Below are 57,671 nucleotides of genomic sequence, written 5' to 3' on the forward strand. Positions count from 1 at the left end.
CCTGGAATTCAAAGATCGACTCGGTACCATTCTCAGAACTTGCGCGCCAAAGAACTTCGTACTTCGATTCCAAACCATATTGACCGGAGTTAATCACTTCTTTCGCTAACGTGTAGGCCTCATTCCAATTTTGATTGTATAAATATACTTTTGATAATAAAGCTTGCGCGGCGCCTTTGGTAGCACGACCCAGATCTTTAGATTCATAAGCAGATTTTAAAGGCAAAGCGTCTATAGCCTCTCTTAGATCTTTAATGATATAAGCATAAACATCAGCTTTAGGCGCACGAATTATTAAATCCTGCTCTTGGATAGGGACATCACCCCAGCCACGCACTAAATAAAAATAATTTAAGGCGCGTAAAAACTTAGCTTCACCGATTAATCTATTTTTATAAGTTGCATCTTCTATCGTTGATGATTGAGTCACTTCAATAGATTGCGTGGCACGTCCGATTGATTTATACCAATGTGACCATAATGCTCCAAAGGAACCGGATGAACTTGTATACTCTAATCTGTCGATTTCTTGTTTGTCACCTCCTGGATCGGTTGGAGAAGAGCCTTTGTCGGCATTATCAGAAAGCATATCCGTAATCGCAACATAAGAAAAGGAGTAATTCCAGTCTGTAAACATACCGTAGATTGCATTCACATAACCCTCCGGTGTGAACGCTTGTTCCTTATCAGCTTCTTCTACAATTTCTTGAGAAGGAACATCTAAAAATGCTGAATCTTTACAGGCAGACATGCTCAAACCTGCTGTTAAAATTAAGGCTATATGTAATTTGTTAAATTTCATGATTTTTAATTTTTAAAAGTTAGAATGAAACATTGACTCCGAAAATAAAATTACGTGTTGTTGGATAAGCCGAAAGCTCAATTCCCGCAGTTTCCGAAGGAACACCAGAATTTGCACCTGTTATTTCAGGAGAGAAACCTGTATATTTTGTGAAAATAAAAGGGTTCTGTGCTGTTACGTACATTCTAATTTTAGAAGTTGAATTGTATAATTTTGGAATGGTATAACCTAATGTTAAGTTATTGATTCTAAAATAGGCTCCTGACTCTAAATAGTAACTGGAAGCTAAGGCATCATGAGCTGCTCCAGGATGTGTATTAGACGTTCCTGCGCCAGTCCAGCGGTTATCAAAAGTTTCTTTAGTTACGTTCTCACCACCATTAACACGGGTACCTTTTAGACCATTGTAAATTTTATTTCCTGCAACCCCATAACCTTGAGCTGTGAAATCCCATTTTTTATAGTTGACACTTAGATTTAAACCAAATGTCGAAGAAGGAAGATATGATCCGTGGAATGTTTTATCTTTTGCGTCGATAACACCATCTTCATTTTGATCTTTGTATTTTAGGTACCCAGGTTTTGCTCCGGTTGTTGCAGCGCCATCTGCAATTTCAGCTTCGTTTTGCCACACCCCAACTGCTTCGTACATGTACCAAGCATAAATAGGTTGATTAGCTTTTAACTGTTTTGTAAGCTGACCATTATTTAAACTTCCTCCCTCAGTACCATCATAGGCAGGTTTAACATCCTTTAAAGTATTTTTGTTGTAAGAATAGTTACCACCAATACTATAGGATAGGTTTTCATTAATTTGATCGGTCCAATTTAAACCAATCTCCACCCCTTGATTTGATACTTTTCCGCCATGATCAAAATATTTTTGAGAAAATGGCGAATTCAATAAAGGTTTTACTTCTAAAATAGCATTAGTGTTGGTCTTATTATAATAATCCACATTACCACTTAAACGGTTATTTAATAAGGTGAAATCAACTCCTAATCCTGATTCTTCAGTTACTTCCCATCTTAAATTTCTCGCTGGACTTCCATATGCTGCTCCAAAAACAAGATCTTGGTTCGGGCCAAAGACATAATTGTAATTATCGGATCCTGGCGATGATAATATCTGAGAAACGTTCAAAGGGATGTTTTGGTTACCTAGTCTACCCCAGTTTGCCCTTACTTTTAAGAAATCGATGCCTGAGCCTTGCATAAAGCTCTCATTGGATACGGTCCAACCCGCTCCAAAGGAAGGAAAGATGTCAAAATATTCGCCAGATGCTTTAAATTTACTAGATCCATCACGACGTACAGTAGCAGTTAAATAGTATTTTGAGTCGTAATTATACTGTGCACGAGCAAAATAAGAAATTAATGCAGTAGGTGTGTAAGAAGTTTGTCTAATTTGCTTCTCTTTGTTTTTTGCTAAGTCAATATTCCAGTATTGTGATTGAGTAGGAACATCATATCCGGTCAAATCAGACATATTTCCGATATCGACTTTCTCTCTTGAATTTCCTAATGTTGCATCTATATTATGCTTACCGAAACTTTTTTGGTAAGAAACAAAATTTTCCCATACCCATCTGAATGTTTCTGTTTTAGCAATATTTAAGCTATTATTTGCATAGGTCAATGAATTCGGGTTTTGTGCTTTTAATCTTTCAAATTCTGCAGCAGTATTGAGAGGATCTGTATTTAAGTAGCGATCCTTGATATCATTAAAACCTCTATTTTGTGAAAAGTATTTTGTTACGCCCAAGCGAGAGGTGAATTTTAAGTCGCTGGTGATCTGGTATTCTGCTTGAAGTCCACCTTGGATGCTCAGATTCTTGTTATACTGCTGTTGCATTTTGTTCTCGTAAACAGGATTGCCCACATCATTTAACCTTCCTCCCTGCTGACCTGCAGCCAGAATATATGTAGCCTCTCCGGTTGTTTTATTGTATATAGGTCTTCCGTAGCGTCCGTTTTCATACATAACAGGAACTAAGGGTGACTGACGGTAGGCCGCATCAAAAGCACTTAGCGGTTTATTACGGTCGTTAGCAAAAGAGATGTTTAAAGTCTGACTAAGTTTTAATTTATTATCAAAGAATTTGTAGGTATTATTATTACGGATCGTGTTACGTACATATTGAGAGCCTTCCGTAATTCCTTTTTCCGTAAAGTTGTTATAACTAAAGAAATAATCTACTGCATCTGAACCTCCAGATAAGCTAACGACGTTATTGGTCACTATACCAGTCTGTAAAAGTTCGTCGTACCAATTGGTATTGTTTTTTTGATTTAATGCTAAAGGAGATCCATTTTTTTCAACTACTGCTAAGTTTTCATTGTAATGGGTCACATATTCATTCGCATCAGCCATTTTAACACGGTTTAGAATGCCTTTGGCACCTACATAACCATCATACGTAATCTGAGCACGTCCTGCTTTCCCCTTTTTAGTTGTCACTAAGATCACACCATTTGCGGCACGCAGACCATAAATAGAAGCCGATGAAGCATCTTTTAGGACATCGATAGAAACGATATCTGCTGAGTTGATATTGGTGATATTTTCGACTGGAAATCCATCAACAATATACAATGGATTACGACCACCTGAAGCTGTTCCTAGACCGCGGATAATCACTGTTGGAGCAGAACCCGGAGCTTCATTAGCAATGATGTTAACACCAGATATCTTGCCCTGTACAGATTGAACAGCATTCAATGCCGGTTGTTTTACAATGTCACTTGAAGTAACACGGCCTATAGAACCAGTTAGATCGACTTTCTTAGCTGTACCATAACCAATAACCACGATTTCATCTAAAGCCGTATTTTGTTCTTCTAGATTGACTTGTACATTGTTCTGTTGACCAATTACAACTTCTTTTCCATCATAACCGATATAGCGGAAAATTAAAACCTGATTGGGGTCTGCTGTAATTTTAAATTCTCCATTCGCGTCAGATTGCGTAGCAACGCTAGTTCCTTTAACCGCAATGGTTACTCCTGAAAGTACAGCGTTTGAAGATTTAGCTGTAATTTTTCCAGTAATCACTTTTCCACTCTGTGCATAAACTGACACATTGAATTGGCAAAATGCTGGGAGTAATAGTAATGTAAATAACTTCCTCATAGGTGTGACTTTTGTGTTATTTTAATTTATCAATTCCAATTAATCTGAATGTTTGTTAACAAAATTTAACCCTTTCATTAAATTTTGATACAGCAAAGATGTGATGTAGTATGCGAAATGTATAATTTAACACTTATACATTAATACATCACCATTTGAGCTAAACGTAAAAATTCAATTTAAAGAAATAACTTTGCTGATAGTCAGATTATTAAAGTAAGTGATATATTACTTTATTTAATACTAAGTGTTTAAAGCACACTATAGCGCGTGAGAGGTAATGATGTAGTGTTTTAGTGTGTTTTAATAACATCATGATCTCATGTCGTAGATAGGGTTCCACGATTAAGGGCATTTTTCTAACTAATATTCATTAAAAAATCAGTTAAATTCTGTTCAGTTGTTATATTCAATTTTTTACGTAATCGGTAACGTCTAATCTCGACACCACGTGTCGTTATATTTAATAAGCTGGCAATTTCTTTACTGCTCATGTTCAACCTCAGATAGGCACAGAGTTTTAAATCATTGGGCATTAATTCGGGAAATTGATGCTTTAACTTTTTAAAGAAATTCTCATGAGTTTCATTAAAACTCTGCTCAAACAGATGCCAGTCCATATTATCTTCATAAGCATTTTTAAGGATCTTGGCCACTTTTTGTAATTGCTCAGGTTGCAGTTTATTTCCATTTTCATCCTTCAACTGTAATAATTCGTGATTCAGTGCATTTAATAATTCATTCTTTTGCACAATATTCATCGTAGCATTAGTCAGTTCCTTATTCTTATTATATAATTCCTGTTCCAGTTGCTTATTTTTAATTTCGATCAAGTGTTGCTGTGCTCGGATTGCTTCCTGCTTTAAAAGTTCCTCTTGTTTAAGCAAATAAGCCTTTTTTACCTGTTTCTCATGTTTAATTAGCTTTTTGTTGTACCATTTACGGACTTCTTTTATTGCTAAAACCAGTAATATTAAATACCCTAAATAAGCATACCAGGTTCTATACCATGGAGGTAGGATTTCGATTTCAACTTTTGTTTCCTTAGTGATAAAACCGTTTGGCAGTTTTGCACGAATTGTAAATATATACTGACCAACTGCCAGATTCGTAAACTCCTTGTAGGGTAATTTAGACCAATCAGACCATTCCTCCTGCGTGTTTGTTAATTTAAATTGATATTGAACAGCAGTTTCAGTGTAATAAGGTAGCGCATAAGATACTTGTATACTGTTGTTTTTGTATTTTATCTCAACTATTTCTTTATCATTATTAAAATTTATACTGTCCGTTGAGAAAAGAGATCTAATATTCCTGATGAGGGGAGCCGGCACATCAGTGGGTTTAAAATTATCCCTTCCCAAATTGAGCAAAGAGAAGCCATTATCGATACTGATCAGGTATTGATTAGGATTGAGAGCCGAGATATTTTCATAATATTTCATCATATTATCTTCTAGAGAAGCTAATTTGATGGAATCAACCCGAATTTGCCCTCCTTGTAATAAATCGACTAAAGCAATTCTGGTTTTATTAATAAACCAATAGCTATTATTTCCTGCTGGTATGATCTTATTTGCTTTGGAGAATGTGCCCAATTTGTTGTTTAATTGATGATAGGGCGTGAATTTATCAATAAGCTCATCATAAACATATAGCCCACTATCAGTCGTAAAAACATTGATGGCGGCCAATTTGTAAACACCTAAATAACCCGATTTGGGTAAACCATTTTTTTGGGCATAGGGTTTAATCTGTTTAATAACACTAAAATCATCTGAAAATTTAAGTAGATTCAGTTCATTGTAACCTGCCGCCCAAACCGAATTTTTACTTTGTGTTTCTAATAATTGTACGCCAGATCTGAAATTAGGATATTGCGTCTGATAAGTTAATGCATTAGGTAAACTATTAAATAGGGACACACCTGTATAATTTCCCTGTAGTACATATGGTGCATGAGGGGAAAGCAGTTTGATAACCCAACCACCTGTTTTTGGTGATAGTAAGGACATCGCTGTACCTTGAATTTGAAAGGTACCTGTATTATGTCCACATACCAATACGTTATTGATTACTTCTAGATTCCATACTTGGCCCTGAGAGCCATGGATCATCTTAAAGTCTATAGACTGATATTTTTTGTTCGGATTCCATGAAGTATAAAATAGACCTTGGTTAGTCCCTAAATAAAGATATCCTTGGTAAATTTTTGCAGAATAGATGGTACCAAGTTTTCCTGAGTTATCCGAATAATAGTAGAGATCAGCATTAATCGCAATGCGGTCAATACCATTGTCCAGACCAGACCATATATTTGACTGTTTATCTACTGTTAAACTAAGAACGGTATTATTTTGCAAACCAACACTTTTATTAATATGCTGAACAAAAGATCCATTTTCATCAAGAATGTAGATACCGTTTAAGATCGTTCCGAATACGTAATAATGGTTGAGTAGCTTGATCCCATTGTTGATCTGTACATTTTTTAATTCTTCATTGATGTCATTTTTCCAGGGCGTTATTTCTCCAGATTTGCTCATTAAAAATAATCCGCCTTTAGCTGTTCCAATTAAGAATGACGCTGCATCAAAAGGAAGAATACTTAAAATGTTATGTCCCTTTAACTGCTCTTTACCCGAAACAGGAATGAGCTTATTATTTTTTAGTTCATGAAGTCCACTCGGTATTTTTTCTACGAAAATTCTCTTATTGGCTTGAAATGCAAATAGAAAAGGCTCTCCATCTTCAGTAATAGTTTTGATCTTTTCATTTTCATAAATATAGATCGTAGAGAAAGATTGGAAGATAATCCGATGGTCTTGAATGATTATTTTCCAGATCTCATCATTAAGATCTTTAAGTAAGCGCTTACTTATGGAATGGTAGGTTAAACGACCATTATTATTTTTCAGCCAATAGCCAAATTCTGATTGGCCTCCCGTATAGATTTTCCCATCTGGATGTACCTGTGCAACACGGACGATACCTTTATTAGGATGAGGATAGAGATTCCAGTATGCGCCATCATACTCTAATAAACCATCAGAATTAGCGGCGTAAATCAGACCATTCTGATCGACACTCAAGCCCCAGTTTTGATTGCCGGCTTTGTAAGTAGATTTTGTAAATTGCTGTACCCAAGGGCTAGCGAGATATTGAATATCATTGGCCTTGCTTTCACCAAAGAAGATCCCGAAGATTATAAAAAAAAGAAAAAATATTTTAAATAAAAATTTCATGCACAAAATTATGTTTGCCTTAGCAATAATTCTACCATGCTAAAAAGACGAAAGTGTCTCTGAGCGTATTTATGTAATAGAAATTGAAAGAATTATTCCCTAGACAAATTTAACAATAAATTTAGCTGTATGAGTCATTATAAAGTATTAAGATGTCTATTCAGCAATTCCTTAAGGATCTAAGCACACCGTTTTCGAAACTTTTAGCTACTCATGATCGTGTTTAAAAATAATTAATAAAAATTTAACATAAATTTTGTTTAGTTTTAATGAACAAAGTTTAGTTTTGTTAAACATATAGAAATGTGAGATCGTATTTGAAGGAAGATTGTTGTGTAACAGGGCTCATGTAAGTTCATACATAACTGTATGGAAGGAAATTAAAGGCTATAATCGACTTGTTTTTAGATTAGAACCTTTTCTAAAAGGTTTGTTTTACATCCTCTTGACAGTATAGCGCCTGTAAATACTGAGAATAAGGAATACGGACATGCTTTGAGGACAAAGGTGGAAATTAATTATCATTGAGTTTTAAATGTAGCCGAAATAGGCATAAAGGCCTCATACAGCCTATATAGATTGATTAAAATAAATAATAGCATAATAACACAATAGAAAGATATGGAAAGTAAAATTAAGATGGTCGTATTTGATATGGCGGGAACAACTGTTAATGAAGATAACATCGTTTATAAAACACTTAGAAATGCAATCAATAGCGTTGGTGGTTTTGATCTTAGTTTAGAAGAAGTTTTAGAGCATGGTGCAGGTAAAGAAAAGTTGGAAGCTATAAAAACTATCTTGAAAAATAGTTTAGATTTAGAAAATGATCAATTGGCAACAGAGATTTTTCAATTGTTTCTTGTGCAGCTTAAAAGTGCTTATGAAGTGGAAACCATTTATCCATGTACTAATGCGGCAGCACTTTTCATAAAGTTAAAAGATATGGGTATTTTAAGAGTACTTAATACTGGATATGATCGATTGACAGCAGAATCATTATTGAAAAAACTGAATTGGGAAGTAGGTAAAGACATTGATCTTCTCATTACTGCTTCGGATGTTGAACATAATCGACCAGAACCAGATATGATTCAATTAGCAATGGCGAAGATGGGTATTACCGATGCTTCAAGAGTTGCAAAAATTGGCGATTCAACGATTGACATTCAAGAAGGACAAAATGCAGGCTGTGGATTGAGCATAGGTATCACCACAGGAGCACATACCGCTGTACAATTGGCTACTGCCAATCCGGATCAGGTTATTAGTGATCTGTTGGATATCCTATCTGTAATTGAAAACTATAGTAAGAACAGTACCGCAGTATCATAAAAAAACTGATGCTGTGATTTTTAGAAATGAAGATCACAGCATCTTTATTCATAACGAGGGTTTATTTTAATGATTATGCAGTCTTTAATATGCCTGATTAACGTATGATCCTTAAAAAGGAAACAAGCAGAAGTATTTTGAATATTTGTAAATCAAAGCATCTGATTTGTAATTACACTTCTTTAACATCATTAGCAAAACCTTTAATAAGGGCCTTCCATTGCGGATAAGATGCCCCCAAAACCGCACCAAGTCCTACCATAAAGTTTCGGACATTATCGATGATATGCGTATTTTCGGTATTTAAAACCTCATTTCGTCCAGCATACTGAAACAATAAACTGTTATTTCTTTGCTCAACAATCAAAGTCGAAGTCGCTATTCCCTCAAAAAAATGTGCTGTTTCTTTATTTTCAGGATCAGTAGGATCTGGACATGGCTTTAGACTGACTGATAGGATTTTAAATTCGGCCATTTCCTTAGATTCCATATGCACAACGTTAACCCAGTCATAACCTTTTGTTCGGGGTAATCCAGGTCCTGGAATATCAATTTTGATGTAATCGTGTAACTGAAGTGGACGATGCAATTCGAGACCATTGTTGTCAACAAGCTTAAATACCGCCGCAGGAAGTTCTGCAATTTTGTGCCATTCATTGACCGCCAATAGGTTGTAGGATGCTATAATAAAAGCCTCGCTGGCAATTTCAGTGCTTGTAAACTCAACTGTTTCAAAACAGTCAAGTTTATTGCCTTCTTTCTGGGTTGGAATAATATTCTTCATCTTTTTAATAGAATAACAATTAAAAATGAACTTATGTTCATGTGAATCAATAGATTTACTTGGGTTGAGGAACTATCTGATTTTGTAATTTCTCCATTATGTAGAAGTATAATAGACCCAACCCTGCAAATTTTCATATGCATCTGCCTGCTTCAGATCGATTAAAATATTACTATCCATAAATAAGAGGCGTTTTGTGTCCGTATTTAAATCGTAGATAGGATAGAAGATGGCATTCTCATTTGGAAGTTCTACATTACTCTGTAAAGCAGTATAACCCTCTGCAAGTAAATTGTCAATAAGTGTTGGAGTAATTGCGTTAAGGTATCGCATCATCTTACCAATCCATTTCTTTTCGTTTTCTTCATTGCCAGGGTAGTGTTCAGTTGTAAAATCTAAGATTAATTTTTCGCCTTCTTTATCCAATCCATCTCTGATCATGCGCAATCCCATGCACCTCGTTTCTTCCTGATAATAATCATGTCCATACTCAAATTGAATATCACCTGCAATGGGGCTATCTTCAATTTTTGCTCGAAGTGCCATCTGGCGATTCAGCAATTCATGTACATATGCATAAGTCTCATCCATAGTGATTTGATTTAAAGCTATAACGTATTTATGATGTCATCACCAAAAGAACAATTCTGAAAGACTAAAAGTTTGTTTAAGAATACTTTAGGATAAGTAGAAGGATACGTGATGCACGTTTAAAGTATATTTTTGAAGCATTGATCAGGTATACTGTCGTTAATTTCAGGTATTTGTTACGGTAATTGAAATACAAACTTTTGACATAGCACCACGTTATATCATTACAATAAACTAAATGAATACGATTATGGCTACTAAAAATGAAAATGCAAAAGTCGGTATTGTTGATAAGGACAAGCAACCGAAGAAAAAGAAAACAATTACCTCAGTTGTAGATAAGAGAAATAAAAAGCAGGAAGGTGACGGGGAGGCCGGCGTTGATCCTCAAAATGATCAATTGAATGATATGCCAGAGCCAGATACATTTCCTCGTGAGCAGGTAAAACCTTAGTGCAGAGGACGTATGTTTGAAATGAAAAAGATAATTTGGGAAGGCGCGGAATGGGATTTCCTTTTAGAAATTGTGGGACGGTCAGTCATCATGTTTATCCTGATATTGGTGATTCTTAGGCTTTCAGGAAAAAAAGGTGTAAGGCAATTAACGCTTTTCGAGGTGGCGATTATTCTGAGTCTCGGATCGGCGGCTGGTGATCCCATGTTTCAAGAAGAATTACCCGTTATTTATGCCTTTGTTGTATTATTTTCGGTTATCATTATCTATAAATTTATAACTTGGTTATCATCAAAATCGGTGTTTATCAATAAGATTTTAGAAGGCGAAGCGATGGTAGTTGTGAGGGATGGAATGTTTGATTTAAAACATGAACATGATGGTGACTTTTCAAAAATGGAATTCTTTTCCGAACTACGTAATCAGTCGGTTGAACACTTAGGTCAAGTGAGAATGGCCTTATTAGAAATTGATGGTTCGATGAGTATTTTATTTTACCCAGAAGATGAGGTGAAGTATGGTCTGCCTTTATTTCCAGATGATTATAAAAAAGTTGAATCATTTCAGTTATATGACTTTCACGCCTGCATGTATTGTGGTTTTATCGAACAATTGCATAATAGAGAATCAAAATGTCCACGATGTAGACATACAGAATGGAGTAAAGCAATCAACACAAAACGAAATTAATCTATTCTTTTAAAGCCATCATGCATGCTTCAGTACTTCCCCTAGGGGTTATAAATACGATTCAAATGTTCTAAATACCCGAAATGATTATGATTTAAACTATTTCTGCCTTGAGGTTGTTTTCTAGATAAATCAAGAGTTTTAAATTTATATTTCAAAAAATAGAGCTATGGAAAACAGAGCAAATGATCCGGCAATTATCAATGATCTGATAAAAATTAACAACGATAGGATAGCTGGATATAGAGAAGCATTAGATCTAGCACATAGTATGCGGATCGATGATCTAGGTGGTATATTTGCCAAATATATCCTGCAGTCAGAACAGTTTATTACCGAGCTTACTCCATATGTCACACTTGAAGGTGAACAACCTACAGACAGTACGATGTTGAGCGGTAAACTTTTTAGACTTTGGATGAATATAAAAGTTAATATTTCGGGAAATGATCGTAAAAGTCTATTGGAAAGCTGTGAAAAAGGAGAAGATGCTTTTAAAGCTACCTATAGGAAGACCCTTGAAGAAGATCGGGAGGCTTTATCCATCCATGTGGTCAGCTTAATTGAAAATCAATTAAGTAAACAATTGGTTGCGCACGACCAGATTAAATTGTTACGAGATACCATTTCCGATACGATTTAATTATATCAAGCGTTTAGTCTAAAAAATCATTTCAATATTGAGGTTAACAGGGAAAAGGGGCAATTGCCCCTTTTTTTTATAGTTTGCACGATGATCAAATGTAATAGGTTATTTTTCACAACGTGATCTGATAAATTTCAGCAGCGCTTTTTCGGTCGCACCATCTGTATTTTGCACCATTTTCCGTTTAAGTTTTAATAATTCATTTTTTAAATCACCATCTACATACTGTTTCTGCAATTCCGGATGAATATAATAGTTCCTTGTAACTGATCTGGTATTGCCGAGTTGTTTAGCGACATGATCAAGGATGGTGACCAGTACTTTTTTACGTTCAGAAATAAGTTCGCCATAAGGCTCATTAGCCATCATCATAAAGGCAAGCGTGCAACCTGCCCATGTACGGAAATCTTTACAGGTATAATCTTCTTGCATCGCTTGTTTTAAATAGCGGTTCAGATCTCCTGAATCAAGCCGTTGAATAGCACCATCATGATCGTAATATTGAAAAAGCTCCTGACCGGGGATTTCTTTGACGTTTTTAAGCATTTTAGCTATTTTTGCTTCCTTGATATAAACCTGCTGAAGTACGCCTTTTTTCCCTTTAAATTTAAAAAAGATTTCATTTTTGTCAATTTTGACATGTCTGTTTTTCAATGTGGTGAGCCCATATGAGCCGTAGTTATGTTCATAGGATTTGTTTCCTGCACGTATGTAAGTTGCATTCATGGTAGAGATTGCAATCGCACAGACTTTTTCTTTGGATAATTTCTTTTTCCGTAGATCTTTCCGCAATTGCGTGCGGAGTAGTTTCATCTTATTTGCAAAGCCCAGTAAACGATCAAATTTTTTGACATTCCGTATGGTTGACCAGTCCAGATGATAAATATATTGCTTCCTACCACGCTTATCAATACCTGTTGCCTGTATATGACCATTTTTAAATTTGCATATCCAGACATTTTCCCATGCTGGTGGAATCACAAGAGACGCTATCCGCTTTAAAGTATTTTTATTTTTGATAGGCTTGTTCTTGGATAGATAAGTGAATTTGCCTTTTGTGTATGTGCGGCAATAACCAGGTTCCGTATCTGTAACGTAACGTAGATTTAGAGCGACAGATGGGTGAGATGAAGGTGTTAATGTTTTCATGTGCTCCAAATTTGTGAAGGAAATGTTTTGTTAATATTCAATTCCGCCGCCACATGTAATGCGGAAGAAATTATTTTGATTAATTGAAATAAATTTAATGGTTCCTAATAGCCTTTATCAGTTCATCTTTTTTCATTGAATGCCTACCGGCTATGCCAATTTTTTTTGCTTCTGCAAGTAGATCCGATTTTGTCCTCGAATCCAAGTCAGTAGCTTCTCCGCCTTTCTTGCTGGCATCCGGAGAATTTGCAATTCGTGCGGATTTTTCCTTACTCATTCCTTTCTTGCGTAATGCTTCATATTGAGCATCGTCTTTAATCTGTTTTCCGTGATCTTTTGCCATTGTTTTACATTTTAAAGTTTACATTACTCTCTTCTTAGCTGAGATTTCCCAAAGTAAGAACGGCTTGAAACGCACAATGTTTAAGAAGACGCTTCGAATGCGTAGTATTTGAAAAAAACAGGTATTTTCTTACTATTCTGGATAGAAAGTTATGATTTTATCAATCAGGTATTTTGACTTGCAGTCTCACGTACATACAATGATTTCTTACCAAATTATACCTGTTTTAAAATATTTTATTAACCACTTTTATTTCACTTTGTTTTATAATAGTATTTCCGTTATAACTTTTAAATATGAAAAACCTGATTGTACTTTTATTTATTCCGGTCCTGTCATTTTTAGGCTTAGTGATTAATCTGCTTATTGCTATGCTAACCCGCATCAGACTAAGAGCATATTCATTTTTTAAATCAGAAGACAAGGGTAAGAAAAATTTCATTACTGCAGTCCTGATTAATGGAATTTACAATAGCGACACGATCTTTATATAGCAATCTGCCATTAAGAATGCATCGTATTGTGATTATTATCATATTAATGAACCATTTAGGTAAATTTCAAATTATTGATATAAATTAGAGTGAAGCTGGTAGATGATCACGTATCGTGATCATCCATAAGTTTTGCGATATTATTATCAGCCTCCTTTTTTGCAAAATGTTCTCGCGCAAGCTTTAGTCCTATTGCAATAGCCGTTCCTTCACTGGCGCCTTCTTTTAATAGCGCATTCGCAATTTCTACAGCTTTATCACGAATTTCAACGGGCTGGTTTTTATAGGACGGTGGATAATCATTGTTGTACCAGGGCATAAATTCTCCTTTCTAGTAGTTAAATAAACAATATCAAAGCAATGAGTTCCATAAAATCGGTGACTCACTAAAATCTTTTGTGAACTGTAATTGTATAACACATAAGCGCTTATAAAGTTGATTCTTATATTCCAGATAAAAAGAAATTATAAATTTTCTTCAAAAACCGAATAAAAAAGCAAACAACTTGAATTACAGATTTGTTCTATAATAACAACAAACTACTATGAAGTAAAATTTTTTATTTACCTAATCTCCTACATGTTATGCGATTCACTTCCTTATCCCGACCCTTACTTCTAGATCTCAAGTGCAGAGGATATAACTTATTGACGTCCTATAATTCTCTTGATTTATCTAACTCGACATGGCAACCTCTCCGGGTTCACAATGTACACGAATATCTTCTACAAATGAATTTTAATGGAAGTAATACTTATCTAAAAAAGCCGACCATTCTCGTAATAGATCAGATTTTAAAACACATAGATGATAATAAATTTGGTGGAGAAGTATTTGTAGAAGATGATCATTCGCAACGTTTGCAGCAGAAATGTAGACTATATGATCTTCGTTATCATTTCACAGCCAATCCAGAAATTTACGATTTTTCATTCGATCCACAACGGCTACTGATCCGGAATCATGCCTTACGTACGGGTGACCACGACATTTATTTTAAATACCTAGCGATGTACTATCAGGAGCATGTGACTTATGAAAGGCGGGATATAGAAGAACTGACCGAAACGCTAATGTGTCTGGATGCAAATCAAGCTGAAAAATGGTTTAAAAAGCATCATGTAACCGTTATGGAATCAGATATTTGGATATGCGACGAAGATGCTATTCTGAAAGTACTTGCTGTGAAAGAGCATGACCATCATTGGGGAATTTTAGATGATACAGAGGAAATGATCTATAATCTAATTAACCCGCAAGAACTCGTGTTATTACGTGATATTTTCTGGATAGATCCCAGGATAATTTAATGACTAATTGGACGTTTCTATTTATGTTTATTCCTAGCTAGGGATTGGATCACCGATCTCATCAAGTGAAAAGTAGAAGGTCGTTCCAGATCCTTTCTCGCTTTCTACTTCAATTGCTGAATCATGATAACGCAGGATCTCAGAAACAATGTAAAGCCCGATGCCGAACCCTGATATGTGTGCAATTTCATCATTATCAACTCTGTAGAAACGGTTAAATAACTTTTCTTGATCTTCTTTAGCAATTCCGATACCTTCGTCACTAACAAACAATTTGACTTTCCCGTCTTTTTTCTCACAACCAATCGTGATGGTACCACCGGCAGGTGAATATTTTATTGCATTTGAAATCAAATTGGTAAAGACCTGTGCTATTTTATCATGATCTGCAAAGATTGTAATTGGTTCTGCGCAGGCAAACTTAATTTTATGCTTAGATATCATCAATTGCGCTTCCTCTCGCACTTCCTCAAATAAAGATAGAAGTGTTATGGACTCTTTATTTATTTGCAATTGATCTTCTTCAATCCTGGCGAGGCTGAGGAAATCCCGTATCATGGCAATCATTTTTTTAGATTGGGTTTCAATTTTGTTACTCATCTGTTTACCCAGATCATTTTTATTGTCCTGGTAATTTTTCTGCATGATCTGAGTAAATAATAAAATGGAGGTAAGCGGAGTTTTCAGTTCATGGCTCACCATGGAGATAAAATCATTTTTCCTCCTTTCTTCCTGTTTTTTTTCAGAAATATCCCTAGCAATTTTTGAAACTCCTATTATTTGACCAGCACTATCCCTGATGGGTGATATGGTTAGAGATACGTCCAGCAGCTGTCCCGTTTTAGAGATACGAATAGTCTCAAAGTGTTTTAATGATTGACCAGCTCGTAATTTCGCAAGGATATGATCCTCTTCACTTTTGCGGTTTTCAGGAATTAACTTCAAAATAGGCTGACCGATTATTTCACCAGCTTTAAACCCAAATAATTCTTCTGCTGCAGCGTTCCAGCTTGTTACGATGCCTTCTAAAGTTTTACTGACAATGGCGTCATTGGAAGAATTAACAATTGCCGCCAGTTCAGCATTTTTAGTTTCCGAATTTTTAAGTTCAGTAATATCAAGTACCGAACCAATAATTCTATGCATCTTATTTGTATTATCCATATAGGTAGCTCCTTGAACGCGTATCCATATGGTACTATTTTTATCGCTCTTTAATACCCGGCATAGAAAATCAAAGTGTGAATTGGAACTGCTTTCTTTTAGCTTTTGTATTATAAAGTTAACGTTATTTTGATCCTCTGGGTGAAGGAGCTCTAAAATGTGGTGGTAGTTAAGGTCATTGAGGTGTAGCCCAAGAATTTTTTCGGCTTGTTTAGAAATATAGAGTTTGTTTTCTTCAAAATCCCAGTCCCAAGTGCCTAGATCAGTGGCCTCAATGGCCAGTCTAAGTCGTTCTTCACTCTCTTCCAGTAAAGTCATGAGCTTGTTTTTCCTTTTTTCTTCTTCAACCAGCGGCGTTACATCTTTTGTAAAACAGCGCGAATGTATAAACTTTCCATCTTTGAAAAGTACATTTGAACTGATTACAACATACTTAATAGAACCATTTTTACATTTCAATCTTGCAGGAAAATCCCGTATGGTTTCTTTGGCGGTAAGGCGGTTAAGAATTTCTTCGATTACTGCTGCATCCTTATGGAAATCACTGATCGGATGGCCAATATATTCTTCTTTGTCATAACCCAGTAGATCTAATTCTGCTTGGTTTGCCCAAATAATAATCCCGCTCTCATCCACCCAATGTAATGGGACAGAACCATTTTCAATAAAGTCGGAGAGTTCAGCAACGCGATTTCTAAGTTCATTATTTTCCTTTTCCAGAATTGCTAAATTATCAGATATATCAATCTTATTCATGCTGTACGTCTCTTTTTGTATTTAAAGATAAAGAATAACTGCACAATTATGTACTAATAGTCATATAAATTAGCAATTAAGGAAGTTTTTGGAATTGCATTACGCTTCGTCCTTGGTGTTTTTAACCAAGCCTATTCCAGAGAAGAAAAAGATTAGTCCAATAATTCCGACTACGATGAGCGTCGTATAAGCCGTACTCTTATTAACCAATTCATAGCCCGTATAAATCATTCCTACAACACCTAATAGCGTCAGTATCGTTCCGAAAATTCGTTTTACATTCATCTTTTTTTATTATAAGTGATTTTTTTTGAAATTTTATCTTACCAACATCATACTTCCACTCAGAATAGTAAACTGTTATGGATAGCAATTAAGATTACCCTTATTCGGTTGCTGTCTTTTGGTTGCTAGTCATGGTTTTTGTTTCGTATTGGTTTTGATGCATTTCTTATACAACAACTGATAAAGCAAAAGGTTCGAGTTTTAGAGATTAGTAAAAAAGTAAATAGGTAATAAGGAGAGAAGATCCTAGTTGCTATACTTATTTGTCCTTAAATCTCAGGTAATAACTCAGTAAAAACAAATTGACTAGGACAGCAAAAGCGTTTGAAATAATAATCGGTAATTCATTCTTTATTATTCCATACCACACCCATAAGGATAAGCCCGTTATCAGAATAATGATCATGGGCAAAGAAAGGTCTTCAACGGTTTTTTCCTTAATCACTTTTAAAAGCTGAGGCAACATGGATATTGATGTTAAAATTCCGGCAGTGATTCCGATTAAATTTTCTAGGATCATAATTTTTATTTTTATAAAGTGCGTGAATATCCATTTTCTTTATGTTCGCTTTCGTATTTGTACCGTATGTTTAAATTAAATACGGGTTTTAGGACGCATTGTTGAAAATAAGAAGTAATAGTTATTAATTTTGATATTCGGTTCATCACCGTGCTATTAATTTGGTATATAAAAGGGTCTCAGCTTTGAACAGGCTGTGACCCTATTTTTTTGGCGAAACTATCTTGCTATAGAAATATGATGGTTTTCAAAAAGATTTACCAGGTAGAGCAACGTGTAAAAGTTATGTTTTACTTAAAATAAAATTCATGCTTCTCAGTGAGAATTATACAATTGACTAGAATTGCTTACGCTATCTTTCTGCACTAGGCAAAGTCTCGAATTCATCGAAAATTTGAATACAAATTCATTTGATCCCATCTTAATTATATTTCTTTTATCACTTTAGAACCTTTTTAGGATCAAAAAAGTTCGATGAAGTTGAAATAAATTGGCAAAAGAAGCTTTGATCCCATGAGGTGTAAATTTTAACATATGAATGGCAAACGACTACGTTGTTTGATTGTTATTGAATTATAATCAACATACTATGAAAAATATTACCCTTGCGATTACTAATCTTGTGGCTTTATTAACTACGATCGTTATTAATTACTTATCAAATACCGGTTTCATAAATGGCAGAACAATGAAAACTGTTTCCGATGACTATCATAACTTTTTTACTCCCGCGTCGTTTGCTTTCTCTATCTGGGGACTGATTTATTTGCTTTTGATCGGTTTTGTTACGTATTCATTTTTCATATTGAAAGCAAAGAAAGAGAGCCAAATTATAGATCGGGTAGGAGCATGGTTTACGGTTTCATGCCTGTTAAATAGTATATGGGTTATTGCTTGGTTGACAGATTATATCGGAATTTCTGTATTATTGATGATTTTGTTACTGCTAACGTTATTGAAGATTGTTGTGAATGTTAACGTAGCACTGACTAATCCTCCATTTCGTATTGTCGCATTCGTTTGGTGGCCATTCTCGCTATATGCAGGGTGGATATCGGTTGCATTAATCGCAAACATAGCCGCTTATCTCGTTAAAATCGATTGGAATGGATGGAATATTTCACCGTTATACTGGACAATGATCATGGTAATTGTAGCGGGTATTGTTAATGTTTTTATGACCTGGAAGCGTAATATGCGCGAATATGCTTTAGTAGGAGTATGGGCATTAATAGCTGTAGCGGTTGCCAATAGAGATAACGGAACAGCTATCTTCCTTGTTAGCATGGGTACTGCAGCAGTTATTGCTACAAGTTGCTTGATTCATGGCATCAAAAACTTTCGCGGCTTTGGAAATGAAATTTAAACAGCAGGATTAAATGGTCAGCTTAAATTTTAGAACTCTAAGATAGCTCTTTTCATGTCGTGATACAGAAGCACTTTCCAATGCTGCGCTTTTGCAAGTTTTTCCCATTCAGTACGTTGCTCCATGGCTTTCTTACCATCGAAATCGCTCTTAAATGCAATTGGATATTTTAAATAGCCTGCTGTTGGGAGGTTATCAGCACCGTAGAAGGCAATGCTTTCTTTGTCGCGAATTAAAAACACCTGATGAAAGGGCGTATGGCCGCCTGTCACTTCAAAAGAAATTTCTGAGCATATAACACCTCTATCATCGTCCATCCAAACAATGGTGCCATTTTCGGTAATAAAATCCAAAATGTCAAAATCAAAAGAGGGATTATTGGTCTTACTTTTAGCAAAAAGATATTCTCTTTTCTGTATATAAATCTTTGCATCAGGAAAATTCAGAAACCATTCATTTCCTTGTGTATTGACTAAGCCAGCAATATGGTCTTTATGGAGATGTGACAATAAAATAGTTGTAATACATGAGGGATTGAAACCGAGGGCTAGTAGGTTATTAAGTATTACGGGAGATCCTTTATGATATCTCCCTAGCCCTGCATCCAGCAAAACAACATGATCCTCAACCTCAATTAGAAAAGGCTGGACAGCCATTTTAAGGCCTGTCGCGCTTGCTAATTCTTCCAAAGGAGTAAATACCTTGTTTTTGTCGACGCAGAAGTCACCATCTTTTAATACATGAATTTTCATATAACAGCAAAATACTTTTATTCAGGGATATTAGCAAGCAGAAAAATACTATATCTTGCTTATGTTTAATAAAAAAAAGTTATTTTTGAATCAATCATGAATAGAAAAAGTAGCCTTCCTCCTCCAATAGCGTAATGTCCTATTAAAATAGATTGACATACTTTCGGCTGATAAGCCGTGTGCATCAGTATGTCAAAAATTTAGATATTAACTATAAAAAAGAAATACGCTCATTTTCATGAAAAAATCATATTTACGCTTACACATTGCTGTTATATTAGCCGGTTTTACGGGAGTTTTTGGTAAATTAATATCCTTAAACGAGGGTTTATTAGTGTGGTACCGAGTACTTTTATCAGCAATTATATTGTTCTTTGTTTTAAAGTTCCTTAAAAAAGATATCAAGCAGTCGATGCCCGAAAAACTTACTGTAAGTTCTGTAGGCATGTTGATTACCATCCATTGGATATTTTTCTATGCCAGTATAAAATATGCAAACATATCAATCGGAGTGGTCTGTTACTGTTTGACAAGCTTATTTACAGCAATTTTCGAACCTCTGATCAACAAAAAACCTTTTTCAGTCCCACAGCTTTTATTAAGTTGCCTAACTTTATTAGGCATCAGTTTAATATTTCATTTTGATTCATCTTATCAGCTTGGGATATGGCTTGGAGTTATATCAGCCGCATTTGCAGCATTGTATACTGTATTTAATGAGCGGTTGGTAAAAAAGCATGATAGCATCGTCATCAATTACTATCAAATGGTAGGAGGGACAATCGGTTTGGGAATACTATTACCATTTTATCTCTATTTTTTTCCAGTGACAACGTTGCTTCCTTCTACAACAGATCTACTCTACCTATTATTGCTAGCCGCTTTTTGTACCGTCACGTTGTATGTCCTGTTTGCGGAAGTTTTACGGGTAATACCTGCCTTTACGGTTAATTTAAGCTTCAATTTAGAACCTATTTATTCCATAATCTTAGCATTTATATTTTTTAATGAGGGTAAAGAGGTCAATACTTCGTTTTATTTAGGTTGTGCTTTTGTTATGTTATCTGTTATCTTACAGAGTGTATTTTCAAAACCAAAGCAGGTCTAAAGGTAAGAGCCGATTGCAATTGATGTAATCGGCTCTATTGTTGTGTTTTAGATTATTTTGTAACCTTTTGTGTGTCGGGCTATTCAGCTCGGTAAAGGCAACAACTTATTCCTGTATTCTTTTGATGGCATCTGAAATATCAAGTTCAACGTTGTTGTCATCAAAAAATGCATCTGCTACATCAGCGGAAGAAATCATAAAATATTTTTCATTTTTAGAATTAATAAAAGTTGTTTTCACCACATTAGCTCCATCTATCAGCAGATTTTCACTAAATGTAGGAGTAAGGTCGTAAGTGTCTTCGTTTAAAATATACAACATCGCTATAATTTTTAAGTTTACTAGAATAATAAAAAGACTTTTCCAACATGAAGTTGCTTATGATCCTGTATGTGGCAATTTAATGTTTATCCACACCGGATATGGGAATTCTAATACATCAAGCGGTAATATATGATGGAGTATCAGGTGATCCTTTGCTAAGTAGTTATCTACATCATCTTCAGCAGGGATTGCAACAACCTTAAAAATGGCATCTTTATCTGTCGAATTAATATCCGATTGCAATAGGCGTACATTATAATCGATCAGCCATCTCGCCAATTCATCCTTTCCGAATCTTTTGAGATATAATAACTCCTTATCATAATTTAAGAGCTCTTCCTCTTCCTTATCAGGAAAAAAAGTATTGAGGAATTTAGCGTAAAGAGATTTATCCTTATTTCGTAATGTGTAATTTTTAATAATTAATCGCTGCGGACTATAATCAAAGCTAAAAGTTTTAGGTTGTTCTAGAGCCTCATAATACTCCTGATAGTTGATAAGTCGACCTTCCAAATTCATTTTTTCCTCTTCCATATATGTATTATTTTATAATTGTCATCTATAAAACAAATAGGACAAGAAGTGGTTTGCTTTTTTCTTATCAATTTTTCTTATATATTATTATTCTTAATAATACTTCGCTTTCAAAAGTCATTTGAAGACGAAGTATTAAATTTTTTATAACGAGATTTTTACCTAATATCTTCTTTTTTATACGCGTTCTATATTTCGTAATGAACTATTATCTGTCCCATAAGTTATTAGTGTAGTTTAAATTAAAACTTAAGATCATGGCTAAAAAAAACAAAGATGGCGAAATGCCAAATGCGCACTTACATGAATTATTTGTAGATGAGTTGAAAGATATTCTGGGTGCGGAAAAGCAACTGCTTAAAGGTTTAAAAAAGTTAGCAGACGGAGCTCATAGTGATAGTTTAAAAGAAGCATTTAAAACGCACTATAAACAGACAGAAGGGCAGATTGAAAGATTAAAAGCGGTATTCTCGAGTCTGGATATGACCGCTCGTGGTAAAAAATGTAAAGCGATGGAAGGCCTATTAAACGAGGCTGATGAAATTTTGGAAGAATTCCAGGATAGCCCTGAAGTACTGGATGCTGCTTTGATCGCCGCTGCACAAAAGGTGGAGCATTACGAGATTGCAACCTATGGTTGTCTTGTTACTTATGCGAAATTGATGGAACACAGTGAAGCAGAAGAACTGTTAGCGGCTACATTAGCGGAGGAAAAGGATACAGATGTATTATTGACTGAAATTGCAATGAGCGAAGCTAATCTCGGAGCAGCAAAATAAATTGATCAAGAACAGGCCGGTATATACTACCGGCTTCTTTATTTTAAATCTAATATTACTTTACTATGGGAAATATATTATACACAATCGCCGTAATTTTGATAATTATTTGGGCGATCAGTTTTTTTGGAGGATTTTTTACTGGTGGGATTATTCATATTCTATTAGTGATTGCCATCATCGTTATTTTATTGCGTGTTATCCGAGGGGGTGTTTAATCCCCCTTTATAGCTGAATTTTAGATTTTTAGTGCTATGAGAAAACCCGATATTTACAAGGAGTTAAATAATGGTAGACAATTTTTAGCTTGGATATTACATGATGATTCAAAAATTGTTGAAATCAGAAGCCCGGTTATAGTGGATGGCTTAATCGTAAATGTTGAAGTTGAGCGATATCATGAAAATAGAAAAATAGCGGTTTTAGAAATGGAGAATCTTTTAAATAAAGAATAGTAGCATTGGCTTTAAGTTGCTTATGCTCAGGTTTCTATCATAAATGTGCATTGCCGCTAGATGAATGAGGGCCAATTGAATACAGTTTTTTATGAGTTTGTAGAGGTTTCGCAGGATAAGCATATGAGATATGCACCATACTATTTGTGGGTGGGAGTGGTTATTGTAAAAAATGTAGTTAATTAGCATAATTGCTAATCACTACATCAGAAATAGAGAGAATTACAATATAATTCCCCAATTCTTTTATCTTGCTACGCGTACATTGAATGCGTTAACACCTTTTTGACCGTTTTCTACTTCATAAGTAACACGCTCGTTTTCACGGATGTCATCTAGTAAACCTGTTGAATGTACAAATACATCTTGACCACCATTTGATGGTGTAATAAAACCGAAACCTTTGGTAACGTTAAAGAATTTTACTGTTCCTTCTTGCATTATATTATAGTTTTTATTAAAAATTATTTAATTCTGTGCCACCCTTCATGTCATAAGATATAACTTGATAACTTGCGGAAGTCGATCGATCTGCTAGCAAGAAAAGGATGTATGTATTAGTAAAGGTTGATTGGAATCAAGCTCTACAGAGTACTGCGCACTTTTTATGAATAACAAAAATCGGCAAGTGATGTGGTGAATGATCACGTAAGGTACTTACTGGGACTAAATAACCACTACAATGCCCGATACTATCTCAAATATAAATATAAATAAACTATAATCAAATTATTTTTTCAAAAGTTATCAGTTTTTATTTAAGGTAAAATTGAAAAATACATAAATTAAATAGCAGAAGACTTACTTTTACCGATACAAATTGTTATTATCTTTACTTGGCGGAATGGAAATGTGAACGTACATTACTCCATGTTTTAGATGTCCAGTACAAGATCTATCATGTACATGGGGCATGGATAATACTTATTGACGTTGTATTTAACGGGCTGACTCTTGAACGATCACAGGACGCTTGAAGATAATTCTATTACGAAGTGGTGGATTATATGTTTCTTAATGAAAATCTTTACTGATGAAAATACTATTGACAGGAGCCACGGGTTATATTGCTCAACGCTTACTTCCAGTCTTGCTTGACAAAAAACATCAAGTTGTATGCTGTGTTCGTGATGTGAATCGCTTTGATAGGAGCAAATATGAAGGTTTTGATTTTGAACTGATAGAGGTCGACTTTTTGAAGAATGATTTTTTGGATCAAATTCCGCAGGATATTGATGTCGCTTACTATCTGATGCATTCGATGTCATCCTCAGAAAACGATTTTACAGAGGCCGAACTTACTGTAGCTGCTAATTTTAAAGCAAGTATCGAACAAACAAATATTAAACAAGTTATTTTTTTAAGTGGTATTGTTAATAGCAAAGAGCTTTCAAAACACCTGCAATCACGTTTAAATGTTGAAGAACGTTTACAATCGCACCATTATGCTTTAACTACTTTAAGAGCTGGAATTATCGTAGGGTCGGGTAGTGCGAGTTTCGAGATCATAAGAGACTTGGTCGAGAAGCTACCGGTTATGATTGCTCCGAAATGGTTAAAAACAAGGTGCCAGCCAATTGGCATTCGTGATGTCCTCTCATTTTTAGAAGGAGTGCTTATGAAGGAATTTACCTTTAATAGAACCTATGATATCGGTGGGCCTGATGTAATGACATATAAGGACATGCTACTCCGTTTCGCACAAGTGCGAAAACTTAAACGCTGGATCATTACCGTTCCTGTCATGACACCCAAGTTATCTTCTTATTGGCTATATTTTGTTACCTCTACTTCGTTTCCATTAGCCAGTAGTTTAGTTGAGAGTATGCGGGTAGATGTAATAGCAAAACCTAATGATCTACAGGAAAAAATTAATGTAAAACCTATGCGTTATGAACAAGCTATTGAATTGGCCTTTGGTAAGATCGAACAAAATCAAGTCATATCGAGCTGGCGAGATGCACTGAATATAGAAAGGTATCCCAACAGCTTTGTTAAACTTATTGAAGTTCCGCAAGACGGGTGTTTTAAAGATGTCAGATCAATGAAAGTGGATGATGTGGATCTTGCCTTGCGTAATATTTGGTCAATAGGAGGGAAAACAGGATGGTATTATGCAGATTGGTTATGGGGTATTCGTGGATTTTTGGATAAACTGGTTGGCGGGGTTGGTTTACAAAGAGGAAGAACAAATTCAGATACGTTGTCTACAGGCAGTGTCATTGATTTTTGGAGAGTAATTCTTGCAGATAAAAAAGAACGTAGACTACTGTTATATGCCGAAATGAAATTGCCAGGAGAGGCCTGGTTAGAATTTAAGATTGATCAAGATGATACGTTTACCCAAACAGCAACATTCCGGCCACTGGGTATATCCGGTAGATTGTACTGGTACTCTGTTTTGCCTTTCCATGCTTTCATTTTTAAGGGTATGATGCAAAACATAGCAAAAAAAACGACTAAAAAGATGTAAAATTATGCTTTATATTTGTTTATGAACTTCTTAAATAAGATGTAAAGCTGGAATTTAACACCCCATATCATGAACTGGAAAAATAATATAACCAAACTATTAGACGTTGAGTATCCCATTATACAAGCACCAATGTTTGGTGTTACAACTCCAGCAATGGTAGCTGCGGCGACTAATGCAGATTGCTTAGGTACTCTTGCCCTGGGCGACCTGCCTGCTGAAAAATGTATTGAACATATTCGCGCAACAAAGCAGTTGACAAAAAATAACTTTGCGGTGAATATTTTTGTAAATGATATACCTGAACTGACGGATACGTTAAGAGAAAAATATACTGAAACCAAAGATTTTATTGAAAATATTGCACGTGAACACCATCTCGATGTTCATCTGCCCAGCATTGAAGAAATACAGATCAATAGCTATCATGACCAAATTGATGCTCTTATTGCGGAAAAATGTAGGTTTGTAAGTTTCACTTTTGGTAATCTTGACGAACCAAGTATTTATAAGTTAAAAAATAATGGCACCCTGCTTCTGGGAACCTGTACATCTGTTAGTGAAGCGGTTATTTTAGAAAAATCTGGAGTTGATATTGTTTGTGTGCAGGGACTTGAGGCTGGCGGACATCGGGGTAGTTTTAGTCGCGATGACATACCTGCCATAGGAGGTTTATCTTTGTTACCTCAAGTTTATGATAGCGTCAATATACCGATTATTTATGCAGGCGGTATCTACAATGCCAAGACCTTACTGGCTACGCAACTCCTGGGAGCACAAGGATTTCAACTCGGAAGCCTCCTCTTGGGATCTTCAGAAAGTGCGTTAGAACAATTTGAAAAACAGCGTTTAAGGGATGTCGATGAAACAGCTATTGCGCTTACTAAAAGTTTTTCGGGACGTTATGCACGAGGTATCAAAAATGTTTTTACAAATCTAGTAGATGAAGGACATATATTGCCTTATCCTTATCAGAATAAGTTAACCGGCGAACTGAGAAGAGTCGCAAAAGCGAACAATAATAGCCAGTTTGTTAGTATTTGGACAGGTCAATCTAATAATGGGTATAGTGGGAAATCTACAGCTGAAATTATTAAAAAGCTGATCACAGAAGTGGAGAATTTGTATAGCATTAAAGAGGATAGAAAATAAGGAGCTACGATTTCTGATCGTGTTCCTTAAAGATCAAGACAGAAGAATACATTATTCAGCATTCTCAAATATAATCTCAAATGTTGTTCCTTTTCCTACAGCACTTTCAACTCGAATATCCGCTCCTAATCGATCAATAATTCTTTTTACAATAGAAAGTCCGATTCCAGAACCATCATATCCTGAGGAGTTTGAAAGTCTTTGAAAGATATCAAAAATATTATTTTCTTTCTGAAGATCCATTCCAATACCGTTATCTACAATAAAGTAGGTTACCATCGTTCCAGATTGTGTACTGTATACTTCAACTTTTGGATTTTCTTGCTTGCTGCTGTACTTAACCGCATTTCCGATAATATTTAAAAAAAGTTGATAGATCAGAGTTCGCTCGCCTCTTATAGGAATAATTTCACCCATTTTAAAATCCAGACCATCAACACCGTATTGATTTTTCGCAATCTCAGTAATGGAAATGATATTGCTTTTTGGATCCAAGATTTCAAGGTTTAATGCAACCGAATTCGATTTAGATAATTCATGAACCTTATCGATCATTTCGGTAATAAGCGCTGATGCATCTAATATATTGTTCGCCAGTTTAAGTAAAAGCTCCCTTGGAATATCATTTTTCATCAATAACATCTGTGCTCCCAGTTTGATGGATGACAACGGATTTTTAAGGTCGTGTGTCAGAGTATAGCTGAAAGTATCGAGCGCATTATTAGAACGGACAAGATCTTTGTTAAGTTGTTCTATTTCGGCATTCCTTTTGGCAATTGCTTGTTGAATAAGGAAAACAATGCGCTCTAAGAATGATATCTCGATCTTAAGCCATGGTGAGGATGTATTGCCGGTTATTTGTTTCCATGCATCAAAAGAAGTTCTTGGAGAAGGAAAGCTTATTTTTTTTGTTGCATCGTACTGAAGATACTTTTCAGGTTTTCCAGCCCATATCTCTTCTATTAAGCGCTCTTTGCGGAACAGGTATATTTTCCAATCTGATTGTGGTAATATCTCTGCAGCCATCACGCCCGGAAGTTGGTTTATACCACTGCTGAATTTATATTGATTGCTGGAAATTATTCCAATGTCATTTTTTATGAAATTATGGATTTCCTGCAACTGATTTCTGTCGGGAATTATGCCGAAAGATTTTTCATTTTTAGCATATTTTAAATACAGTCCATCAGCATTCATGATGTGCATGATCTTCTCGCCAAACCTTTCAAGAACATCATGTGTATCTCTGTTTATTAAAAGATCACCTTTTAGATCTTTCTCTAGAATATGCATTGTATTCTGCAATTCTATATCTTTTTTTAATAAATTAGAAATATGATGATTCGTAGCAAATTGGGTCAAAAAAGTACAAAGATGCCTCTGGGCAAGATCCACATGTAGCGGTGTATTATTCTGACAGGTAACCAGTCCCCATAATTTGCCATCTTTTATAATAGAGAAGCTTGCACTAGCGCTAACTTTAGAATTTCTTAAATATTGGAGATGGATGGGAGATAGCGCTCTAATGCTTGTTTTTGTTAAATCGATATCCGCGCGATCATTACTGATGATTTTATGTGTAGCTCCATCTATATCTGCAGTATGTCTGGCAAGAAAGATGGTGTACAATTCGCGGGCCTGCTTGGGTATATCAAATTCAGGATAGCGATAGCCTAACAGTGAATGTATGTTTTCCGATTTTGATTCTGCAATAACCTTCCCACTGCTGTCTTCCAAAAATTGATAGACCATTACCCGGTCATAATTAATAATCTGGCGTATGATATTCGTAAGCGATTTCCAGATATCTGTTTTATTCTCTTCTAAATATTTAGCATAATAATACAATCGATTAGGTTTTAACAGATTTTTATTGCAAATCTCCGCTTCCACATAGGTATGATCATTATAGCGATAAATACTTAAATCATAATTTTCATTATTGATGATTATTTTTTCTGTAAATCTGTAAAAAATAGAGGTATTGAAACTATCTTCTACGGTTTCAAAGACTAATTTGTCATTGCCCGTTAAAGCAGCTAGAATGATATCGATATTAAGATCTAAATATTTTTCTAAAGGAGTATTAGACAGTAAAGTAACATTCTCACTAGCAGCTATGCATCTTTTATTGTTATTGAATACAAATAGAAAACCGAGATCCTGGATCAGACCACATAGTGTAATTTTCTCATCTTCACAATCTAAAAATTCCATAAGAGCTATTAAAAACGTTCAATAATATATTATTGTTATTTTGATGTAATATCGAGGAGGAATTAGATTTTTTTACAAGCTTATTCTTTCAGAATATTATTTCAATCAGAAACAGAGAGTAAATTTAAGAAATAAAAATGAAATCATTTTAAGCGTCACCCTGCTCGTACTGCTATAATACGAATTAAAACGTGCGGTAAAGGTATAAATACGTATATTTTATTAATTTTTTATTTATAGTTCTACAATAAAGATATTCATGATATTTTTGACCAGCAGAACATAGCATAGCAGTTTTTTTGACATTGACCGTTTATATTATTTGCCTAAGAAGGGCAGGCTTTTGGACTTTACTATAGCATAATAGCAAGTTTTTGATACATCTACCTGCGCGACAATCAGCTACTTTCGTATTTTATTTTGTAATGAATGAATTTTAATGATAACCATCTACTAAAAGCCTTAGTAGACACTGCACCAATTGGAATTTGTATCCTCAATTCGGATGGTTTTATTGCCGAATTAGCCAATGAGAAGTTTCTCCAGATCGCAGGTAGAAGGGAAGAGGATTTAATCGGTAAATCTTATTGGGAAACATTTTCAGAAGTGAGGGAGCAATTTGAGGATATTTTATGTCATGTTGTTTCTAATAATAAGGCCTATCATGCCGATCAGGTGCCAATGATTCTTATTCGCAACGATAAGCAGGAGCCTATTTATGTAACATTTGTTTATGCACCGATGGTAGATCTTGACGGTAAAGTCCATAAGGTAGCGATATGGGTTCAGGAAAATACGAAAGAGGTCATGGAACGTGAAAAAGATACTGCTTTAAATACCGCAATGAAAATAGATCGTGACCGTCTGCACGATTATTTCCTTCAGGCACCTGTTGGGATTAGTGTCATGACTGGCGAGAATCTATTAATAGAATTTGTAAATCCCAATTATCAAGCCATGTTGCCAGGTCGCTCACTTGTTGGCCGCCCGTTTTTCGAATCTCTTCCCGAAATTGTTGATACCGATATTGCACAAGCTTTAACCGATGTCTTTAAAACAGGTCTTCCTGTTTCTTTTCGTGATCGCTTAGTCGCTATTTCAAAAGAAGAAGATGGACCGACAACAGACCGTTATTTCGATTTTAGTTATGTTCCCCGGTTTGATTCTAACGGACAAGTAGACGGGGTTTTTAATTTTGCTTTCGAAGTGACCGCGTTCGTTCATAGCAGAAGAAAAGCGCAACAGGAAAGTAACAACATGTTGCAGATACTGGATATGCTTCCCGCTTCGGTAGTCGTGATCCGCGGGTTTGATCTTGTCGTAGAAATGATCAATGACTCCAATCTTGCTTATTGGAAGAAAACAAGAGAGGAAGTTGTCGGTAAACCCTTCCTTGAAATCCTTCCTGATCTTGCTGACCAGCCTTTTGCAAGCCAGCTTCGTCAGGTCATGAAAACAGGCCAGGTGATCGATGTAAAGGAAAGTCCGGTTATTTTCACAAACGCTGATGGTACCATGAGAGAAACCTACGTGGATTATACCTATCAACCATTGTCAGATCTAGATGGAAATAGAAATGGTGTGCTGGTGATGTCTTTCGAAATTACGGATCGTGTTCACGCAAGAAAGCTGTTGGAGCAATATGCAAATGAGCTTGCGGAAACAAACGAACTGCTTGCCCACAGTGAATCCAGATTTAAGTTTCTCATTCAGGAGGCACCCGTGGCAATTGGCGTGCTTCAGGGTAAAACACTGATCGTGGAGACCGCTAATGAAAAAATACTTGAAGTCTGGGGTAAGACCAGAGAAATTGTGGGTCTTCCATTAGCGTCGGCATTACCTGAACTTGATGGTCAGCCTTTTCTTGAAATATTGGATGATGTATTTGCAACAAGAGAACCATTCTATGCTAATGAAATACCAGCATTGCTTGAACATGGAGGGACATTAAAACAATTATTTTTTAATGTCGTCTACCAGCCTATTTTTGATCAGCATGATAACGTTTCTGATATTGTAATTGTAGCAGTTGATGTAACCGAGCAGGTAAATTCACGAAAAGCATTAGAGATCAGCGAGCAGCATTTTCGCAAGTTATCTGATCTTGTTCCTGTTAAAATATCCAATGCACTTCCAAACGGAGAAGTAACTTTTTTCAATCAGGGATGGCTTGATTTTTCAGGGTTGAGTTTCGAAAACCTCCGTGATTTTGGTTATTTTCAGATGATACACCCGGATGAAGTAGAGAATTTTCAACAAGGGCTCTTACAAGCATCCAAAACTGGAGTTCCATTTATTTCGGAGATGCGGTTTAAAAATAAAGATGGTCAGTATATCTGGCATATTAACGTTGCTTCTCCTGTGCTTGATGCTCAGGGAGAGTTAATCATGTGGGTCGGTTCTACAACAGATATTCAGTCAATCAAAGAAGAAGAGCAACGTAAAAATGATTTTATAGGGATGGTATCCCATGAATTAAAAACACCGCTTACATCCCTAAATGGCTATTTGCAGATTTTACAGTTAAAACTAAAACAAGATGATGGTTTAGCATTCGCGGAGCATGCGCTAGAGCGTTCATTAAAACAAGTCCGGCTAATGACCTCCTTGACAAATGGTTTCTTAAACGTATCACGTCTGGAATCTGGAAAAATGCACATAGAAAAATCAACATTTGATCTTCGTGGATTATTTAAGGAAACCTGTGATGAATATCGTATTCTATTTCCGAATAATAAAATCACATCCAAATTTAGTGACGAAGAAATTCCAGTTTATGCCGATCGGCAGAAAATAGCACAGGTATTTAACAATCTGATCGGAAATGCAGTCAAGTATTCACCAGCAGCTAGTGATATTTGGGTAACTGTTGAGCAAATTGGTACAAGGGCACGGGTTATGGTATCTGACCAGGGCATCGGCATAAAACAAGAAGATTTATCAAGGCTTTTTGAGAGATATTACCGAGTGGGCGATACGACTGTTTCTGGATTCGGTATTGGGTTATATCTAAGCATGGAAATTATTGAGCGCCATGGGGGCAAGATCTGGGCAGAAAGTGAATTAGGAAAAGGTTCTAAATTCTTTTTTGAACTGAATATATATCAAAATTGATAAAAAAGATCTTTTACGATCTTCCAAACAGCTATCGACAATAATTTTTCATTAAGGATTTAAAAACAGAAGGTATTCAACAGAACAATGACAGGAGCTATGCACAGTGCAATGAAATCGAATCAATTTCCTGAAATCTATAGCTGTTTACTAAATAGCCATTTCTGAAGTTCATCTGTTAGTAAATAAGGGATTACAATGTTGTTATGATCGAGATTTTTAAACGTTGTGAAGACAAGCTTGGCATTACCATCTAATTTTTTGTATAATACTTCGCTTCCGCTGTATGGATTACTTGTGTCTTTTTCTCCATGAATTAGCCAAATATCCTTATGCTTTAGTTTATCAAGGTTTGATAAGTCAGGAACAGCGGCTATAGAAACTATTGCGGCAAATTTTTCAGGGGCTAGGTTGATCAAATTTTGAGCTGTTGATGCGCCCATAGAATAGCCAATTAGATAAATTCGATTCAAGTCAATATTGGGATGTCCCTTTTCTAGTTTTTTAATCAGAGTCAAAATTTGAATAGCATCTTTTGATGGACTAGCTGTCAACATCCCTTCCGCATTCTGCGAATAGGTAGAGGAACGCTGTTCAAATTGAGGTGCTAATACAAAGCAATTAAATTTGTCAAAGATATCATCCCTTACCCAAGTTCGAGCTAAATGTTCCAATTGATTTTCGTTATCATTGCCTTGTCTTGAAGAATTATGAAATGTAATTACAAGCGGATATTTTTTAGTTGTAGTAAAGTTCTTCGGAAAAAGGAATCGATAGGGGATTTTAGTACTTTCATTTGTAAATACTTTTTTTTGAAATATATCTACGGGTAATGCGCTCAGTATATTTCTAGTCTCTGTAAACCTGGTGCTATCAATAGACATTTCGTTATATAAATGTGTTTGCGCATGGGAAAAATTGCAAATCATTACACTGAAAAAAAAGATGATTTGCAGTTGGATTCTGTTGTTATACATTTCGTTTTCTAGTTCGGTTGACTAAATTACATTTTTTTATTAATCTCACTCCATGAGATTTTGTTTACGAGCAGTTTAATCAACTTCACGATGGTTGGTTACGATCAAAAGACATACTCCTTCAAAAGGATTATGGGAATTGGAGTGCAATGAGCGTGAAGTGTAAACAAGTAAACCTGATCAAATCGTAAAAGGGATAAAACGTATTGTAAATATCTTCTTGTTTTATCATTTCATACATTAATTTAGTCCCTGTTAAGGATTATATCTGAGCCAGTAACAATAAATTACCAATAGTTTAGATCATTAAAAATTTAGAAAGATAAATATGAAAAGAATATATCAAATAATTATTATACTTTTTTTTCTAACCAGCAGTAATTGTTCAAATGGTCAATCCAAGCAGGAATGTCTTGATATGCTCAATGATAATCTACTGTTGCTTGATAACTTCTTGCATGCCGATAAATATGAACCCTCGGATCTCCGAGATTTACGGGCTAATTTTAGTGATCTGCAAGATCTGACGCAAAATGATAGCAAGATAGAGGAAAGCTATTTTTTTCCCAAAGGATATCCGCCAATAACAAAATATGTATATCCTAATACATTAATTGAAGTCCGGTTTGATCGATTTAATATATCCAATATCCTTGGAGATGGATATAATTTTACTTTAGATTTCGTAGATAACATCCCGGATGCAATTTTTAAAGTAAAAAAAATATACTTTTTAGATGGAACAATCGAAGGGGGCGAAGACATTTCGGTTGATAAAATAATTTCCCCGCAATTTGGTCATCAAACGTTGGTACTTAAAGGCACAAAACCAATCAAAAGCTTTGATTATAGTATGGAGACCAATTTAAGCAAGGAAATTATTTATGAAATTAGTACAGCAGGACAAACCATACAGACCTCTGCAGGGCAAATCGAAATCGTACACTATGGCAATGGATATGTACGCGTCAAAGTTCCTGAATCAATGCGGCATGTCATAAAAATTGAAGCAGAAAATGCACAGGGTCACAAATTGTCAAAAGTGATGTCTGGAAACGGAGCTGCTTATAAAAGTGAGTACCTCAGACCTTATATAGCAGCTATTAAAAATGCCATAACACAACTTGAGAATGATAAAATTACATGTGCAGAAGCCTATAATAAGTTTTCATATGAGCAGATTATTGCAGACTTACAGCGCAAGGAGAACTCTTTGTTTCTAACTGAATATTTTGTTTCTGATTTTAAGAAAGCATCTATCGTATTTTGGGATAAAACACAATTAGACAGAAAGCACTATTTGCGTAATTCCGTTGACCAGTCTGATGGAGTGCCTGAAACCTTTTATGAAAGATGTGCTTGCGCTGTCGCACAGGATAAAAAGACCGAATTATTTGGAATTATTGGTTTGGATGGAAACTGGATCATCGCACCAAGTTTTTTAAAATTAACTCCCAACTGGGGAAATAAGAATTTATTTAGAGGACAACCATCTGATGAAGAGAAGAGTTATGAATATAGGTATGATAAGGAAAAAAAATCCTTGACCAAAATGTAACCCCTTCCTAAGTAATAAACGACTCTAAAGAATACATACAATAAAAATATCTCCTTTCTTTTGGCATTATATGGAAGTGTCCTATAGTTTAGAGGAAATGTATGGGTAATGATATCAACAAGTACGGCATTACCTTCATTAATCAGTATATCTTTATTCCTAGAGAAATTGCTTTGATAGCGTTTCATGCAGATAACTTACCATCTCCGGGTTAATTATAAAAATACATATATGGCTCCGTTGGTATGATATTTGGTTTAAAAGAGAAAACTTTATATGGAAAGAGCTATTAAAATATTTTTGATGGTGTGTGTCGTTAGTTTTATTTGCGGCAGTTGTTCAAAAGAATCTGATTCAGATTCATCAAGCTATCAGATCACTTACACTTTAAAGGGACCTGCCACAACGGCACAAGTTCAATATACCCCTACAATTACAGATCCTTACAATATTCCAGATAACTATGAAGAGATTGTTAGCGTTCCTTGGCAAAAGACAGTAACATTGATAGATGCTGTGGGGGGAGCAGGCTTTTCCGTATCCATCGACGGCGGAATACCCGGAGCGAAATATCAGATGTCAATTCTAGGTAAAGATGGTAGTATCTTAAAAGATGGAGAGTTGGTTCTGGATAATGAAGGCTATGGGGTCTTTTTGATAAACTATTATAAATAGTTAAAGAGATCAATACTAAAATAGAAATGAATAGAAAAGAGCTTATGAAATTTACAATTCATAAGCTCTTTTTCTATACTTTGATTTTATTTATAAAATTGACAAAACTTAGTTTATATTCACTTTTGATTATTTTTATTGATAAACATAGTTAAACAAACAATGGAACAGCATATATTAATTGTGGGATTAGGCGGAGTAGGCGGATATTTCGGTGCCATGTTAGCACGAAAGTATGAAAACAGCGATATTCATATTAATTTTTTGGCACGTGGAAATCACCTTAACGAAATACAGCAACAGGGATTAACTGTTGTTTTGGAAAAAGAGACCTTTACAATCAAACCTTATAAAGCTTCGGATCAGGTGGAAGAGTTCAATACGATGGATTATATATTCCTATGCACCAAATCGTATGATCTTGAAGAGACAGTGAGTTCGTTACATACATGTGTGGGCCCAAGCACAGTTTTTATACCACTGCAGAATGGCGTCGACAGTAAAGAGCGTATTAAGAAATACTATCCAAATAATTTAGTTGTCGATGGTTGCGCCTATATTGTATCTCGTTTGAAAGCGCCCGGAGTTATTGAAGTAACGGGGAAATGGGGTACCATGAATTTTGGATTAGATGGAGAACATGATGTACGGCTAGAAAGGTTACATGATCTTGTTCAAAAAGCCGATATCCATGTGAATTATTCAGATAAAATAGAAAAAATAATATGGGATAAGTTCATATTTATATCTTCTATGGCGACGGCTACCTCTTATTACGATTGCTCGATTGGTCAAGTTATAGAAGATCCAGAAAAAAGGCATGCTGTTATTAGGCTTATTCAAGAAGTTGAAGCCTTAGCACTACGAAAAGGGATTGTGGTTTCAAAAGATATTGTGAATGAAACGTTATATAAAATGGAACAGATGCCCTATGATGCGACATCATCTATGCATACAGACTATATCAATAAAAAACCACAAACAGAGCTGGCATCGCTAACACATTATGTCATTTCTGAATCCACGAAGAATAATCTTCCAACAATAGTCTATCAGTGTATGTATGATGACCTTCAACAAAAGACAATGTCTGATCGTTAATTTTCGAAGATATTTAATTTATATCAATTCAAAAATTAATATAGTATATAAGCAGCGGGTCATTATATGTGGCCCGCTATCTAATAAGATCAGTCCCTACAACACGCGTCGATAAGTTTTATGAAAGTTAAAGTAGAAAAGCCACATGCGCGGAGTTTCATTTTAGAAATATAAAATATGCAGATAACCTTAGTCAAATATGTAGCAGCAGATTTTGATTATTTCAAAAGACTGGTCAGTGATTTGGAGACAATGAGATACATAACTGGAATCGAGTGGGAGGAAATCGAGGCTAGATTACAGTTTGACGCAATGCTTGAAATCAATGCTGTAGAGGAAAGTTTAGGATTTTTTAAGGTAGTTAATCAGAAAAACGAATTTATAGGAAATTGTTCATTGGAATGCTATAAATACGATGCTGCAATTCTTGAAATAGGATATGTTCTTAAGAGAGAATTTTGGCGAATGGGTTATGGATCAGCAATTCTACAACGGCTCGTCCATAAAGCTAATAATTCATTCCCAGGCATGGATGTGATTGCCATTATCGATCCAGAGAATCAGGCATCAAGAAAATTACTTGAGAAGAATGGTTTTGTTTGTTATTTTAAGGGGGTGGAAGACAGTAAGTTTGCTGAAAAGTTTATCCTTAAAAATTTTCACACATACTAAACCAACATTTATTCGTTTTTTATACTTTTACTTTTATGGTCAATTTCAAAAATATGAAGTACATTTTAGTTGTACTATTGTTTATTCCACAGCTGATGCTCGGTCAACAAAAGAAGTCTATTCAGCAACTTCAAGAAAGGATAAAACACATTATAGATACTACTGGAGGAAATATCGGAGTAGGGGTACAGGGAATGGATTTTAAAAGTGGTTTCATCATAAACGGGAACCATGAGTATCCAATGATGAGTGTTTTCAAGTTTCCGCTTGCTTTTGCTATTCTAGATAAGGTAGATAAGGGCGAACTGAAACTCAGTGATAAATTTCATATGCCGAAAGCATCTTTGGATACCAACACATAGAGTCCGATGGTAAAAGATTTCCCTAATCAGGATCTTGATGTCACTTTAGCTGATCTGTTAACTTATGCCGTTTCAAAGAGTGATAACAATGCCTGTGATTTTCTATATACAAAAGTCGCTGGTGGCCCAGTTGCGGTAAATCAATATCTCCATCATGCAGGTGTAAAAGATATCTCGATCGTCTATACCGAAGGAGAGATGGAAAAAGATTGGGCCTTACAATATAAAAATTGGTGCAAACCTGCAGGAGCGATTAAATTGCTGCAGCTCTTATATAACCAGCAATTACTCTCAAAAACGAGCAACGATTTTCTTATCCAGATAATGAGAGAATTGCCTGATTGGGGCAAAAGAATTACAGTTCTTCTACCACCGACAGCTGAATTAATTCATAAAACGGGTGCGTCAGGAGTTAACAAAGAGGGGAGAATGGCTGCATTTAATGACATCGGTATTATCACATTACCCAATGGTCAACATCTCGCAATAGCAGTATTTGTCTCTGATTTTAAGGCGCCCCAACAAAGAGGCATAAATGTAATTGCAGCAATTTCGAAGGAGATCTGGGATTACTATGTATCAAATCCATAAGGAGAACCATAATTTTTTTAGTAATGGCTATCTTTAATTCAAAGTATATGCCCTTCATAAACATCAAAAGGGCCTAATTTTCATTAGACCCTTTATCTTGGCGTTTAACTGCACAGTAATTTTTGTGTTTCTTATCGTTTCCTCTTTTTTGTTTCGTCATCCAAAAGATTATGGGTCAATTGGATTTATTACTGTACTACGTCATTTATCATTTTACACTTTTTTGGGAAAGTATGTTTGTTATTGTTTCTTATAATAAGAACACCTGTTGCCTAAAATAGTTTGAAAAAATTTGAAAGAATTACATCAATCTATTACCTTCATTCATCGAGTTTTCTTTAATAGTTGGTCAGAGGCATTTAAAGCAGTTTTTTATTGATGATTTTAATATGCGGTCAAATATTATGTGGCACCACAAGCAAGTCTTTCGGTAATATCTTGTTCTACTTGTGGCCGTATAAACGCTTAGCATTAATGTCATCATCAATTTGAAATGATGCAAAACCTTGCAATTTAAGTTCATTATTGAATTCTGAAATGCTGGAGACCATTTTCGTTTCCATCGGTAAAAGTTAAGAAAGTCAAATTTAATTGTCGTTAATACAATTTCACTATAAAGCGATTTGTATTTTTTAAAATCATATTTCCACTCTTTTGAGACATAGCTAAAAGTACGGATTCCAATTAATCAAGTTGTTTCTATATATGAAAACATAGTCATCATGAACTTTTTAAACATTAATTTTCCCTTATTTGAGAGTATTCTATTGCATTATTAATTTAAAGCTTTATTTTTGTGGTTGTTACATTATAATGAACAGTATTACAAAGTTGTTTTTTGATGATGGATAATAATTGTGATTTAATCTTAGGATCATTTTATACTAAAAAGTTAGTAGATCAACTTCAGCTTTCGATGTGCATATTTCTAAATAAAGAAAGACGTAAGGCAATTGGTTTATTTTTGGCGGCAGATAAAAATGAAGAAGGGGAATTATTAATTAGTTACGTACAAGATAATATTGGTAAGCCTTTATCACTGATTATAAATAAAGATGTGGTATTAAGCAATATCAATCATAAAAAAGAAAACTTTTATTATTGGCAGGGCACTGTCGGTACAATTCGAAGTTTGTTGCAGCTATTGGATTTCTATTGTATTAATGAGTTAGGCCAAAAACCTGTTATTTCAATTGTTAGTCATCCCTTTGTTATCGAAATCATGCATATGTTAGAGGAAATTGAAAAGAGAAATCTGCAGATTGAAGCAAAGCTAAAGCTTTAAATTCGTTTGGATACTAAATATCCGACGTTAAAAATTGAAGCTTTGATGGACAAAAATGAGCTAATCCTTTTCCTTTGTTGGCCAAATAAATTTTTAACTGAAGTCTTTTTTAAATAAGTTTCAATACGATTTGGTCTTTAGTAAGTAAGTTGTATATTAGATAATTAACTGTTTTCGCCTTTAAATTCCTTCTATATGAACAGAAATCAATTTGTATTCATTTTTATGGCAATTTGTATGCTGACCATGTTGTCAAGTTGTAAATTTGGTCGTTTCATATGGTATAATTTTGCAGACATTGATGATTACAAAATTTTTCCCACCCGGGAGCTACAAGCTTCTACAAAGCCTTTTACTTTCTATACAGCAAGTAAGGAATCGGTTCCGAGCAATAGAATATATGAAGAAGTAGAGCTTTCGTTTGATAATTTTTTAGATCAGACAAAATCTGTCGCTTTTTTGGTTATCCGCAATGATAGTATTCTTTATGAACGTTATTTTGATGACTATGATACCGCTTCAATTGTGCCTTCGTTTTCTATGGCTAAGTCCGTTACTTCGATGCTCATCGGTTGTGCCATTGACGACGGGCTTATCAGTTCTGTTCAAGATCCGGTAAGTAAATATGTCCCTGAAATGGCAAAAAATGGATTTGATAAGGTGACGATAGAGCATTTGTTACAAATGACTTCAGGTCTTAAATTTAATGAAGGTTACTACAATCCTTTTGGAGAAGTCGCCACATTTTATTATGGCCTTGGTTTGCGCAAGAGTACCGAGAATCTAAAGCTGGAAGCAGAGCCCGGAACCCGCTTTGCCTATGCGAGTGGTAATACCCAGATTTTAGGGTTGGTGCTGGACCATGCATTAGCAGGAAAATCAATTACTGATTATCTGCAAGAAAAGATATGGCAACCAGTAGGGATGGAGTATGCTGCCTCCTGGAGTATCGATCAAAAGAAAGACGGTATAGAGAAAACCTTTTGTTGCCTGAATGCGCGAGCACGTGATTTTGCAAAATTGGGACGGTTGTACCTTCATCAGGGGAATTGGGAAGGAAAGCAGTTGGTTCCCGCAGATTGGGTGAAGGAATCTATACGAGTTGACAGTACCGGTGGAAGCTCTAAAAACTATCAGTACCAATGGTGGTTGCCTACACAGAATGGCGATTTTATGGCGCGGGGTATCCTTGGACAATATATTTATGTTAATCCACAAAAAAACTTGGTTATCGTTAGACTGGGACACAAAGTAGGCACCAATTGGAGTGAAGAGTTTGTACGCCTATCGGATGAATATTAAGGTGGGGTACTTTCTTTCTAAAATTCACCTATCTCAACAGTTTTAAAACAAGGAGGCTTGGGGTAGGGTTGTGGTATTCCTTGAGCATTCATCAAAATTATATAGTAGCGTTATGCTATCCAATATTGAAATTACCCAAAGTACTAAGGAAGTGCTCATTTTTTTACTGCTTAACAACCCTGTTGAATTCCTCCAATAGTATTTCATTTTCTGTTAAGACCATATTTTCTATATGAAATTTCTGATTGCGAAATTGCCAATTACGTGTTCCGTCAATAACTTTTGTTAAGTCCATTTTCTCGACCCTTACAAGTTCTTTATGAATATCGATCTTTAGGAAAGTCTTAGATGCAGGTGCAAACGTTTTAATTTTCTTTTCTTTACCATCTTCTTCTGTAGTCATGCTGTTAATTTCCAAAAGCAAAAGATGATCATAAATATGGTAATGGCAGAAATACGTTCTTTTAACATCTGTTTCCTGTATTATAGTAGCTTGGCCAAATGTTGTAAACTGAATTAAATCATGCGATGAATTCGGACCTTTGAACCAGTATTGGTCTGTTGTTAACCCAACGGTTCTTCCCATTTCGATTACATTCAAGCGATCATTTCCAAATAATACCGCTACTCTGGTATCGTTAAAGTCTTTTAACGTTAATTTGCTCGGAGTTTCTTCTTTAGAGACAGTTAGTCCGCTGCTATACTTCTTGTTTACACGCAGCCTAATTTCTTTTATATAGGGATCGTAGGTGTACGTTCCTTCACTGGTATTTACAGACCATATACCACCAGAATATCCATTGTTGTAGACAAAACTTCCATCATCAGCAAAATAAAAGTTTTTAAAGAGTGGGCCTTTAGACCATGACCAAAATTCATTAAATAAAAAGATGTTTTTCATTTCAAATGTATTTTTCATTTGTCCATACGCTACCATATTTAGTAGGAACATTAATTTTAGTAAACAAATTTTTATCATCTTTAAGCATTTAGTGAGCATGTCTACTCGTGAATCCCTTTACCAAAATTAGGATTATTTGACCCATTTCTATCATGCTACTATCCAATGGTATAAGTGCAAATATAGTATATATCACCAAATCATCTAAAATTTGTAACCCTTAATGCAGCGAGTAGCATCACTTTACTTTTGTTCAATACGTAAGGCCTGAAAGCAATTCTTTAATCATCTTAGCGTTTCCCTATTCATTTTATGAGAGTCCTAATAGATTTGTGTACAGATCTACTAAAAAATCAAGGAGCTCGACGATTAAATTTTTTTTCAATTTCATTAAAATTTAACGTTTTTTTCTCAAAGTGTATTATTCGTTTTTTGTAAAAAACCTAAATAAAGATTTATCTGAATACATAAATCTTTGCAATGCCTATTTAAAGCACCTTATTAATTCATATTTCTAATAGATTTCTAATTATTTGCCTCTATATTCCAAACTAAATTTGTCTTAACAAAAGAATCAAATTAAAGACAGATTATCATGAATAAAAAGCCGCTATTAGCGTCGTTGTTGTTGACCGTAGGTCTAACTGGTATACATACAAGTAATGCGCAGACAAATGATTTTGGAAATCCAAAACTCATACACTATCTAAATAAGGAGCATACCCGTTATGTTAGCTTCAGTGGCTATGCAGAACTTTGGGCACGTTACACACAATTAAATCCAGGCAGTCTTGTTAATAATGAGCAGGTAGGTAGTGTGTCCGATTTGTCCCTTCGTCGCATTCGTGCCAAGATGACGTATAAACCAACTGAAAATTTATATTTCGTATTACAGATGGGGCCTACAAATGTTAATGTGAACAGTAAAAATAACACCTATATGGATTTACTTGATGCGTATGCAGAATATAGCTTTAGTCCAAAGCTTGCAATAGGTGCCGGACGTTCGACCTGGAGAGGACTATCCCGTTTTACAACAGGCCCGCAAGCAACTTTGCTCTATGATCTACCTCTATATGCTACATCAAACACCGGCATTACCGATATGACTGTTCGTGAGATGAGTGCTTATATTAAAGGTCAATTGGGACGATTTGATTATCGCTTAGTCCTTGCTGATCCCTATACCGCTACGACTGCAGATCCAGCATTGAATGTTGCTAAATTCAGTAAAAATGAAGCCCGCAAAGATGTATCCGGCTATTTTAGATATGCCTTTTTTGACAAGGAAAATAATGAAACACCTTTTAATGCAGGAACATATGTAGGAAAGAAAAAGGTGTTAAGCGTAGGTGGAGGTTTTGAATATATGCACAATGCATTATGGCATTTAGATGCTGATAAAGCAATACAAAATGATGATATGAAAAGTGTTGCTCTTGATGTCTTCTATGATGCTCCTGTTAATAAGGAAAAAGGAACTTCTATCAGTGCATATGCTATGGCCATGCACAATGACTATGGCCCTAATTATATCCGGTTCTCTGGAACAAATAATCCAGCTACGGGAATAGTTGCAGCGAATGCAAGTTTAAATGGATCCGGAAATGCATTACCTACTGCGGGAACGGGTAATACATTTTATGCCCAAATAGGAGGTACATTACCTTATTTCAGTCGCAATAATCACAACCTGCAACTACAGCCAGCAGTCTCCGTACAATTTGCAAACTACAATGCTTTAAAAGATAATAGTGCAATATACGATGCCGGGATATCGCTATTATTTCACGGAAGTAGTAGTCGCTTGACTTTTGATGCACAAAATAGACCAATTTATAATTCGAATGCGGTAAACGAAAGTTTGGTAACAGATCATAAATGGGCATTTATTCTTAAATATCGAATTGATTTTAATTAAATATATAACATGAAAAGGAAAAATTTCATACAAACATTAGGAACAGTTGGCGTCTTAGGCGTTACAAGTTCTACCTTATTAGCTGCTGATCATAAAAAAAAGAAACCTGTGTTTTTTCATTATTTACTTTTTTGGTTAAAACCTGAGCTTTCAGTAACGCAAGTTGAAGAATTTAAAGAATTTTTTGAAGGACTTAAAAAATTGCCATATGTCAAAAATGTGCGTTACGGCAAACCAGCTGCTTCAAGTCCACGTACGGTTTTAGATAATAGCTTTACCTATAATGCAGCTATGGAATTTGATAGTCTCGAGGAGCTGGAAGCGTACGGCAAATTACCACAACATCTTGCTTTGGTGGCTAAGTACAAGCCCTATTTTGACCGTATGATGGTTCATGACACTGTATTTGAAAATTTGTAAAAAAATAATAGATCTTAAAATTAATAAAAATGAAAATTATCTCGAAAACAGTACTATTTTTCTGTTTAGCATTTATTGCTCCATCTTTACATGCTAAGGAAAATCATCGAAACATCAAATCGGTAAAAGTTGAAGAAGGTGAAGGTAAAATGCCTGCTATTCGATTAATCAATAATGCAGATGGAACTTGTACTTTTGAAAAAGGCTATATTCCAACCTTGAAACACGCGAGTACAACCACTTTTTGGTCGAGCAATAAGACCGAAGATTGGGAGAAAAATGCACATCCAGCTCCAAGACGTCAATACGTCGTAACATTAAAAGGCAATATTCGCTTTAAGGTGAGTGACGGCTCTACATTTTTGATCAAGCCAGGTGTTATCTTACTTGCTGAAGATTTAAAAGGTAAAGGCCATAGTTGGGAAATGGTACACTCGAAAAGCTGGGAACGTTTATATATACCAATACAAGATGGAGCTGACGATCTGTTTGTCTCAGATCACTAATCAAATGAATCATTAACTTTTGCTTTCCTTGCTGTTAGGTACATCAAGGAAAGCAATTGTATGTCACTATTTATCTGAGATTTCAAGATTTATTTTATTTAAAAAGTATCTACATTTGTTAATATGAGGGTATTAGTTGTAGAAGACAATCAACGGGTGTGTTCGGTATTGCAAAAAGGATTAGAGAGTCAAAACTATCAGGTAAATATTGCGCTTGATGCTGAATCAGCTTTAAAACAAATAAAGTTGTTAGATTACGATCTTCTTATTATTGATATCATGCTTCCTCGTATGAGTGGTATAGAATTGAGCAAACGTATGAAATGCACTTATCCTAAAATCCCGATTATCATGTTGACAGCCCTAGGTCAAATCGATGAAAAAATTGCAGGATTTGATGCAGGTGCAGATGATTATATGGTAAAACCTTTTGATCTTCGCGAATTATATGCCCGTATTGCAGCTGTTTTAAAAAGAAATAAAGAGTTTGGCAGTTGGGAAAATAATGAATCTTTAAACTATGATTCTTTAACACTGAATTTGAGAAGTAAAAATGTGAGTCGCGATCACATCGATATTAAATTGACTCCAAAAGAATTTGACTTACTTGTATTTTTTATGCGGCATCAAGAAACGTTATTGAGCCGTGATGAGATTGCTAGAAATGTATGGGGAAAGAATTTTGATACCGGAACCAATTACATTGATGTTTATATCAATTATCTCAGGAAAAAAATTGATAAAGACTTTATTACTAAACTCATTCATAACAAATCGGGGCATGGTTTTATCTTATCAAATAAAGAATGAAAATAGCTTCTCGTACTTCCTTAGTATTAACGTTATTCTCTGCGGCGATACTATTTCTTTTCGCCTACAGTATCTATTTCTTTTCTGAAAAAAATAGAGAGGAAGAATTTATAGACCGCTTGCGGTATAAAATTACCTGGCGTGCTGAATTTATTTTTGATGCCAAAGTCAGTGAAACGCAACTGCGTCAGATTCATGAACAAAATAAAAAAAAGATTAATGAAGCGCAGATAACAGTTTTTGACAATCAATTTAAAGAGCTTTTTGTTGATGTTGGCGAACAACATTATGATCGTGCCTTATTAGAAAAGATTCGGAATAAAAATTTTATGACCTGGAATCAGGGCGATGAGCTCTTTATGGGCATGCATTATCCTTTTCAAGGTAAACAATACTATCTGATTGGACATGCATACGACCAGACAGGTTATGCCCATATGCAACGTTTGAAGCAGCTCCTCATCAGTATTTATTTTGTTGCCATTATTTTTATATTTATAACCTCTTTTTTCTTTGCCCAGTACATTTTAAAACCCATCAAACATATCATTAATGAAATACGGGATGTCTCCGAACATAATCTTAGTAAAAGGGTATATTATCGGAAAGCAAAGGATGAGCTCTCTGAATTAATTGATACCTTTAATGGAACATTCAATCGATTAGAAAAGTCATTTAACAACCAAAGGCATTTTGTTTCCATTATATCCCATGAGTTTCGTACTCCCTTGTCAGCTATGATTGCAGAACTCGAACTCGCAAAAGAGCTAAATACAACCTTAGCAGATTACCAGCATTCTATTGATACCGCTTTATTAGATGCTAAGGAAGCAACAATATTATCCAGTTCCTTATTGGACTTTGCCCGTGCCAATTATGATAGTTCAGAAGTTAGCTTTAGTTCTTTAAGGCTAGATGAAATTCTTGTAGAATCAAAATTTATGGTCCAGGATAAAGATAAAGATTACCGTGTTAGCATATCTTTTAATTATGACCTGTTGCATAATGCAGAGGATCAAGAAGAAATTTTGGTCATGGGAAATGCCTATTTACTTAAAGTAGCTTTTGCTAATTTAATCGAAAATGCCTGTAAATACAGTTCAGATAAACACTGTCTAGTAGATATTATATACCATGAAGGGATAGCTATTGTACAGGTTTGTGATAAGGGGAGAGGCATTTCGTCAGAAGACTTACCACATATTTTCGAACTTTTTTACCAATCTGCATCTTCGCCAGGTCAGCATGGACATGGTATTGGACTTTCTATTGTTCAGCGAATTATTGATATGCATAAAGGTCAATTACAGGTGCAATCCGAACTTGGTCAAGGCTCTACATTTACGGTACAATTTAATAGAATTTCTTAATTTGTGGGAAGGATAAACGTTATCGACAATTTTATATAAACCTTACCAAGGTAAACCATATTCAATTCGGTCTCAAGAGATGATATTAACACATTTGTTTTAATTTGTAAAATTATGTCAAGATCAGTACGGAAAACGAAAATATTTGGAATTACAAACGCAAAGACAGAGAAACAAGATAAGAGAAGATGGAATAGAACTTTTAGAACAGTTTGTAGAAAATTAATTCGCCTTGAAAAAGAAGCTCCTGTTAAAATTCACAGTATCACTAATGTCTGGGATGGTGCAAAAGATGGAAAACGATACTTTAAAGATGCCACAATAAAACATATGCGAAAATAATCCGTCATACCGTAATCACGCAATTTTTTTATACAATATGTAGCACTAGCTGTTGCACCCCCGTTTATTATGATAACACTAGCGCAATGTGTATTTTTTAAATATAAGATTTAAGTTAACATATTATGAAAAAATACTTAAGATTACTAAGTTTAATAACTGTTGTTACTGCAGGAATTTTTGTGACCAGTTGCAGCAAAGATAAGGACGATCATCAACCTGTACCAGCAGCTTTATTTACGATGGTAAATGGATATAGTGGAGCAAAGGCTGTACTGTATTATGCAGACCGAAATATCCTTCAAAATCCTAATTTTCCGCTGTTATATAAATCGCAGAGTAAAGTAGCCCTATATCCGGGATCACGCAAAATAACCGTTACTGCTGGAGAAGGTAATTTGATCGATAGTACGATTGTGGTTAAAGACAGTACCATTTATAGTTCTTTTCTTTACGGAAGTAAATTAAAGCCAGTACAGGCAATTACGACAGACCGCGTCAACAAAGAGATCAAAAAAACAGAATCTGGATTACGCTTTTTTAATTTCTCTGAAGGTAGTGATCAAGTAACGCTTCACATCGGAGATCAAGCAGCGCCTGCAGCATGGACCGACCGTGCTAAAGAAACACAGCAATCTGTGACTGCAAATGAAGGTTTTATCGCACAAAAAAGTGGCACTTTCACAGTAGTTGCTAAAAATAAAGCAGGTAAGACGCTCGCAACACGTGAGCAAATTAAATTAGCTGAAAATCACTATTATTCTTTTATTCTGGTCGGTGATCCAGCTCAGGACAGTCAATCCGTATATTTAGGGTTAGTAGAGCAACATGCAAATTAGTCAAATTTAATCTCATCTATTTTAAAAGCAAACAAAGCCCTTATTTAACCATAAGGGCTTTATTTTTAGAGTATAAAATTATAAGAGCTTCATATACGCCTCGTTTAAATCATATGCCGGATAAAAGCATCTGGACTATCCGCTTTATTCAAACTGGATGATAAAGAAAGTCTTTTTTTAAGATAAATTTACATCGGAAGGAATGAAGCAATTGACTTGGCAATCAAAATATATAAGTTGCTGTCTAAGATAGAACCTTCAAATTATTCAACCTTTATCGGACAAATGATTTGCTGGTCATTTATAATATTTAGGTCAAGTAGCTGCATCCAAATATTGCAGCGATTTCTCATTTAATAAAAAAGAAGATATGATAGCAGTAATATTTGAGGTAGTTCCCAAAGAGGGAAAAAAAGAAGAGTACCTGAACATAGCAAAGGCATTAAGACCAGAGTTGGACAATATTCCGGGATTTATCTCCATAGAGCGGTTTCAAAGTCTTGTTGACCCCAAAAAAATTCTTTCACTTTCGTTTTGGGAAAATGAAGAAAGTGTGAGAGAATGGCGTAACCTTACGAATCATAGAAACGCACAGCAGGCAGGCAGAAGTTCGGTTTTCGACGACTACAGGTTACGTGTAGCAGCAGTAATTAGGGATTATGGTATGACTCCACGAGACGAAGCTCCTGCAGATAATATTTTTTAACGTAACCATAAAAAAATCTGAAAATGCTAACATACCAAATTGAAGATACAGTCGAAGCAGAGGAATTTAAAGAAGTATTAATAAATTCCACACTAGGAGAGAGACGACCAGTCGATGAGCCTGAGAGAATAGCAGGAATGCTTAAGTATGCAAATCTTATTGCCACCGCAAGAGATTCTGGAAAATTGATAGGTGTAGCAAGGTCTTTGACTGATTTTGTTTACTGCACCTATCTCTCAGACTTAGCAGTCGATGAGAACTATCAAAAGATGGGAATCGGAAAAGAATTAATACGTCTTACAAAAGAACATAGCCCAAAAGCAAAACTTATTTTATTAGCAGCACCAAAGGCTGTGGGTTATTATCCTAAAATTGGTATGACCCAATGGGAACAATGCTACGTATTGGATAATGTTGAGGATTTAAAATAAGTTGTCAAAGGATAATGGAAAAGTCTGTAATAATTAGGGAAATGCAAAAGGCGGACATCCCCGAAGTATTAAGATTAATGGAGGCAATAGTTGTTTTTGAGGGGGACACCGATTTTAGTCTTACGGAAAATGACCTGTTGAAACGTGGTTTTGGTGATAGACCCGAGTTTGGGGCAATCGTTGCACAAGGAGAGAAGAACCAGCTCATAGGCATAGCAGTTCACTATAACATTCCTTTTATGCATAACCACAAACCTTCATTGATGCTCAAATGGCTGTACGTTGATACCAATCACAGAGGAAAAAGTGTAGGTCGAAAATTGCTTAGGGGTCTTGCACAATATGCCATGAAACATGGATATAAAAAATTCAACTGGTTTGTACTCGGAAGTAATGTTGATGCCCAAAAATTCTATCAAAGCATTGGAGCAAACCCTGACAATAAATGGATTCGCTGGACAATTACACCGGACAATATGGTGCAACTGTTCAAAGAATAATAACAGTTTTTCTATTTTCTGAAATTCATATCTGGATAGCCATATTCTGAAGGATGATTTTACTAAATCCGCTCATGTACATGCCGTAGAACTAGGGTTGAAAGAAGCTGTCTTTACAGATAACAGCAAATGCCATGGTATACAACAGTTATTAGAAATAAATTTCGGCTATCGGATCTTCAACAACCACTTTCGAGAAGAAAAGTAGGATAAGCGTATGTACGAAACTAAGATTATAGGGCTACCTAAGTACACAACTACCTTACAAGGAAAGATCTGATCCATATATCCTCTTTACCCTTGAACATGGTCGCGTATGGACTTTCATCAGCGACTGCCAGATACAAGAGAACGTTAAGGCTCTAACTTATCAGTAGAAAAAACAAATGTACACTTTAGTTTGTTTAATAATAAATATATTATCAATTAAAGTAACAATGAGCCGAAATATATCACTCCATACTGATCTGCAGATCGTAAAGAAAGCATTCCCTAAGTTGCGAGACGAGCTTAAGCCACTCGAATATGACTACCTTACTTTGAAAACGATCAGGTCATTACTTTTGCCGAATATCCCATTATTTATAAAGACAATGAAGGAGCGGAGTTATGATTACGTGAAATGGAGTGGTGAGTAGTAAACATATCCGGTGTCTTTGAACTTCGAAAAGTGCACGGATGGGACAAGAAAGTTCCCTATTTTATGGGAGACAAAAGAAAAGAAATCTTTTATAACCCAGGACGCTATCAATGATCAAACTTCCTCCTTTGGGACAAGATGACCTGATACAGCAAAACTTGTTTTAATTATATCAATAAGATTTTATGAAGTTTGTACCCTTGAGCCAACTCATACTTTTAGATTTAAAGCGGAGCGGTTATAACATTTTGACATCTAAAAATCCAGTTGAAGACGAAAACCCAACATGGTATCCGTTAACTGTGGCTGATGTTAATGACTACTTGTTAAGCCTGGACTGTGAGGGGAGCATTTTTCCAATGCAAGAGTCTGCTCTGTTAGTTATTGAAGACGCCCTTAATCATATAGATGAAGTGCAGTTGCAGGGCGAAGTATTTATTGAAATAAACCATTTACAAGAATTACAGGATAAAATTAATTTTTATGGCAAGCGATACACATGTATTTCCGATCGGGAATATTACGATTTTGCATTCGATCCAAAGCGGGTTCTCGTGCGTAATTATGCCTTGCGGACTGGCAATCATCTCCTATATTTTGCTTATATCAGCTTAAATTATAACAATCATCTTCTAGGTGAAATCAAAGATCTTGAGGATCTTACCGTTTCGTTAATCTGCTTAGATCAAGACCAGGCTAGGGAATGGTTTAATACACATGATATTACTATGGTGCAATCAGATATCTCGATATATGACAAGGATGCTATTTTAACCATTTTTTTACGTAGAAAGGATCAAAAAATAACGATTCCTTTAGAAGATAAAGATGAGCTGGTTTATAATTTAATGCACACAGAAGACCTATTGCAACTCCGTGACCTATTTTGGATAGATCCTAGAATAAATTAGCGGTTCATTATTTTAATATTCATCCAAATTTTATTGCGAGATTTGGCCAGATCTCGGGCTAATATAAGATTATAGATGCGGTCTCCATCTGCCACGTTATATTCTGCACTTTCAGATTAATGTATAGAATTGTTAACCTATTTATCAGTGTTAGAGGGCTCCATTTTTTGTTTATTTCGACCACGATATATAATTAGTAATTCGTTCAAAATACTTTTATCTATTGCGTAGTCATTGATTAATAGTTGCTCTAGACCATTTGGATGTTTGTAAGTTAAATAGAAGTATGAATTTTCATCAATGACTTTTCCGTTTTTGTTGATATACCATAGTTCAGTTTTGATGGCTACTTATATTCTACCATGGTTATTTTCTTATTCGTTTTTGCCGCTTCATTTCCCCACTCAGCTATAGAGTGAAGTAAGGGAATAAGTGTTTTACCAAAATCAGTCAGCTCGTATTCCACTTTTAAAGGTGGCTTGCTAGTATAAACGGTTCGGGTAATCAATCCGTCGGCTTCCATTTCTTTTAATTGCAGACTCAACGTTCTTTCGGTTATAACATAACAAGCTTTTCTCAGTTCGCTGTATCGTTTTTTTTCGATTAAATGAATGAGTATTGTTGCTTTCCATTTTCCACCTATATACTTCATTGTGAGGCTGGTATTGCAAGGGTATTGCTTATCGTCTATATTATACATCTGTTACTATCAATTTTGACCGTTATTGCAAAGGTAAAACACTATACTTAGTTTTGCAACATTAAAAAGTATAGTTTAATCTAAATGTAAAAATGATGAGTTTTTTAGACCTTGCGAAACGTAGATACGCAACCAAAAAGTATTATCCGGCGAAAAAAGTTTCGGCAGAGCAAATTGAGGAGCTGAAAGAGATAATACGGTTAAGTCCGTCTTCCATTAACAGCCAACCTTGGAAATTTACATTTGTTACAAACGAAGTCGTAAAAAGGGAACTGGCTTCCAAATCCTATATGAACGAAAATTCGATTAACGATGTTGGTCTTTTAGTTGTGTTCAGTGTAATGGACGATATTGAACATTTTGAGCAACGCAATATTTCCATTTTGCCTGAACTTTGGCGGACGGCTTTTTACGAACCAATTGTAAAGTCGAATGGTGATATAGCCACAAAATCATGGATGGAAAATCAGGTCTATCTTTCCTTGGGCTACTTTTTGAGTGCGTGTATCAGTATGGGATTGGATGCTACGCCGATGGAAGGTATTGACCGCAGTGCTTATAAAGGGATTTTAGCACAAGACGGTTTTTCTCCGCTATTCGCTGTTTCGGTAGGTTATGCCGATAAAACTGATTGGGCTCACCCGACTATTTTACCAAAATCACGTTTTGAATTGGACGAAGTGGTGCAATCCATCTAAAAAGATGAATAAATACCTTTAGTTTGGTTTTCAAAATTGCGTTAGCACCTTTTACATCTGTTCACATTTAGGTTGTTCATTGGTAAAGGGTGCTTTTTTAAACCGTTTTAGTTTAAATTACGAGATCTGTTTTTGTAAGCATCCTATCAATCAGTTAAACGACTATCTAAACTCGAATGGTGTCTGGTTCGTTTTGTTTTTAAACAATTTGCTGAACGACTGCTGATAACGTTAACATTTTTTTAAATTCTTTGACAGATTCCGTTTCATAAGTACCTTTTAATGAAATGATCTTTGCATATCTCATCAAACCTTCATCCTGAATGGCAATAGAAGCCAACTTAGTCCCCAAAATACTTGGTTTAATGAAGATACTGTACCAATTTCCTGAGTTGACGAGTCTAATAGCTGTGGGTATATCATTGACTTCAATCGTAAATTTTGGACTTAAACCTTTTGCTGAAAAAGCCTTGTGAACGGTATGAGTCATATCATATCCCATTGTTGCAATAACCAAAGGAAGTTTGCAAATCTCTTCGAGGGTAATATTAGTTTTATAGGATACTTCCGTACCCGCTAATGCTGCCAGTACCATTGGACAGCTGAATAAATTTTTATAAGTAAAATAGGGGGCTATTTCGGTTTCATGAAGAGCCAAAACAAAATCTACCTGAGCTTTTTGAAGCTTCTCATACAGACTGTGGGAAGGCTCATAGATAACTTTAATTCTTATTTGAGGAAATTTTTCTGCAAAATCTATTAAAGTTTCGACAAAGAAATCCTTAAGACCATAAGCAACACCTATGGTTATCGTGCCAAACTTTATCTTTTTTAAATCTTGGAGCATCAATTTTCCATCTTCAGCTTTTCTGACACTCTGTTCGGCATATTCAGTAAATAATCTACCAGGTTCTGTTAGCGTTATTTGCTTGCCAATACGGTTAAAAAGAGATACATCCAATTCCATCTCCAGTTGTTTGATTTGCTGTGATAATGTACTCTGGCTGATATTTAAGCGTTTTGCAGCTTCAGTAAAACTCAGTAATTCTTGTGCTTTAAGAAAATATTTAAGTTGTCTAAGTTCCATTTTACTTGTATGATTTGCTCGTCCAAAGGTATAAAAAGTATCATTAATCCATCGAAAAAACCGATCGATGTGATAGAATAAAAACGTTTTGCCGATTTGAAAAAAGGACAGAGATTTGTCATTATATGAAATCAGCATCTGAGTCTATAGAAAGTGAAAAGTTGGACTTTTTTAAAGTTCTGAATTTGGGTATAGCGCAAATCGTACTTTGGGGAGGTTCGTATTTTTTACTGTCTGTCTTAGCAAAGGACATTATAGCCGAAATGAGCTGGTCTTATCAGCAAGTTTATGGTTGCCTTTCACTTGCCCTATTGGTTTCAGGATTGCTGTTACCTTTAGTGGGTAGGACTTTACAGCATACTGATCGTCATGATGTATTACTTTTTTCGGGATTAGTGATGGCGATAGGTTTGGTCATCATCGGCAGTTCAAGTAATTTTCTGATGTTTGCTGCAGGTTGGGTGATTATCGGTACAGCAATGGCAATGGGTCTATATGATGCATTGTTTGCTGCAATTGGTAAAAGATACAGTTTTAACGTAGCAAAGTCAATTGTTTGGATCACTCTGGTATCTAGTTTAGCACCTTCTGTTTCTTGGATATTTACCAGCTATATTTTGGATATTTTTGGATGGAGAAATACCTGCTATACATATGCCATATTGTTGATCATTACTATATTCCCGATTCATCTGTATGTTTTCAAAAATAAAGAAGGAAACAAAAGCATACTAAAGGATAAGACCTTGGAATCCTCAGTCGAGCTCTTACGTTCTAAATTGTATTATTTATTATCAGCAAATTTTACTCTTGGTGCGGTCATAACCACCACCGTTATCATACATTTAATCGAAATATTATTACACGGCAAGACCGAGATGTCAATGGTGTTAATCGTAATTGCTTTTTTAGGACCAAGCCAAGCTATGGCACGAGTTATTGAGTTGATCATTGGAAAAAGGACCGCTATTGAAATGTCTTTCATTTCTACTACAATCATTTTTTTGGGTATGATATTGATTTTTGTATCCCCAATACTTGCAATACCAGGAGTAATAGTATTTGGTATAGGAAACGGGATGCGTTCAGTTTTGAGAGGAACATTGCCATTATCTATTTATGGTAGGGATAATTACGCCTTGATTCTTGGAAGACTTGCAAGGATGCCGTTACTAGCACAAGCAACAGCTCCTTTTCTTGGAGGATATCTTATTCAACAATTTGGTATGGTAATTTTCTTATGTGTAATCAGTTTTATGGCAATCGTAAATATTTGTTTAATTGCACTAATTAAACAAACAATAGAACAGTATAAATTAATTTCAATCCATGAATAATATGAAATATTCTTTTAGACAGGCTACAGCAGGAGACGCTTTTCAAATTTGGAAAATTTTAGAAAAAGCGATCAATAGACGAAAAGAAGATGGTAGTACGCAATGGCAAGATGGCTATCCCAATCTATGTGTTATCGAAAATGATATTAAGAACACTTTTGGTTACGTATTGGTTGATAATGATATTATCATTGGTTATTGTGCTATTTTGATAAATGATGAACCAGCGTATGCTAAAATAAATGGATCTTGGTTGACTAATGGTGATTTTGTGGTTTACCACAGGGTTGCAATTTCTGAAAAGTATCTTGGTCAAGGATTGGCTCAGATAATGTTGCAGCATATCGAAGATTTTGCACTTAAACATAATATTTATAGTGTAAAGGTTGATACTAATTTTGATAATACGGGCATGCTTTGGATATTGCAAAAAATGAGCTATCACTATTGTGGTGAAGTAATATTCAGAGGAAGTCCAAGAAAAGCCTTTGAGAAAATTTTAAAATAAGGTAGATTAAATTGTCTTCGTAATCGTAGCATTCAGAGGTTTCCGACTATTGCATCATATTTGAAAAATTTATCATGGAAGCCAAGTTTCAAAGGAATTGACTACACTGATCAGTTTATACTTCCCAAAAAAGCTTAATCCATTTGGATTACATTTGTGAAATTGATAAGTGACTTGCAAACGTTATAAAAAAAAGTAATAGCAGTCGATTTATTTTTAATTCGTTATCTGTGACAAACCTTGCAAAGGGAAATATTTGAACCCATCTAGCGTTAACATCAACGATCAGCTTTTTGTGGAATTAAGAGAAGCTTAAGATTTCTGATCGGGTAGCAAGTGTTTCGCTCATCTCTAATAAGTATTTCTTTTTGCCTGATACTTTGAAGTTTACTATTAAATGATCGTTTTCTTTTACAATTTCCATCCGTTCTAAAGTAAGTCCTTTTGTATTTAAAATATTTTCCAATTGTGGGATCTGATTAAAGTCAGGATCACGAAAGGTTACACTCAAGAGCTGTTCTTTTTGTAGTTGTGCAATCATTCGTTCCACTCTGGTAACCATTAATAATACTCCAAGAGTAATTAAAGTTAGGCATAGCGCAAGCGCGTGATAACCTATTCCTGCTGTCATTCCGATTGCTGCAGAAGTCCAGATTACAGCAGCAGTCGTCAAGCCACGAATAGAAATTTTGTCTTTAAAAATCACACCTGCTCCAATAAATCCAATACCTGTAATAATATTTGCCGAAATTCGGTCATCAGTACCTGCACCATGCTGGGAAACAATGGTGAAAATTGTCGAACCCAGTGAAATTAGAATTATTGTTCGAAAGCCGGCAGACTTATTCTTGTATTCCCGCTCAAAGCCAATGGCTCCTCCACATATGATAGAAATAACCATTGCTACCATGTCTTTAATTTCTACTGTAAAATCCATTCGTAAATTCTCTTATATTTGTTGCTTCTTTTAACTGTTTTGACTGAGTGTGTTAAGGTTGCAAAAGCAATTAGCTATTTTGCAAACCTATTTACAGAGATGTCCAGGAATCAAGCCCGTATTTGTTCAGAGACATTTCGGTCAATATTAGTACAAGTCGTAAAAACTGCGACCCATTTCATTTCTGTATAATGATGAAATTATTTGAAATATATAGTTCACGAATATAACTAAATCAGTTGAAAATTATATTCTATGATATGTTTTTAAAAGGCAGCTGATAATGTTTTGAGTCTGAATATTTATTGGTAGGTCACTGAACTTGTCCCACCATGTCGTCCGATCTTTATAACCATTCATCTAGCCTGTGTTCTTTCTATCCATTGACTTACAGACATAATAAATCTATTTGTTCCGGCTTCTTGTCCAATTACCCCGAATTCGAGGTAATTAAAACTTGAATTATTTTTATCAATAGCATTCGGATTAAAATAATAGATAGTTAGCTTTCCTAAAGCTATTAGTTTTTTATCATATTGCATTGTACATATTAACCTTGATCTTTTAAATTACTCCCTATGAATATCGCATTTTTCTCATCTGATGATAGGGACAAAAAACGTTCATACTGTTTCAGCACATCACTAATAATTTCGTTTTTCGTAAAATACTGAATGTCATAACCCTCGCGTTCGTCACCAAAATAAGTCATGGGTACATGTGTTTTCATTGTACCGATATCGGGCGCATTTTCTTCTTCACGTAAAAAGTCTGATATTTTTTCGAGTTGACTTTTTACGCCATATCGAAAATCAGTCATAGCATCGTGCTTGATTTCGATTTCAACAGATGACGGGCTTTCAGATTTTAAATTTACAGTAGCGATAATCCCTTTAGAACCAAATTCTTCAGCGAGTTCTTGGAAAGCGGGAAACACGGTATTTTTTAAGTATGCATCTATTGTATTTCGGTCTTTGTAGGATAGAATACGTCCTAAGCGCTCTTTCCAGTATTCACCGGACCAATTGTTTGTGGAGTGCGAAAATTCACGCGCATGATATTCAGTATCGATGGTGAGTGCTTTCATGAGACAGTAGCAAAACAATAACATAATGATAGAAAAGGGGAGGGCTGTGATCAAAGTCATTGTTTGTAAAGATTTTAGGCCGCCGGCATTTAGAAGTACTAAAGCAAGTATGGCCAGTAACACCCCCCAGAAAATATACTGCCATTTAGGTGATTTTGCGGCATTGTTTGAAGAAATGCTGTTCATCACATAAATGCCCGAATCGGCTGATGTCACAAAGAAAATGAAAATTATAAAAATGGAAAGTATGTTTGTTATCTGTTGTAGCGGAAAGAATTCAAAAAATTTGAAAAGAAGTACATCAGTATTAGCAACTATAGCGCTAAGAGCACCATTAGCCTGGTGTTGATCCATCCATATGGCACTATTGCCAAATATAGTCATCCACATAAAATTAAATACTGAAGGTATAATGAGCACAGCACTGATAAACTCCCTAATTGTCCTTCCTTTGGATATTTTAGCGATAAATAGACCTACATATGGAGACCAGGATATCCACCAGGCCCAATAGAGTATAG

General features: G+C 35.2%; 57 protein-coding genes and 1 pseudogene (2 of these 58 only partly in view). 36 read left to right on the top strand and 22 right to left on the bottom strand.

From position 1 onward, the window contains the following. The 3 genes from WH188_RS20215 to WH188_RS20225 form a co-directional block, all read right to left on the bottom strand. Positions 1-802, bottom strand: the 5' portion of a protein-coding gene (locus tag WH188_RS20215) for a RagB/SusD family nutrient uptake outer membrane protein (protein ID WP_021188399.1). Its footprint begins 626 nt before the window's first position; 802 of the gene's 1,428 nt are visible here — the first part of the coding sequence; its start codon is at positions 800-802; the stop codon falls past the left edge of the window. A 19-nt stretch (positions 803-821) separates the two neighbouring features. Then, positions 822-3,935 carry a SusC/RagA family TonB-linked outer membrane protein gene (locus WH188_RS20220; RefSeq protein ID WP_132767777.1) on the bottom strand — a complete coding sequence of 1,038 codons (3,114 nt, stop codon included), beginning with the start codon at positions 3,933-3,935 and terminating at the stop codon, positions 822-824. A 359-nt stretch (positions 3,936-4,294) separates the two neighbouring features. Continuing rightward, entirely contained in the window at positions 4,295-7,180 is a 2,886-nt protein-coding gene (locus tag WH188_RS20225; RefSeq protein WP_339424582.1) for a helix-turn-helix and ligand-binding sensor domain-containing protein, read from the bottom strand. 621 nt (positions 7,181-7,801) lie between these two features. On the opposite strand from WH188_RS20225, the gene WH188_RS20230 reads away from it, so the two are divergent. Further along, positions 7,802-8,515, top strand: a complete 714-nt coding sequence (locus WH188_RS20230; RefSeq protein WP_132767781.1) for an HAD family hydrolase — start codon at positions 7,802-7,804, stop codon at positions 8,513-8,515. A gap of 172 nt (positions 8,516-8,687) precedes the next feature. On the opposite strand, the gene WH188_RS20235 is transcribed toward WH188_RS20230, so the two are convergent. Both WH188_RS20235 and WH188_RS20240 read right to left on the bottom strand, forming a co-directional pair. After that, on the bottom strand, positions 8,688-9,299 hold the full coding sequence (locus WH188_RS20235) for a hypothetical protein (RefSeq protein WP_021188397.1): 612 nt from the start codon (positions 9,297-9,299) through the stop codon (positions 8,688-8,690). A gap of 96 nt (positions 9,300-9,395) precedes the next feature. After that, complete coding sequence (locus WH188_RS20240; RefSeq protein ID WP_132767783.1) at positions 9,396-9,890, bottom strand: hypothetical protein; 495 nt, start codon at positions 9,888-9,890, stop codon at positions 9,396-9,398. A 250-nt stretch (positions 9,891-10,140) separates the two neighbouring features. On the opposite strand from WH188_RS20240, the gene WH188_RS20245 reads away from it, so the two are divergent. The 3 genes from WH188_RS20245 to WH188_RS20255 all read left to right on the top strand — a co-directional run bounded on the left by WH188_RS20245 (position 10,141) and on the right by WH188_RS20255 (position 11,677). After that, positions 10,141-10,344 (top strand): hypothetical protein, encoded by a 204-nt coding sequence (locus WH188_RS20245; RefSeq protein ID WP_031287256.1) that lies wholly within the window; start codon positions 10,141-10,143, stop codon positions 10,342-10,344. A gap of 21 nt (positions 10,345-10,365) precedes the next feature. Beyond that, positions 10,366-11,034 carry a DUF421 domain-containing protein gene (locus tag WH188_RS20250; RefSeq protein WP_232789261.1) on the top strand — a complete coding sequence of 223 codons (669 nt, stop codon included), beginning with the start codon at positions 10,366-10,368 and terminating at the stop codon, positions 11,032-11,034. A gap of 169 nt (positions 11,035-11,203) precedes the next feature. Continuing rightward, positions 11,204-11,677, top strand: coding sequence for a ferritin-like domain-containing protein (locus tag WH188_RS20255; RefSeq protein ID WP_021188392.1), 474 nt, complete (start codon positions 11,204-11,206; stop codon positions 11,675-11,677). 108 nt (positions 11,678-11,785) lie between these two features. On the opposite strand, the gene WH188_RS20260 is transcribed toward WH188_RS20255, so the two are convergent. Beyond that, positions 11,786-12,829 (bottom strand): DNA topoisomerase IB, encoded by a 1,044-nt coding sequence (locus tag WH188_RS20260; protein WP_132767789.1) that lies wholly within the window; start codon positions 12,827-12,829, stop codon positions 11,786-11,788. 94 nt (positions 12,830-12,923) lie between these two features. Then, the gene (locus WH188_RS20265) at positions 12,924-13,172 is read right to left on the bottom strand and encodes a DUF7218 family protein (RefSeq protein ID WP_132767791.1); all 249 of its coding nucleotides are present in this window, start codon (positions 13,170-13,172) and stop codon (positions 12,924-12,926) included. A gap of 296 nt (positions 13,173-13,468) precedes the next feature. Here WH188_RS20265 and WH188_RS20270 point away from each other — a divergent pair, with 296 nt between their 5' ends. After that, the gene (locus tag WH188_RS20270; RefSeq protein WP_168126409.1) at positions 13,469-13,666 is read left to right on the top strand and encodes a hypothetical protein; all 198 of its coding nucleotides are present in this window, start codon (positions 13,469-13,471) and stop codon (positions 13,664-13,666) included. A gap of 106 nt (positions 13,667-13,772) precedes the next feature. On the opposite strand, the gene WH188_RS20275 is transcribed toward WH188_RS20270, so the two are convergent. Beyond that, the gene (locus WH188_RS20275; RefSeq protein WP_021188388.1) at positions 13,773-13,985 is read right to left on the bottom strand and encodes a hypothetical protein; all 213 of its coding nucleotides are present in this window, start codon (positions 13,983-13,985) and stop codon (positions 13,773-13,775) included. Positions 13,986-14,398: 413 nt separating this feature from the next. On the opposite strand from WH188_RS20275, the gene WH188_RS20280 reads away from it, so the two are divergent. After that, a complete protein-coding gene (locus WH188_RS20280; protein WP_168126410.1) occupies positions 14,399-14,977 on the top strand; it encodes a hypothetical protein in 579 nt (192 codons plus the stop codon). Positions 14,978-15,010: 33 nt separating this feature from the next. On the opposite strand, the gene WH188_RS20285 is transcribed toward WH188_RS20280, so the two are convergent. From WH188_RS20285 to WH188_RS20295, 3 genes are all read right to left on the bottom strand, one after another. Then, positions 15,011-16,897, bottom strand: coding sequence for a PAS domain S-box protein (locus WH188_RS20285; protein ID WP_132767796.1), 1,887 nt, complete (start codon positions 16,895-16,897; stop codon positions 15,011-15,013). Positions 16,898-16,996: 99 nt separating this feature from the next. Next, complete coding sequence (locus WH188_RS20290) at positions 16,997-17,182, bottom strand: hypothetical protein (RefSeq protein ID WP_021188383.1); 186 nt, start codon at positions 17,180-17,182, stop codon at positions 16,997-16,999. Between the two features lie 259 nt (positions 17,183-17,441). Next, positions 17,442-17,702, bottom strand: coding sequence for a SemiSWEET transporter (locus tag WH188_RS20295; protein WP_206368250.1), 261 nt, complete (start codon positions 17,700-17,702; stop codon positions 17,442-17,444). 589 nt (positions 17,703-18,291) lie between these two features. Between WH188_RS20295 and WH188_RS20300 the strand changes: the two genes are divergently transcribed. Next, positions 18,292-19,068, top strand: a complete 777-nt coding sequence (locus tag WH188_RS20300; protein ID WP_168126411.1) for a tryptophan-rich sensory protein — start codon at positions 18,292-18,294, stop codon at positions 19,066-19,068. Between the two features lie 29 nt (positions 19,069-19,097). Here WH188_RS20300 and WH188_RS20305 read toward each other — a convergent pair whose 3' ends face one another. Next, positions 19,098-19,820 carry an MBL fold metallo-hydrolase gene (locus tag WH188_RS20305; RefSeq protein WP_132767800.1) on the bottom strand — a complete coding sequence of 241 codons (723 nt, stop codon included), beginning with the start codon at positions 19,818-19,820 and terminating at the stop codon, positions 19,098-19,100. Positions 19,821-20,058: 238 nt separating this feature from the next. Between WH188_RS20305 and WH188_RS20310 the strand changes: the two genes are divergently transcribed. After that, entirely contained in the window at positions 20,059-20,928 is an 870-nt protein-coding gene (locus tag WH188_RS20310) for a DMT family transporter (protein ID WP_168126412.1), read from the top strand. Between the two features lie 105 nt (positions 20,929-21,033). On the opposite strand, the gene WH188_RS20315 is transcribed toward WH188_RS20310, so the two are convergent. Both WH188_RS20315 and WH188_RS20320 read right to left on the bottom strand, forming a co-directional pair. Then, positions 21,034-21,249 (bottom strand): hypothetical protein, encoded by a 216-nt coding sequence (locus WH188_RS20315; protein WP_021188379.1) that lies wholly within the window; start codon positions 21,247-21,249, stop codon positions 21,034-21,036. A 57-nt stretch (positions 21,250-21,306) separates the two neighbouring features. Next, on the bottom strand, positions 21,307-21,786 hold the full coding sequence (locus WH188_RS20320; RefSeq protein ID WP_132840216.1) for a hypothetical protein: 480 nt from the start codon (positions 21,784-21,786) through the stop codon (positions 21,307-21,309). A gap of 257 nt (positions 21,787-22,043) precedes the next feature. Here WH188_RS20320 and WH188_RS20325 point away from each other — a divergent pair, with 257 nt between their 5' ends. The 3 genes from WH188_RS20325 (at position 22,044) to WH188_RS20335 (ending at position 23,020) form a co-directional block, all read left to right on the top strand. Then, positions 22,044-22,565, top strand: a complete 522-nt coding sequence (locus WH188_RS20325; protein WP_206368252.1) for a YciE/YciF ferroxidase family protein — start codon at positions 22,044-22,046, stop codon at positions 22,563-22,565. Between the two features lie 65 nt (positions 22,566-22,630). Continuing rightward, positions 22,631-22,783, top strand: coding sequence for a lmo0937 family membrane protein (locus WH188_RS20330; RefSeq protein WP_021188375.1), 153 nt, complete (start codon positions 22,631-22,633; stop codon positions 22,781-22,783). Between the two features lie 36 nt (positions 22,784-22,819). Continuing rightward, entirely contained in the window at positions 22,820-23,020 is a 201-nt protein-coding gene (locus tag WH188_RS20335; RefSeq protein ID WP_132767806.1) for a hypothetical protein, read from the top strand. A 246-nt stretch (positions 23,021-23,266) separates the two neighbouring features. Here WH188_RS20335 and WH188_RS20340 read toward each other — a convergent pair whose 3' ends face one another. After that, complete coding sequence (locus WH188_RS20340; protein ID WP_021188372.1) at positions 23,267-23,461, bottom strand: cold-shock protein; 195 nt, start codon at positions 23,459-23,461, stop codon at positions 23,267-23,269. A 592-nt stretch (positions 23,462-24,053) separates the two neighbouring features. On the opposite strand from WH188_RS20340, the gene WH188_RS20345 reads away from it, so the two are divergent. Further along, positions 24,054-25,493 carry an SDR family oxidoreductase gene (locus WH188_RS20345; protein ID WP_132767808.1) on the top strand — a complete coding sequence of 480 codons (1,440 nt, stop codon included), beginning with the start codon at positions 24,054-24,056 and terminating at the stop codon, positions 25,491-25,493. Positions 25,494-25,562: 69 nt separating this feature from the next. Further along, positions 25,563-26,645 carry an NAD(P)H-dependent flavin oxidoreductase gene (locus tag WH188_RS20350; RefSeq protein WP_168126415.1) on the top strand — a complete coding sequence of 361 codons (1,083 nt, stop codon included), beginning with the start codon at positions 25,563-25,565 and terminating at the stop codon, positions 26,643-26,645. A 51-nt stretch (positions 26,646-26,696) separates the two neighbouring features. Here the strand turns inward: WH188_RS20350 and WH188_RS20355 are convergent, their stop codons facing one another. Continuing rightward, the gene (locus tag WH188_RS20355; RefSeq protein WP_168126416.1) at positions 26,697-28,862 is read right to left on the bottom strand and encodes an ATP-binding protein; all 2,166 of its coding nucleotides are present in this window, start codon (positions 28,860-28,862) and stop codon (positions 26,697-26,699) included. A 429-nt stretch (positions 28,863-29,291) separates the two neighbouring features. On the opposite strand from WH188_RS20355, the gene WH188_RS20360 reads away from it, so the two are divergent. Further along, positions 29,292-31,976, top strand: coding sequence for a PAS domain-containing sensor histidine kinase (locus tag WH188_RS20360; RefSeq protein ID WP_339424583.1), 2,685 nt, complete (start codon positions 29,292-29,294; stop codon positions 31,974-31,976). A 137-nt stretch (positions 31,977-32,113) separates the two neighbouring features. On the opposite strand, the gene WH188_RS20365 is transcribed toward WH188_RS20360, so the two are convergent. Then, entirely contained in the window at positions 32,114-32,860 is a 747-nt protein-coding gene (locus WH188_RS20365) for a dienelactone hydrolase family protein (protein WP_168127036.1), read from the bottom strand. A gap of 421 nt (positions 32,861-33,281) precedes the next feature. On the opposite strand from WH188_RS20365, the gene WH188_RS20370 reads away from it, so the two are divergent. The 7 genes and pseudogenes from WH188_RS20370 (at position 33,282) to WH188_RS20400 (ending at position 40,499) form a co-directional block, all read left to right on the top strand. Next, the gene (locus WH188_RS20370) at positions 33,282-34,511 is read left to right on the top strand and encodes a hypothetical protein (protein ID WP_339424584.1); all 1,230 of its coding nucleotides are present in this window, start codon (positions 33,282-33,284) and stop codon (positions 34,509-34,511) included. 276 nt (positions 34,512-34,787) lie between these two features. Further along, on the top strand, positions 34,788-35,186 hold the full coding sequence (locus WH188_RS20375) for a hypothetical protein (RefSeq protein ID WP_132767820.1): 399 nt from the start codon (positions 34,788-34,790) through the stop codon (positions 35,184-35,186). 162 nt (positions 35,187-35,348) lie between these two features. Beyond that, complete coding sequence (locus WH188_RS20380; RefSeq protein ID WP_183913555.1) at positions 35,349-36,287, top strand: ketopantoate reductase family protein; 939 nt, start codon at positions 35,349-35,351, stop codon at positions 36,285-36,287. A gap of 177 nt (positions 36,288-36,464) precedes the next feature. Continuing rightward, positions 36,465-36,959 carry a GNAT family N-acetyltransferase gene (locus tag WH188_RS20385; RefSeq protein ID WP_132767824.1) on the top strand — a complete coding sequence of 165 codons (495 nt, stop codon included), beginning with the start codon at positions 36,465-36,467 and terminating at the stop codon, positions 36,957-36,959. A gap of 194 nt (positions 36,960-37,153) precedes the next feature. Further along, positions 37,154-37,912, top strand: a pseudogene (gene bla / locus WH188_RS20390) (class A beta-lactamase). An 841-nt stretch (positions 37,913-38,753) separates the two neighbouring features. Next, a complete protein-coding gene (locus WH188_RS20395) occupies positions 38,754-39,197 on the top strand; it encodes a hypothetical protein (RefSeq protein ID WP_132767828.1) in 444 nt (147 codons plus the stop codon). Between the two features lie 195 nt (positions 39,198-39,392). Beyond that, positions 39,393-40,499: a serine hydrolase domain-containing protein gene (locus WH188_RS20400; protein WP_132840195.1), complete on the top strand. Its 1,107-nt coding sequence runs from the start codon at positions 39,393-39,395 to the stop codon at positions 40,497-40,499. A 163-nt stretch (positions 40,500-40,662) separates the two neighbouring features. Here the strand turns inward: WH188_RS20400 and WH188_RS20405 are convergent, their stop codons facing one another. Next, entirely contained in the window at positions 40,663-41,400 is a 738-nt protein-coding gene (locus WH188_RS20405; RefSeq protein WP_339424585.1) for a hypothetical protein, read from the bottom strand. 595 nt (positions 41,401-41,995) lie between these two features. On the opposite strand from WH188_RS20405, the gene WH188_RS20410 reads away from it, so the two are divergent. From WH188_RS20410 to WH188_RS20465, 12 genes are all read left to right on the top strand, one after another. Further along, on the top strand, positions 41,996-43,321 hold the full coding sequence (locus tag WH188_RS20410) for a hypothetical protein (RefSeq protein WP_168126422.1): 1,326 nt from the start codon (positions 41,996-41,998) through the stop codon (positions 43,319-43,321). A gap of 9 nt (positions 43,322-43,330) precedes the next feature. After that, positions 43,331-43,741: a Dabb family protein gene (locus WH188_RS20415; RefSeq protein WP_132767836.1), complete on the top strand. Its 411-nt coding sequence runs from the start codon at positions 43,331-43,333 to the stop codon at positions 43,739-43,741. A 29-nt stretch (positions 43,742-43,770) separates the two neighbouring features. Then, entirely contained in the window at positions 43,771-44,247 is a 477-nt protein-coding gene (locus WH188_RS20420; protein ID WP_260291952.1) for a hypothetical protein, read from the top strand. A gap of 123 nt (positions 44,248-44,370) precedes the next feature. Beyond that, positions 44,371-45,057 (top strand): response regulator transcription factor, encoded by a 687-nt coding sequence (locus WH188_RS20425; protein ID WP_132767838.1) that lies wholly within the window; start codon positions 44,371-44,373, stop codon positions 45,055-45,057. Next, on the top strand, positions 45,054-46,427 hold the full coding sequence (locus WH188_RS20430; protein WP_339424586.1) for a sensor histidine kinase: 1,374 nt from the start codon (positions 45,054-45,056) through the stop codon (positions 46,425-46,427). The genes WH188_RS20425 and WH188_RS20430 overlap by 4 nt, the downstream gene beginning before the upstream one ends. 114 nt (positions 46,428-46,541) lie before the next feature. Continuing rightward, positions 46,542-46,769 (top strand): hypothetical protein, encoded by a 228-nt coding sequence (locus WH188_RS20435; protein WP_132767842.1) that lies wholly within the window; start codon positions 46,542-46,544, stop codon positions 46,767-46,769. 125 nt (positions 46,770-46,894) lie between these two features. Beyond that, complete coding sequence (locus WH188_RS20440) at positions 46,895-47,608, top strand: DUF4397 domain-containing protein (protein WP_132767844.1); 714 nt, start codon at positions 46,895-46,897, stop codon at positions 47,606-47,608. A gap of 370 nt (positions 47,609-47,978) precedes the next feature. After that, the gene (locus WH188_RS20445; RefSeq protein WP_132767846.1) at positions 47,979-48,314 is read left to right on the top strand and encodes an antibiotic biosynthesis monooxygenase family protein; all 336 of its coding nucleotides are present in this window, start codon (positions 47,979-47,981) and stop codon (positions 48,312-48,314) included. Between the two features lie 23 nt (positions 48,315-48,337). After that, positions 48,338-48,745 carry a GNAT family N-acetyltransferase gene (locus tag WH188_RS20450; protein ID WP_339424587.1) on the top strand — a complete coding sequence of 136 codons (408 nt, stop codon included), beginning with the start codon at positions 48,338-48,340 and terminating at the stop codon, positions 48,743-48,745. Positions 48,746-48,786: 41 nt separating this feature from the next. Next, positions 48,787-49,245, top strand: a complete 459-nt coding sequence (locus tag WH188_RS20455) for a GNAT family N-acetyltransferase (protein WP_165905821.1) — start codon at positions 48,787-48,789, stop codon at positions 49,243-49,245. Between the two features lie 437 nt (positions 49,246-49,682). After that, a complete protein-coding gene (locus WH188_RS20460) occupies positions 49,683-49,883 on the top strand; it encodes a hypothetical protein (RefSeq protein WP_021189210.1) in 201 nt (66 codons plus the stop codon). Between the two features lie 187 nt (positions 49,884-50,070). Then, positions 50,071-50,796 carry a hypothetical protein gene (locus WH188_RS20465; protein WP_132767851.1) on the top strand — a complete coding sequence of 242 codons (726 nt, stop codon included), beginning with the start codon at positions 50,071-50,073 and terminating at the stop codon, positions 50,794-50,796. A 346-nt stretch (positions 50,797-51,142) separates the two neighbouring features. Here WH188_RS20465 and WH188_RS20470 read toward each other — a convergent pair whose 3' ends face one another. Next, the gene (locus WH188_RS20470) at positions 51,143-51,448 is read right to left on the bottom strand and encodes a winged helix-turn-helix transcriptional regulator (protein ID WP_207902336.1); all 306 of its coding nucleotides are present in this window, start codon (positions 51,446-51,448) and stop codon (positions 51,143-51,145) included. A gap of 140 nt (positions 51,449-51,588) precedes the next feature. On the opposite strand from WH188_RS20470, the gene WH188_RS20475 reads away from it, so the two are divergent. Beyond that, a complete protein-coding gene (locus tag WH188_RS20475; RefSeq protein ID WP_243655363.1) occupies positions 51,589-52,194 on the top strand; it encodes a nitroreductase family protein in 606 nt (201 codons plus the stop codon). A gap of 199 nt (positions 52,195-52,393) precedes the next feature. Here the strand turns inward: WH188_RS20475 and WH188_RS20480 are convergent, their stop codons facing one another. After that, positions 52,394-53,281 carry a LysR family transcriptional regulator gene (locus WH188_RS20480; protein ID WP_165905822.1) on the bottom strand — a complete coding sequence of 296 codons (888 nt, stop codon included), beginning with the start codon at positions 53,279-53,281 and terminating at the stop codon, positions 52,394-52,396. A gap of 125 nt (positions 53,282-53,406) precedes the next feature. Here WH188_RS20480 and WH188_RS20485 point away from each other — a divergent pair, with 125 nt between their 5' ends. Next, entirely contained in the window at positions 53,407-54,618 is a 1,212-nt protein-coding gene (locus tag WH188_RS20485) for an MFS transporter (protein WP_132767857.1), read from the top strand. After that, complete coding sequence (locus WH188_RS20490) at positions 54,611-55,126, top strand: GNAT family N-acetyltransferase (protein ID WP_243655364.1); 516 nt, start codon at positions 54,611-54,613, stop codon at positions 55,124-55,126. Before WH188_RS20485 ends, WH188_RS20490 begins: the two co-directional genes overlap by 8 nt. Positions 55,127-55,427: 301 nt before the next feature. On the opposite strand, the gene WH188_RS20495 is transcribed toward WH188_RS20490, so the two are convergent. Both WH188_RS20495 and WH188_RS20500 read right to left on the bottom strand, forming a co-directional pair. Then, the gene (locus WH188_RS20495) at positions 55,428-56,063 is read right to left on the bottom strand and encodes an MgtC/SapB family protein (RefSeq protein ID WP_132767859.1); all 636 of its coding nucleotides are present in this window, start codon (positions 56,061-56,063) and stop codon (positions 55,428-55,430) included. Between the two features lie 550 nt (positions 56,064-56,613). After that, a protein-coding gene (locus WH188_RS20500; protein ID WP_132767861.1) for a BCCT family transporter crosses the window boundary here: on the bottom strand, positions 56,614-57,671 show its 3' portion. The gene runs 964 nt beyond the window's last position; only the last 1,058 of its 2,022 coding nucleotides appear in the window; its start codon lies off the right edge, out of view — the gene reads right to left on this strand; it ends in the stop codon at positions 56,614-56,616.

The organism is Sphingobacterium sp. MYb388 (assembly GCF_037479535.1).
Classification (GTDB): domain Bacteria; phylum Bacteroidota; class Bacteroidia; order Sphingobacteriales; family Sphingobacteriaceae; genus Sphingobacterium; species Sphingobacterium anhuiense.

Bases quoted from the DNA above. Each gene is read 5' to 3' on its own strand.
- WH188_RS20290 (WP_021188383.1), bottom strand. From the start codon at position 17,182: ATGAATGTAAAACGAATTTTCGGAACGATACTGACGCTATTAGGTGTT.
- WH188_RS20385 (WP_132767824.1), top strand. From the start codon at position 36,465: ATGCAGATAACCTTAGTCAAATATGTAGCAGCAGATTTTGATTATTTC.
- WH188_RS20485 (WP_132767857.1), top strand. From the start codon at position 53,407: ATGAAATCAGCATCTGAGTCTATAGAAAGTGAAAAGTTGGACTTTTTT.
- WH188_RS20355 (WP_168126416.1), bottom strand. From the start codon at position 28,862: ATGGAATTTTTAGATTGTGAAGATGAGAAAATTACACTATGTGGTCTG.
- WH188_RS20235 (WP_021188397.1), bottom strand. From the start codon at position 9,299: ATGAAGAATATTATTCCAACCCAGAAAGAAGGCAATAAACTTGACTGT.
- WH188_RS20270 (WP_168126409.1), top strand. From the start codon at position 13,469: ATGAAAAACCTGATTGTACTTTTATTTATTCCGGTCCTGTCATTTTTA.
- WH188_RS20490 (WP_243655364.1), top strand. From the start codon at position 54,611: ATGAATAATATGAAATATTCTTTTAGACAGGCTACAGCAGGAGACGCT.
- WH188_RS20475 (WP_243655363.1), top strand. From the start codon at position 51,589: ATGATGAGTTTTTTAGACCTTGCGAAACGTAGATACGCAACCAAAAAG.
- WH188_RS20250 (WP_232789261.1), top strand. From the start codon at position 10,366: ATGAAAAAGATAATTTGGGAAGGCGCGGAATGGGATTTCCTTTTAGAA.
- WH188_RS20445 (WP_132767846.1), top strand. From the start codon at position 47,979: ATGATAGCAGTAATATTTGAGGTAGTTCCCAAAGAGGGAAAAAAAGAA.
- WH188_RS20370 (WP_339424584.1), top strand. From the start codon at position 33,282: ATGAAAAGAATATATCAAATAATTATTATACTTTTTTTTCTAACCAGC.
- WH188_RS20430 (WP_339424586.1), top strand. From the start codon at position 45,054: ATGAAAATAGCTTCTCGTACTTCCTTAGTATTAACGTTATTCTCTGCG.
- WH188_RS20450 (WP_339424587.1), top strand. From the start codon at position 48,338: ATGCTAACATACCAAATTGAAGATACAGTCGAAGCAGAGGAATTTAAA.
- WH188_RS20220 (WP_132767777.1), bottom strand. From the start codon at position 3,935: ATGAGGAAGTTATTTACATTACTATTACTCCCAGCATTTTGCCAATTC.
- WH188_RS20480 (WP_165905822.1), bottom strand. From the start codon at position 53,281: ATGGAACTTAGACAACTTAAATATTTTCTTAAAGCACAAGAATTACTG.
- WH188_RS20230 (WP_132767781.1), top strand. From the start codon at position 7,802: ATGGAAAGTAAAATTAAGATGGTCGTATTTGATATGGCGGGAACAACT.
- WH188_RS20285 (WP_132767796.1), bottom strand. From the start codon at position 16,897: ATGAATAAGATTGATATATCTGATAATTTAGCAATTCTGGAAAAGGAA.
- WH188_RS20405 (WP_339424585.1), bottom strand. From the start codon at position 41,400: ATGAAAAACATCTTTTTATTTAATGAATTTTGGTCATGGTCTAAAGGC.
- WH188_RS20460 (WP_021189210.1), top strand. From the start codon at position 49,683: ATGAGCCGAAATATATCACTCCATACTGATCTGCAGATCGTAAAGAAA.
- WH188_RS20310 (WP_168126412.1), top strand. From the start codon at position 20,059: ATGAAAAAATCATATTTACGCTTACACATTGCTGTTATATTAGCCGGT.
- WH188_RS20315 (WP_021188379.1), bottom strand. From the start codon at position 21,249: ATGTTGTATATTTTAAACGAAGACACTTACGACCTTACTCCTACATTT.
- WH188_RS20320 (WP_132840216.1), bottom strand. From the start codon at position 21,786: ATGGAAGAGGAAAAAATGAATTTGGAAGGTCGACTTATCAACTATCAG.
- WH188_RS20395 (WP_132767828.1), top strand. From the start codon at position 38,754: ATGATGGATAATAATTGTGATTTAATCTTAGGATCATTTTATACTAAA.
- WH188_RS20240 (WP_132767783.1), bottom strand. From the start codon at position 9,890: ATGGATGAGACTTATGCATATGTACATGAATTGCTGAATCGCCAGATG.
- WH188_RS20400 (WP_132840195.1), top strand. From the start codon at position 39,393: ATGAACAGAAATCAATTTGTATTCATTTTTATGGCAATTTGTATGCTG.
- WH188_RS20420 (WP_260291952.1), top strand. From the start codon at position 43,771: ATGAAAATTATCTCGAAAACAGTACTATTTTTCTGTTTAGCATTTATT.
- WH188_RS20495 (WP_132767859.1), bottom strand. From the start codon at position 56,063: ATGGATTTTACAGTAGAAATTAAAGACATGGTAGCAATGGTTATTTCT.
- WH188_RS20330 (WP_021188375.1), top strand. From the start codon at position 22,631: ATGGGAAATATATTATACACAATCGCCGTAATTTTGATAATTATTTGG.
- WH188_RS20365 (WP_168127036.1), bottom strand. From the start codon at position 32,860: ATGTCTATTGATAGCACCAGGTTTACAGAGACTAGAAATATACTGAGC.
- WH188_RS20335 (WP_132767806.1), top strand. From the start codon at position 22,820: ATGAGAAAACCCGATATTTACAAGGAGTTAAATAATGGTAGACAATTT.
- WH188_RS20375 (WP_132767820.1), top strand. From the start codon at position 34,788: ATGGAAAGAGCTATTAAAATATTTTTGATGGTGTGTGTCGTTAGTTTT.
- WH188_RS20425 (WP_132767838.1), top strand. From the start codon at position 44,371: ATGAGGGTATTAGTTGTAGAAGACAATCAACGGGTGTGTTCGGTATTG.
- WH188_RS20305 (WP_132767800.1), bottom strand. From the start codon at position 19,820: ATGAAAATTCATGTATTAAAAGATGGTGACTTCTGCGTCGACAAAAAC.
- WH188_RS20380 (WP_183913555.1), top strand. From the start codon at position 35,349: ATGGAACAGCATATATTAATTGTGGGATTAGGCGGAGTAGGCGGATAT.
- WH188_RS20415 (WP_132767836.1), top strand. From the start codon at position 43,331: ATGAAAAGGAAAAATTTCATACAAACATTAGGAACAGTTGGCGTCTTA.
- WH188_RS20275 (WP_021188388.1), bottom strand. From the start codon at position 13,985: ATGCCCTGGTACAACAATGATTATCCACCGTCCTATAAAAACCAGCCC.
- WH188_RS20325 (WP_206368252.1), top strand. From the start codon at position 22,044: ATGGCTAAAAAAAACAAAGATGGCGAAATGCCAAATGCGCACTTACAT.
- WH188_RS20265 (WP_132767791.1), bottom strand. From the start codon at position 13,172: ATGGCAAAAGATCACGGAAAACAGATTAAAGACGATGCTCAATATGAA.
- WH188_RS20465 (WP_132767851.1), top strand. From the start codon at position 50,071: ATGAAGTTTGTACCCTTGAGCCAACTCATACTTTTAGATTTAAAGCGG.
- WH188_RS20225 (WP_339424582.1), bottom strand. From the start codon at position 7,180: ATGAAATTTTTATTTAAAATATTTTTTCTTTTTTTTATAATCTTCGGG.
- WH188_RS20260 (WP_132767789.1), bottom strand. From the start codon at position 12,829: ATGAAAACATTAACACCTTCATCTCACCCATCTGTCGCTCTAAATCTA.
- WH188_RS20435 (WP_132767842.1), top strand. From the start codon at position 46,542: ATGTCAAGATCAGTACGGAAAACGAAAATATTTGGAATTACAAACGCA.
- WH188_RS20280 (WP_168126410.1), top strand. From the start codon at position 14,399: ATGAATTTTAATGGAAGTAATACTTATCTAAAAAAGCCGACCATTCTC.
- WH188_RS20345 (WP_132767808.1), top strand. From the start codon at position 24,054: ATGAAAATACTATTGACAGGAGCCACGGGTTATATTGCTCAACGCTTA.
- WH188_RS20455 (WP_165905821.1), top strand. From the start codon at position 48,787: ATGCAAAAGGCGGACATCCCCGAAGTATTAAGATTAATGGAGGCAATA.
- WH188_RS20350 (WP_168126415.1), top strand. From the start codon at position 25,563: ATGAACTGGAAAAATAATATAACCAAACTATTAGACGTTGAGTATCCC.
- WH188_RS20410 (WP_168126422.1), top strand. From the start codon at position 41,996: ATGAATAAAAAGCCGCTATTAGCGTCGTTGTTGTTGACCGTAGGTCTA.
- WH188_RS20300 (WP_168126411.1), top strand. From the start codon at position 18,292: ATGAAAAATATTACCCTTGCGATTACTAATCTTGTGGCTTTATTAACT.
- WH188_RS20360 (WP_339424583.1), top strand. From the start codon at position 29,292: ATGAATTTTAATGATAACCATCTACTAAAAGCCTTAGTAGACACTGCA.
- WH188_RS20440 (WP_132767844.1), top strand. From the start codon at position 46,895: ATGAAAAAATACTTAAGATTACTAAGTTTAATAACTGTTGTTACTGCA.
- WH188_RS20255 (WP_021188392.1), top strand. From the start codon at position 11,204: ATGGAAAACAGAGCAAATGATCCGGCAATTATCAATGATCTGATAAAA.
- WH188_RS20470 (WP_207902336.1), bottom strand. From the start codon at position 51,448: ATGAAGTATATAGGTGGAAAATGGAAAGCAACAATACTCATTCATTTA.
- WH188_RS20340 (WP_021188372.1), bottom strand. From the start codon at position 23,461: ATGCAAGAAGGAACAGTAAAATTCTTTAACGTTACCAAAGGTTTCGGT.
- WH188_RS20295 (WP_206368250.1), bottom strand. From the start codon at position 17,702: ATGATCCTAGAAAATTTAATCGGAATCACTGCCGGAATTTTAACATCA.
- WH188_RS20245 (WP_031287256.1), top strand. From the start codon at position 10,141: ATGGCTACTAAAAATGAAAATGCAAAAGTCGGTATTGTTGATAAGGAC.